The sequence below is a fragment of the uncultured Sphaerotilus sp. genome (assembly GCF_963924895.1).
Classification (GTDB): Bacteria; Pseudomonadota; Gammaproteobacteria; order Burkholderiales; family Burkholderiaceae_C; genus Sphaerotilus.
Map to the genome: position 1 here is coordinate 1 of NZ_CAWURG010000038.1, position 56,066 is coordinate 56,066.

52 protein-coding genes and 3 tRNA genes (1 of these 55 running past the window's edge) are annotated in these 56,066 nt (G+C 68.1%); 33 read left to right on the plus strand and 22 right to left on the minus strand.

What is annotated here, in order from left to right; all coding sequences use genetic code 11:
- Positions 1-256 precede the first annotated feature (256 nt).
- The 3 genes from AABN02_RS13950 to AABN02_RS13960 all read right to left on the minus strand — a co-directional run bounded on the left by AABN02_RS13950 (position 257) and on the right by AABN02_RS13960 (position 2,854).
- The gene (locus tag AABN02_RS13950) at positions 257-922 is read right to left on the minus strand and encodes a hypothetical protein (protein WP_338415538.1); all 666 of its coding nucleotides are present in this window, start codon (positions 920-922) and stop codon (positions 257-259) included.
- Positions 923-1,184: 262 nt separating this feature from the next.
- On the minus strand, positions 1,185-2,087 hold the full coding sequence (locus AABN02_RS13955; protein ID WP_338415539.1) for an SMP-30/gluconolactonase/LRE family protein: 903 nt from the start codon (positions 2,085-2,087) through the stop codon (positions 1,185-1,187).
- On the minus strand, positions 2,087-2,854 hold the full coding sequence (locus AABN02_RS13960) for an SDR family oxidoreductase (RefSeq protein ID WP_338415540.1): 768 nt from the start codon (positions 2,852-2,854) through the stop codon (positions 2,087-2,089). The genes AABN02_RS13955 and AABN02_RS13960 overlap by 1 nt, the downstream gene beginning before the upstream one ends.
- 135 nt (positions 2,855-2,989) lie before the next feature.
- On the opposite strand from AABN02_RS13960, the gene AABN02_RS13965 reads away from it, so the two are divergent.
- The 12 genes from AABN02_RS13965 (at position 2,990) to AABN02_RS14020 (ending at position 16,180) form a co-directional block, all read left to right on the plus strand.
- Positions 2,990-4,732, plus strand: a complete 1,743-nt coding sequence (locus tag AABN02_RS13965) for an IlvD/Edd family dehydratase (RefSeq protein ID WP_338415541.1) — start codon at positions 2,990-2,992, stop codon at positions 4,730-4,732.
- A 10-nt stretch (positions 4,733-4,742) separates the two neighbouring features.
- Positions 4,743-5,675 (plus strand): dihydrodipicolinate synthase family protein, encoded by a 933-nt coding sequence (locus AABN02_RS13970; RefSeq protein WP_338415542.1) that lies wholly within the window; start codon positions 4,743-4,745, stop codon positions 5,673-5,675.
- A gap of 49 nt (positions 5,676-5,724) precedes the next feature.
- The gene (chvE, locus tag AABN02_RS13975; RefSeq protein WP_338415543.1) at positions 5,725-6,798 is read left to right on the plus strand and encodes a multiple monosaccharide ABC transporter substrate-binding protein; all 1,074 of its coding nucleotides are present in this window, start codon (positions 5,725-5,727) and stop codon (positions 6,796-6,798) included.
- A 52-nt stretch (positions 6,799-6,850) separates the two neighbouring features.
- Positions 6,851-8,380, plus strand: coding sequence for a multiple monosaccharide ABC transporter ATP-binding protein (gene mmsA / locus AABN02_RS13980; protein ID WP_338415614.1), 1,530 nt, complete (start codon positions 6,851-6,853; stop codon positions 8,378-8,380).
- Positions 8,381-9,529: a multiple monosaccharide ABC transporter permease gene (gene mmsB, locus AABN02_RS13985; protein ID WP_338415544.1), complete on the plus strand. Its 1,149-nt coding sequence runs from the start codon at positions 8,381-8,383 to the stop codon at positions 9,527-9,529.
- Positions 9,530-9,584: 55 nt separating this feature from the next.
- Positions 9,585-10,316: a FadR/GntR family transcriptional regulator gene (locus AABN02_RS13990; protein ID WP_338415615.1), complete on the plus strand. Its 732-nt coding sequence runs from the start codon at positions 9,585-9,587 to the stop codon at positions 10,314-10,316.
- A 94-nt stretch (positions 10,317-10,410) separates the two neighbouring features.
- Positions 10,411-11,499 carry an aromatic ring-hydroxylating dioxygenase subunit alpha gene (locus AABN02_RS13995; protein WP_338415545.1) on the plus strand — a complete coding sequence of 363 codons (1,089 nt, stop codon included), beginning with the start codon at positions 10,411-10,413 and terminating at the stop codon, positions 11,497-11,499.
- 16 nt (positions 11,500-11,515) lie between these two features.
- Positions 11,516-12,298, plus strand: coding sequence for a GntR family transcriptional regulator (locus tag AABN02_RS14000; RefSeq protein WP_338415546.1), 783 nt, complete (start codon positions 11,516-11,518; stop codon positions 12,296-12,298).
- A complete protein-coding gene (locus tag AABN02_RS14005; RefSeq protein WP_338415547.1) occupies positions 12,285-13,295 on the plus strand; it encodes a PDR/VanB family oxidoreductase in 1,011 nt (336 codons plus the stop codon). Before AABN02_RS14000 ends, AABN02_RS14005 begins: the two co-directional genes overlap by 14 nt.
- A 49-nt stretch (positions 13,296-13,344) precedes the next feature.
- A complete protein-coding gene (locus AABN02_RS14010; protein WP_338415548.1) occupies positions 13,345-14,373 on the plus strand; it encodes a TRAP transporter substrate-binding protein in 1,029 nt (342 codons plus the stop codon).
- Positions 14,370-14,858: a TRAP transporter small permease subunit gene (locus AABN02_RS14015; RefSeq protein WP_338415549.1), complete on the plus strand. Its 489-nt coding sequence runs from the start codon at positions 14,370-14,372 to the stop codon at positions 14,856-14,858. Before AABN02_RS14010 ends, AABN02_RS14015 begins: the two co-directional genes overlap by 4 nt.
- Complete coding sequence (locus tag AABN02_RS14020; protein WP_338415550.1) at positions 14,855-16,180, plus strand: TRAP transporter large permease; 1,326 nt, start codon at positions 14,855-14,857, stop codon at positions 16,178-16,180. Before AABN02_RS14015 ends, AABN02_RS14020 begins: the two co-directional genes overlap by 4 nt.
- 12 nt (positions 16,181-16,192) lie before the next feature.
- On the opposite strand, the gene AABN02_RS14025 is transcribed toward AABN02_RS14020, so the two are convergent.
- The 3 genes from AABN02_RS14025 to AABN02_RS14035 are packed head-to-tail and all read right to left on the minus strand — an operon-like array spanning position 16,193 to position 19,273.
- On the minus strand, positions 16,193-16,951 hold the full coding sequence (locus AABN02_RS14025) for an SDR family oxidoreductase (RefSeq protein ID WP_338415551.1): 759 nt from the start codon (positions 16,949-16,951) through the stop codon (positions 16,193-16,195).
- Positions 16,881-18,155 carry an FAD-binding domain-containing protein gene (locus tag AABN02_RS14030; protein WP_338415552.1) on the minus strand — a complete coding sequence of 425 codons (1,275 nt, stop codon included), beginning with the start codon at positions 18,153-18,155 and terminating at the stop codon, positions 16,881-16,883. The genes AABN02_RS14025 and AABN02_RS14030 overlap by 71 nt, the downstream gene beginning before the upstream one ends.
- Positions 18,156-18,172: 17 nt before the next feature.
- The gene (locus tag AABN02_RS14035) at positions 18,173-19,273 is read right to left on the minus strand and encodes an FAD-dependent oxidoreductase (protein WP_338415553.1); all 1,101 of its coding nucleotides are present in this window, start codon (positions 19,271-19,273) and stop codon (positions 18,173-18,175) included.
- Between the two features lie 104 nt (positions 19,274-19,377).
- Between AABN02_RS14035 and AABN02_RS14040 the strand changes: the two genes are divergently transcribed.
- The 10 genes from AABN02_RS14040 (at position 19,378) to AABN02_RS14085 (ending at position 29,170) form a co-directional block, all read left to right on the plus strand.
- Positions 19,378-20,472 (plus strand): MerR family transcriptional regulator, encoded by a 1,095-nt coding sequence (locus tag AABN02_RS14040; protein ID WP_338415554.1) that lies wholly within the window; start codon positions 19,378-19,380, stop codon positions 20,470-20,472.
- Between the two features lie 130 nt (positions 20,473-20,602).
- On the plus strand, positions 20,603-20,944 hold the full coding sequence (locus AABN02_RS14045; protein WP_338415555.1) for a YegP family protein: 342 nt from the start codon (positions 20,603-20,605) through the stop codon (positions 20,942-20,944).
- A gap of 62 nt (positions 20,945-21,006) precedes the next feature.
- Positions 21,007-21,576, plus strand: coding sequence for a TMEM165/GDT1 family protein (locus AABN02_RS14050; protein ID WP_338415556.1), 570 nt, complete (start codon positions 21,007-21,009; stop codon positions 21,574-21,576).
- A 155-nt stretch (positions 21,577-21,731) separates the two neighbouring features.
- On the plus strand, positions 21,732-22,676 hold the full coding sequence (locus AABN02_RS14055) for a transporter substrate-binding domain-containing protein (RefSeq protein WP_338415557.1): 945 nt from the start codon (positions 21,732-21,734) through the stop codon (positions 22,674-22,676).
- A 55-nt stretch (positions 22,677-22,731) separates the two neighbouring features.
- Positions 22,732-23,631 carry an amino acid ABC transporter substrate-binding protein gene (locus tag AABN02_RS14060; protein WP_338415558.1) on the plus strand — a complete coding sequence of 300 codons (900 nt, stop codon included), beginning with the start codon at positions 22,732-22,734 and terminating at the stop codon, positions 23,629-23,631.
- 38 nt (positions 23,632-23,669) lie between these two features.
- Positions 23,670-24,413, plus strand: coding sequence for an amino acid ABC transporter permease (locus AABN02_RS14065; RefSeq protein WP_338415559.1), 744 nt, complete (start codon positions 23,670-23,672; stop codon positions 24,411-24,413).
- Between the two features lie 2 nt (positions 24,414-24,415).
- The gene (locus AABN02_RS14070; RefSeq protein WP_338415560.1) at positions 24,416-25,093 is read left to right on the plus strand and encodes an amino acid ABC transporter permease; all 678 of its coding nucleotides are present in this window, start codon (positions 24,416-24,418) and stop codon (positions 25,091-25,093) included.
- Positions 25,094-25,121: 28 nt separating this feature from the next.
- Positions 25,122-25,856, plus strand: a complete 735-nt coding sequence (locus tag AABN02_RS14075) for an amino acid ABC transporter ATP-binding protein (protein ID WP_338415561.1) — start codon at positions 25,122-25,124, stop codon at positions 25,854-25,856.
- A gap of 21 nt (positions 25,857-25,877) precedes the next feature.
- Positions 25,878-27,806, plus strand: a complete 1,929-nt coding sequence (locus AABN02_RS14080; RefSeq protein WP_338415562.1) for an ATP-binding protein — start codon at positions 25,878-25,880, stop codon at positions 27,804-27,806.
- Positions 27,803-29,170, plus strand: a complete 1,368-nt coding sequence (locus AABN02_RS14085) for a sigma-54 dependent transcriptional regulator (RefSeq protein WP_338415563.1) — start codon at positions 27,803-27,805, stop codon at positions 29,168-29,170. The genes AABN02_RS14080 and AABN02_RS14085 overlap by 4 nt, the downstream gene beginning before the upstream one ends.
- Positions 29,171-29,268: 98 nt before the next feature.
- Here AABN02_RS14085 and AABN02_RS14090 read toward each other — a convergent pair whose 3' ends face one another.
- Genes AABN02_RS14090 through msbA form a run of 8 tightly spaced genes read right to left on the minus strand, consistent with a single transcriptional unit; the run spans position 29,269 to position 37,529 of the window.
- Positions 29,269-30,327 (minus strand): hypothetical protein, encoded by a 1,059-nt coding sequence (locus tag AABN02_RS14090; RefSeq protein WP_338415564.1) that lies wholly within the window; start codon positions 30,325-30,327, stop codon positions 29,269-29,271.
- Positions 30,327-31,781, minus strand: coding sequence for an MBOAT family protein (locus AABN02_RS14095; protein WP_338415565.1), 1,455 nt, complete (start codon positions 31,779-31,781; stop codon positions 30,327-30,329). The genes AABN02_RS14090 and AABN02_RS14095 overlap by 1 nt, the downstream gene beginning before the upstream one ends.
- 10 nt (positions 31,782-31,791) lie before the next feature.
- Positions 31,792-32,745 (minus strand): rhamnan synthesis F family protein, encoded by a 954-nt coding sequence (locus AABN02_RS14100; protein ID WP_338415566.1) that lies wholly within the window; start codon positions 32,743-32,745, stop codon positions 31,792-31,794.
- A 14-nt stretch (positions 32,746-32,759) separates the two neighbouring features.
- Complete coding sequence (locus AABN02_RS14105; protein WP_338415567.1) at positions 32,760-33,434, minus strand: methyltransferase domain-containing protein; 675 nt, start codon at positions 33,432-33,434, stop codon at positions 32,760-32,762.
- Entirely contained in the window at positions 33,427-34,245 is an 819-nt protein-coding gene (locus AABN02_RS14110) for a glycosyltransferase family 2 protein (protein ID WP_338415568.1), read from the minus strand. The genes AABN02_RS14105 and AABN02_RS14110 overlap by 8 nt, the downstream gene beginning before the upstream one ends.
- 29 nt (positions 34,246-34,274) lie before the next feature.
- Positions 34,275-35,159: a glycosyltransferase gene (locus AABN02_RS14115; protein ID WP_338415569.1), complete on the minus strand. Its 885-nt coding sequence runs from the start codon at positions 35,157-35,159 to the stop codon at positions 34,275-34,277.
- A complete protein-coding gene (locus AABN02_RS14120; RefSeq protein WP_338415570.1) occupies positions 35,156-35,746 on the minus strand; it encodes a peroxidase-related enzyme in 591 nt (196 codons plus the stop codon). Before AABN02_RS14120 ends, AABN02_RS14115 begins: the two co-directional genes overlap by 4 nt.
- 52 nt (positions 35,747-35,798) lie before the next feature.
- A complete protein-coding gene (gene msbA, locus AABN02_RS14125) occupies positions 35,799-37,529 on the minus strand; it encodes a lipid A export permease/ATP-binding protein MsbA (RefSeq protein WP_338415571.1) in 1,731 nt (576 codons plus the stop codon).
- A gap of 152 nt (positions 37,530-37,681) precedes the next feature.
- Between msbA and AABN02_RS14130 the strand changes: the two genes are divergently transcribed.
- The 9 genes from AABN02_RS14130 (at position 37,682) to AABN02_RS14170 (ending at position 42,711) form a co-directional block, all read left to right on the plus strand.
- Positions 37,682-38,458 (plus strand): glycosyltransferase family 2 protein, encoded by a 777-nt coding sequence (locus AABN02_RS14130; protein ID WP_338415572.1) that lies wholly within the window; start codon positions 37,682-37,684, stop codon positions 38,456-38,458.
- A 53-nt stretch (positions 38,459-38,511) separates the two neighbouring features.
- Complete coding sequence (gene tolB / locus AABN02_RS14135) at positions 38,512-39,738, plus strand: Tol-Pal system beta propeller repeat protein TolB (RefSeq protein WP_338415616.1); 1,227 nt, start codon at positions 38,512-38,514, stop codon at positions 39,736-39,738.
- Between the two features lie 76 nt (positions 39,739-39,814).
- The gene (pal, locus tag AABN02_RS14140) at positions 39,815-40,387 is read left to right on the plus strand and encodes a peptidoglycan-associated lipoprotein Pal (RefSeq protein WP_338415573.1); all 573 of its coding nucleotides are present in this window, start codon (positions 39,815-39,817) and stop codon (positions 40,385-40,387) included.
- Between the two features lies 1 nt (position 40,388).
- A complete protein-coding gene (ybgF, locus tag AABN02_RS14145) occupies positions 40,389-41,228 on the plus strand; it encodes a tol-pal system protein YbgF (RefSeq protein WP_338415574.1) in 840 nt (279 codons plus the stop codon).
- A 9-nt stretch (positions 41,229-41,237) separates the two neighbouring features.
- Complete coding sequence (locus AABN02_RS14150) at positions 41,238-42,017, plus strand: tRNA threonylcarbamoyladenosine dehydratase (protein ID WP_338415575.1); 780 nt, start codon at positions 41,238-41,240, stop codon at positions 42,015-42,017.
- Between the two features lie 92 nt (positions 42,018-42,109).
- Positions 42,110-42,185: transfer RNA gene (locus AABN02_RS14155), tRNA-Lys, on the plus strand.
- Between the two features lie 55 nt (positions 42,186-42,240).
- Positions 42,241-42,316: transfer RNA gene (locus AABN02_RS14160), tRNA-Lys, on the plus strand.
- 34 nt (positions 42,317-42,350) lie between these two features.
- A tRNA-Lys gene (locus tag AABN02_RS14165) sits at positions 42,351-42,426 on the plus strand.
- 141 nt (positions 42,427-42,567) lie between these two features.
- Entirely contained in the window at positions 42,568-42,711 is a 144-nt protein-coding gene (locus AABN02_RS14170) for a hypothetical protein (protein ID WP_338415576.1), read from the plus strand.
- 7 nt (positions 42,712-42,718) lie between these two features.
- Here AABN02_RS14170 and AABN02_RS14175 read toward each other — a convergent pair whose 3' ends face one another.
- From AABN02_RS14175 to AABN02_RS14185, 3 genes are all read right to left on the minus strand, one after another.
- Positions 42,719-43,615 carry a hypothetical protein gene (locus AABN02_RS14175; protein WP_338415577.1) on the minus strand — a complete coding sequence of 299 codons (897 nt, stop codon included), beginning with the start codon at positions 43,613-43,615 and terminating at the stop codon, positions 42,719-42,721.
- Between the two features lie 90 nt (positions 43,616-43,705).
- Positions 43,706-46,507, minus strand: coding sequence for a response regulator (locus AABN02_RS14180; RefSeq protein WP_338415578.1), 2,802 nt, complete (start codon positions 46,505-46,507; stop codon positions 43,706-43,708).
- Complete coding sequence (locus tag AABN02_RS14185; protein WP_338415579.1) at positions 46,504-47,130, minus strand: YfiR family protein; 627 nt, start codon at positions 47,128-47,130, stop codon at positions 46,504-46,506. Before AABN02_RS14185 ends, AABN02_RS14180 begins: the two co-directional genes overlap by 4 nt.
- A 221-nt stretch (positions 47,131-47,351) precedes the next feature.
- Here AABN02_RS14185 and clpB point away from each other — a divergent pair, with 221 nt between their 5' ends.
- Entirely contained in the window at positions 47,352-49,955 is a 2,604-nt protein-coding gene (gene clpB, locus AABN02_RS14190; RefSeq protein ID WP_338415580.1) for an ATP-dependent chaperone ClpB, read from the plus strand.
- Positions 49,956-49,980: 25 nt separating this feature from the next.
- On the opposite strand, the gene AABN02_RS14195 is transcribed toward clpB, so the two are convergent.
- Positions 49,981-51,168: a hypothetical protein gene (locus AABN02_RS14195; RefSeq protein ID WP_338415581.1), complete on the minus strand. Its 1,188-nt coding sequence runs from the start codon at positions 51,166-51,168 to the stop codon at positions 49,981-49,983.
- Between the two features lie 117 nt (positions 51,169-51,285).
- Here AABN02_RS14195 and nadB point away from each other — a divergent pair, with 117 nt between their 5' ends.
- Positions 51,286-52,938, plus strand: coding sequence for an L-aspartate oxidase (nadB, locus tag AABN02_RS14200; protein ID WP_338415582.1), 1,653 nt, complete (start codon positions 51,286-51,288; stop codon positions 52,936-52,938).
- Positions 52,939-52,962: 24 nt separating this feature from the next.
- On the opposite strand, the gene AABN02_RS14205 is transcribed toward nadB, so the two are convergent.
- The 4 genes in view from AABN02_RS14205 to AABN02_RS14220 are tightly spaced (at most 46 nt apart) and all read right to left on the minus strand, a layout consistent with a single transcriptional unit that may run on beyond the window.
- Entirely contained in the window at positions 52,963-53,247 is a 285-nt protein-coding gene (locus tag AABN02_RS14205; RefSeq protein WP_179635667.1) for a late competence development ComFB family protein, read from the minus strand.
- 35 nt (positions 53,248-53,282) lie between these two features.
- On the minus strand, positions 53,283-54,395 hold the full coding sequence (gene nadA, locus AABN02_RS14210; RefSeq protein ID WP_338415583.1) for a quinolinate synthase NadA: 1,113 nt from the start codon (positions 54,393-54,395) through the stop codon (positions 53,283-53,285).
- A 46-nt stretch (positions 54,396-54,441) separates the two neighbouring features.
- On the minus strand, positions 54,442-55,788 hold the full coding sequence (locus AABN02_RS14215; protein WP_338415584.1) for a hypothetical protein: 1,347 nt from the start codon (positions 55,786-55,788) through the stop codon (positions 54,442-54,444).
- A 21-nt stretch (positions 55,789-55,809) separates the two neighbouring features.
- Positions 55,810-56,066 carry the final stretch of a hypothetical protein gene (locus tag AABN02_RS14220; protein ID WP_338415585.1) on the minus strand. It continues 1,090 nt past the right edge of the window, so 257 of the gene's 1,347 nt are visible here — the last part of the coding sequence; its start codon lies beyond the right edge, outside the window; it ends in the stop codon at positions 55,810-55,812.

Here is a 56,066-nt window from a genome sequence, read left to right on the forward strand (position 1 = left end):
GCCAGTTCTCATCCCTGGCCTCGATTTTGCGGAGCTTTTCTAGGTCTTCTGGGGAAAGCGAGAAGTCACGGCTCTTGAGCATGGTCTCATATCATTGATTTGATTCCAAAATTCTACAGGCAATCGTATAAATTTTAAACAACAATCAAACTTGATTGAGACTGCTTAGCAGAGTGGCAAGACGCATCGACTTCATCTAGTGAGAACTAGCGCCTGAATTCACAGGCTACTGTAGGCAGTCCTGTGGAATGAACTATTAGACCGATCGATCAAGAGCGCACTCGTTTTTCAGAAGGGGACTGAACACATAATTGACCTTCGCCCGACCTTCAGATCTGGCTCGATGTAAATTATCGATTGCTACGCAAGTTTCGAAACTGAGAAGCGCGATCAGCTTTTGCGAGGACGAGCCCAGCGTCATGGTGTACATGCGCGTCTTGCCGGCTTCCAGCCCCATGAAAATTGGGTATATGGCTGCCCAAATATCCAGGGCTGGGGGGATAGATGCGTGAATATTGGCAGCTAGTTGCCTCAGTTCTTGCGAGTCCAGTTCTGCGATGTTTTGGCATTCAAAGTTTTCATGCAGCACGGCACGAAGAGATTTTCCAGGAAGCACCATGCAGTTAACAGCCTGCGCCATTTGTGTGCTGTAAAACTCGATGTCTTCTCTCGCCTGTTGCAGGTACGCCTGATCGGACTCGTGTACGTTCATCTGAGCTTGTAGCGTGACCTGCTTCGCCAGCACAGCTAACGTAAGTAGGGCTACGAGAGGCGAGTAGATTCCACCGATCGCAGATCCGAATTCGGCCCACTGGGTATGGTTTGACGATAGCTTTGCTCCGAACACGTACATATAGACAACAAGCGGAACTGCGATTGTTCCCAAGATCAGTATTCTTGCAATGAGTATTTTTTTATTCATGAGTGATAGGCCTAACGCCTTGCATGTGTAACAACCATGCTGCTGCGTATCAGCTTGCGAGCGACAGAACGTAAGTCCGCACCAAGATTGATATATGTTCTGTGACCTGCATGGTTTAACTCCCGTAACGTCGAGCGCAAAGCCTGCGCCGCTGGCGTAACGAGTTACGCCGTCAAAACCACAGGAGCATAGGTTTCGACCTGCTTTTTGCCTGTGAATTTTTTCACAGACAAGTTCGGGCTGGTAGCCAGAGTGGCTGTGTTCAGCCCCGAAACCGATGCGGCGCCACCCCCCGCTGCCCCGGCCGCAACCGAAAAACCCCACCCGCCGCCGGCTCCCCGCGCAGTTCCTCCGCCGTCACCCCCGCCCGCGCCGAGGTCACGAACAGCTCGTCCATCCCCGCCCCGCCAAACACCGGGCAGGTGATCTGGCTCGCCGGCAAGGCCAGCCGGTCCGTCTCGCGCCCGTCCGCGTCGTAGCGCACGACGCAGTGCCCGCGCCAGTGCGCACTCCACAGACCGCCCTCGGCATCGACCGTCGCGCCATCCGGAAACCCCTCGTGTGCCCCGAGTTGCACGAACGGCCGCGGCGCGCCCAGCCGTCCGTCGGCGTGGTAGTCGACGCACCAGATCTGCCGCGTCGGCGAGTCGGTGAAGTACATCCGCGTGCCGTCCGGGCTGAAGGCGAGGCTGTTGGCAACGCCGATCTTGGGCAGCGGCAGGCGCTCCACGTGCAGCGCCCCGTCCGTGGAGGTGATGCGGTAGAAGTGGCCGATCGGCGCCTCGTCCGGCGTCTGGTTGTAGGTGCCGACCACGAAACGCCCCTGCGGATCGCAGCGGCCGTCGTTGAGCCGGGTGGTGGGGTTCTCCGGCTCGACCGGCACGATCGGCGTCAGCAGCGCGCCGCGCTCCAGATCGAACAGCGCCACGCCCGATGCCAGCGCGAGCAGCAAGCGCCCCGGCTCCTCGCAGAACGCGAAGCTGCCCAGCCGCTCCGGCATCGGCCAGACCCGCACCGCGCCATCCGCCGCACACCAGCGGCTGAGGATCGAGGACTGGATGTCGGTCCAATACAGCGCCTGCTCGACCGGGCACCACAGCGGGCCTTCGCCAAGGCGGGCCTGTGCATCGACCAGCAATTCCGCCTGGGTTGGGTCCGGCGCCATCAGACGATCCCCGCGTCGACCTGGAAGTCATGCGCCGTGCACAGCGCGCTGTCGTCCGCCGCCAGGAACAGCGCCATGCGGGCGATGTCCGCCGGCATCAGCGGCTGGTCGATGCACTGCAGGCGTGAGATGTCGGCGCGCGCCGCGTCGTCCACCCACAGGCGCAGCTGCTTTTCCGTCATCACCCAGCCGGGCACGAGCGTGTTGACGCGGATGTTGAAGCGCCCCAGGTCGCGCGCCAGCCCGCGGGTGAGGCCCTGCACCGCCGCCTTCGACGCGGTGTAGGCCGGCATCCCGCCCTGCTTGAGCATCCAGCTGATCGAGCCGAAGTTGACGATCGAGCCGCCGCCCGCCGCCCGCATCCCCGGCGCCACCGCCTGCGCGGCAAAGAACTGGTGCTTCAGGTTGACCGCCACACCCTGGTCCCAGGAGGCAGAGGTGGTCGACTCGATGCTGTGGCGCACGTCGTTGGCCGCGTTGTTCAGCAGCGCCAGGATCGGCCCGCACGCGGCGGCGACCGTGGCGATGGCCGCCTGCAGCGCGTCGATGTCGGTCAGGTCGGCGTGGACGAAGAAGGGCGCGTGGCGGGACGCGGGCGCCAGTTCGGCAGCCAGCGCTTCGCCGGAGGCGGCATCCAGATCGATGAAGCCGACCCGCGCGCCCTGCGCGGCGAATTCGCGCACGAGCGTGGCGCCGATGCCGGTGGCGCCGCCGGTGATGAGCACCGAACGGTCGGTGAGGCTGGGATAAGTGGCGTAGCGGGTCATGGGAAGAGGTGGCGTTGAAGACATGTAGTCATACTAAATTTGCTCTTGAACCCTGCATTGAGGGTTTTTACCGGGGGCATTGGAAATAAAGTCATACTTTAATTCGATCACTGTCACTTCCGAGTCTCGATGGCCATGACGTCGTCTCCCCGCAAGCTCCGCTCCGCCGAATGGTTCGGCACCGTGGACAAGAACGGCTTCATGTACCGCAGCTGGATGAAGAACCAGGGCATCCCGGACCACGAGTTCCAAGGCAAGCCCATCATCGGCATCTGCAACACCTGGTCCGAGCTGACGCCCTGCAACGCCCACTTCCGCGAGTTGGCCGAGCGTGTGCGGCGCGGGGTGTTCGAGGCGGGTGGCTACCCGGTCGAGTTCCCGGTGTTCAGTAACGGTGAGTCCAACCTGCGTCCTACGGCGATGTTCACGCGCAATCTGGCGAGCATGGACGTCGAGGAGGCCATCCGCGGCAACCCGATCGACGCGGTGGTGCTGATGGTCGGCTGCGACAAGACGACACCGGCGCTGCTGATGGGCGCGGCGAGCTGCGACGTGCCGGCGATCGCCGTGTCGGGCGGGCCGATGCTCAACGGCAAGCACCAGGGCCGCAACATCGGCTCGGGCACCGCCGTGTGGCAGCTCTCCGAGCAGGTCAAGGCGGGCACGATCTCGATCCACGAATTCATGTCGGCCGAGGCGGGCATGTCGCGCTCGGCGGGCACCTGCAACACGATGGGCACGGCCTCCACCATGGCGTGCATGGCCGAGGCGCTGGGCGTCACGCTGCCGCACAACGCGGCGATTCCGGCGGTGGATGCGCGGCGCTCGGTGCTGGCGCACCTGTCCGGGATGCGCATCGTCGAGATGGCGCTGCAGGGCCTCACGCTGTCGAAACTGCTGACCCGCGAGGCCTTCGAGAACGCGATCCGCGTCAATGCGGCGATTGGCGGCTCCACCAACGCGGTGATCCACCTGAAGGCGATCGCCGGGCGCATCGGCGTCGAGCTGGCGCTGGAGGACTGGACCCGCGTCGGCCGCGGCACGCCGACCATCGTCGATCTGCAACCCTCCGGGCGTTTCCTGATGGAAGAGTTCCACGACGCGGGTGGCCTGCCGGCCGTGCTGCGCCGGCTGGGCGAGGCGGGCCTGCTGCCGCACCCGGACGCGCTCACCGCCAACGGCCGCACGCTGTGGCAGAACGTGCAGGACGCGCCGCTCTGGAACGACGAGGTGATCCGCCCGCTGGACAAGCCGCTGGTGGCGGATGGCGGCATCTGCATCCTGCGCGGCAACCTGGCGCCGCGGGGTGCGGTGCTCAAGCCGTCGGCGGCAACGCCCGCGCTGCTGCAGCACCGGGGCAGGGCGGTGGTGTTCGAGAACCTCGAAGACTACAAGGCGCGCATCGGCGATCCGGCGCTGGAGGTCGATGCCGACTCGGTGCTGGTGCTGAAGAACTGCGGTCCCCAGGGCTACCCCGGCATGGCCGAGGTCGGCAACATGGGCCTGCCGCCCAAGCTGCTGGCGCAGGGCGTGACGGACATGGTCCGGCTGTCGGATGCGCGCATGAGCGGCACGGCCTACGGCACCGTGGTGCTGCACGTCGCGCCGGAAGCGCGCGCCGGCGGGCCGCTGGCGGTGGTGCAGAGCGGCGACTGGATCGAGCTGGACTGTGCCGGTGGCCGGCTGCACCTGGAGGTGTCGGACGAGGAACTGCAGGCGCGTCTGGCCGTCTGGGCCGAGACGCGCCAGGCCATCCCGGCCGATGGCAGCGGCTACCGCAAGCTCTACGTCGAGCATGTGCTGCAGGCCGACGAAGGCTGCGATTTCGATTTCCTGGTCGGATGCCGCGGGGCCGAGGTGCCGCGCCACTCGCATTGAGGCTGCACTGATGACGTTTTCTGCCCGCAATCCCCGCCATGTCGGCGTCTTCCCGGTCGTGCCGACGACGTTCACCGCGTCCGGCGAGCTGGACCTGCCGAGCCAGTTGCGCTGCGTCGATTTCATGATCGACGCCGGCTCGAACGGCCTGTGCATCCTGGCGAACTTCTCCGAGCAGTTCGTGCTCTCGGATGCCGAGCGCGAGACGCTGACCAGCGCGATCCTGGCGCACGTCGCCGGCCGCGTGCCGGTGATCGTGACGACGACGCACTTCAGCTCCCGCCTCTGCGCCGAGCGCAGCCGCCGCGCGCAGGACCAGGGCGCCGCGATGGTGATGGTCATGCCGCCCTACCACGGCGCGACGCTGCGGGTGTCGGAGGCGCAGATCCACGCCTTCTACCGCACGGTCTCGCACGCGATCGACATCCCCATCATGGTCCAGGACGCGCCGATCAGCGGCACGCCGATGTCCGCCGAGTTCCTGGCCCGCATGGCGCAGGAGATCGCGCAGGTGTCGTATTTCAAGATCGAGACGGCCGGGGCGGCGTCCAAGCTGCGCGAGCTGATCCGCCTGGGCGGCGACGCCGTGGAAGGCCCCTGGGACGGCGAGGAGGCGATCACCCTGCTGCCGGATCTGGACGCCGGGGCCACCGGCGCGATGACGGGCGGCGCCTATCCGGACGGCATCCGCCTGATCGTCGACGCCTACCGCGCAGGTCGCCGCGAAGAGGCGGTGGCGCTCTACACCCAGTGGCTGCCGCTCATCAATTTCGAGAACCGCCAGTGCGGCCTGCTGGCCTGCAAGGCGCTGATGCAGGAGGGCGGCGTGATCGCCAGCGACGCGCCGCGCCACCCGCTGCCAGCGATGCACCCCGCCACCCGCGCCGGCCTGATCGAGACGGCGCGCCGGCTCGATCCGCTGGTGCTGCGCTGGGGTCGCTGAATTCCAACCCGCTGAGCCCGGCTGGCTCGATTGCCCACAGGAGACAACGATGAACCGCAAACTGATGCTCAAGACGACGCTCGCCACCGGCCTGGTCGCCGCCTTTGCACTGACCGGCACCGCCTACGCCCAGGACAAGGGCCTGGTGGGTGTGTCGATGCCGACCAAGTCCTCGGCGCGCTGGATCTCGGACGGCGACAGCATGGTCAAGGTGCTGAAGGACAAGGGCTACAAGGCCGACCTGCAGTACGCCGACGACGACATCCCGAACCAGCTCGCCCAGATCGAGAACATGGTCACCAAGGGCGTGAAGGTGCTGGTGATCGCGGCGATCGACGGCACCACGCTGTCCAACGCGCTGCAGAAGGCGGCCGACAAGGGCGTCAAGGTCATCGCCTACGACCGCCTGATCAAGGGCAGCAAGAACGTCGACTACTACGCCACCTTCGACAACTTCCAGGTCGGCGTGCTGCAGGCCGGCTCGCTGGTCAAGGCGCTGAACCTGGCCGGCGGCAAGGGCCCGTTCAACATCGAGCTGTTCGGCGGCTCGCCGGACGACAACAACGCCTTCTTCTTCTATGACGGCGCGATGTCGGTGCTCAAGCCCTACATCGACAGCGGCAAGCTGGTCGTGCGCTCCAAGCAGATGGGCATGGACAAGGTCGGCACGCTGCGCTGGGACGGTGCCGTCGCCCAGGCGCGCATGGACAACCTGCTCAGCGCCTACTACGGCAACGCCCGCGTGGACGCCGTGCTGTCGCCGTACGACGGCCTGAGCATCGGCATCCTGTCCTCGCTGAAGGGCGTCGGCTACGGCACGCCGAAGCAGCCGTACCCCTTCGTCTCGGGCCAGGACGCGGAAGTCGCCTCGGTCAAGTCTATGCTGCGCGGCGAGCAGTATTCGACCGTGTTCAAGGACACCCGTGAGCTGGCCAAGGTCACCGGCGGCATGATCGACGCGATGCTCAGCGGCAAGACCGTCGAGATCAACGACACCAAGACCTACAACAACGGGGTCAAGGTGGTGCCGTCCTACCTGCTCAAGCCGGTCAGCGTGGACGCGACGAACTGGAAGCCGATCCTGATCGACAGCGGCTACTACAAGGAAAGCCAGATCAAGTAACGCACCCAGTGACGCACCGACCGGGGACCGCACCGTGACCACAATTCTGGAGATGCGCGGCATCACCAAGCAGTTCCCGGGCGTCAAGGCGCTCGACAACGTCAACCTGCGCGTGCAGGCGGGCGAGATCCACGCCGTGGTGGGCGAGAACGGCGCCGGCAAGTCCACGCTGATGAAGGTGCTCAGCGGCGTCTATCCGCACGGCAGCTACAGCGGCGAGATCGTCTTCGACGGCCAGCCGCGCGCCTTCTCGGGCATCGCCGACAGCGAGCACCTCGGCATCATCATCATCCACCAGGAGCTGGCGCTGGTGCCGCTGCTGTCGATCGCCGAGAACATCTTCCTCGGCAACGAGCCCTCGCGGTATGGCGTGATCGACTGGCAGGCCTGCCACACCCGCACCCGCGCGCTGCTCGACAAGGTCGGTCTGGCCGAGTCGCCGACGACGCTGATCGACGAGCTTGGCGTGGGCAAGCAGCAGCTGGTCGAGATCGCCAAGGCGCTCAGCAAGGAGGTGAAGCTGCTCATCCTCGACGAGCCCACCGCCAGCCTGAACGAGACCGACAGCGACGCGCTGCTGAACCTGCTGCTCGACCTGCAGCGCCAGGGCATTGCCTGCATCCTCATCTCGCACAAGCTCAACGAGATCGCCAAGGTGGCGGACGCCGTGACGGTGCTGCGCGATGGGGCGACAGTGCACAGCCTGGAGTGCCGCGACGCGCCGGTCAGCGAGGACGTGATCATCCGCCACATGGTCGGCCGCGAGATGGCCGACCGCTACCCGCGCCGCACGCCCGACATCGGCGAGACCGTGTTCGAGGTGCGCGACTGGACCGTGCACCACCCGCTGCACGCCGACCGCCAGGTGGTGAAGGGCGTGAGCCTCACCGCCCGCCGCGGCGAGATCGTCGGCATCGCCGGCCTGATGGGCGCCGGCCGCACGGAGCTGGCGATGAGCGTGTTCGGGCGCTCCTACGGGCAGCGCATCCGCGGGCAGGTGCTGGTCCAGGGCCAGCCGGCCGACGTCAGCACGATCCAGAAGGCGATCGACCACGGCATCGCCTACGTCACCGAGGACCGCAAGGGCTACGGTCTGGTGCTGGAGCACGGCATCGACCACAACATCACGCTGGCGCACCTGCCCGGCGTGTCGCGCCACGGCGTGATCGACGCGGGCCGCGAGTTCACCGTCGCCAACGAGTACCGCCGCGCGCTGGGCATCCGCTGCTCGGACGTGTACCAGACGGTGGGCAACCTCTCCGGCGGCAACCAGCAGAAGGTGGTGCTGAGCAAGTGGCTGTTCTCGCAGCCGCAGGTGCTCATCCTGGACGAGCCGACCCGCGGCATCGACGTGGGCGCCAAGTTCGAGATCTACAGCCTGATGGCGGGGCTGGCGGCCGAAGGGCGCTGCATCGTGATGATCTCGTCGGAGATGCCCGAGCTGCTTGGCATGTGCGACCGGATCTACGTGATGAACGAAGGGCGCTTTGTCGCCGAATTCACCGCCGCCGAGGCGAGTCAGGAAAAGATCATGCGGTCCATCGTTTCGTCGGGTGCCTCGGTTGCCTCGGGAGTGCGCTGAATGGAAGCCTTGAAGCACAACCTCCGCGAGTACGGGATGCTGATGTCCCTGATCGCGATCATGGCCTTCTTCCAGGTCATGACCGACGGCACGCTGATGCAGCCGCTCAACCTCACCAACCTGATCCTGCAGAACAGCTACATCGTCATCATGGCGCTGGGCATGTTGCTGGTGATCGTGGCCGGGCACATCGACCTGTCGGTCGGCTCGGTGGTGGGCTTCATCGGGGCGCTGGCCGCCGTGCTGATGGTGCAATACGACTGGCATTTCGTGCCGGCCACGCTGGTGTGCCTCGTCTGCGGCGGCGTGATCGGCGCGGCGCAGGGCTGGTTCGTCGCCTTCATGAAGATCCCGTCCTTCATCGTCACGCTGGCCGGGATGCTGGTGTTCAAGGGCCTGAGCCTGGCGCTGCTGCAGGGGCAGTCGGTCGGGCCGTTCCCGGACACCTTCCAGCTCCTCAGTTCGGGCTTCATTCCCGACGTGTTCGAGGGCGAGCACCTGCGCATCACCTCGCTGCTGATCGGGCTGGCGCTGGCGGTGGGGCTGACCTGGCTGAAGGTGCGCGAACGCGCGCAGCAGGCCGCGCACGGCATGGTGAGCGAGCCCCTGCTCTTCTTCGCGGGCAAGAACCTGGTCTTCGTCGGGCTGATCGTGCTGTTCGCCTACCTGCTGTCGACCTACAAGGGCCTGCCGAACGTGCTGATCATCATGGCGCTGCTGATGGCGCTGTTCGACTTCGTGACGCAGCGCACCGTCATCGGCCGGCGCCTCTACGCGCTCGGCGGCAACGAGAAGGCGGCGCGGCTGTCGGGCATCAAGACGGACCGGCTGTCGTTCTGGACCTTCGTGAACATGGGCGTGCTGGCGGCGCTGGCGGGGCTGGTGTTCGCGGCGCGGCTCAACACGGCCACGCCCAAGGCGGGCCTCGGCTTCGAGCTGGACGTGATCGCCGCGTGTTTCATCGGCGGCGCGTCGGCCTCGGGCGGGGTGGGCAAGGTGCTGGGAGCGGTGATCGGCGCCTTTATCATGGGCGTGATGAACAACGGCATGTCCATCCTCGGCATCGGCATCGACTACCAGCAGGTCATCAAGGGCCTGGTGCTGCTCGCTGCGGTCTTCGTGGACGTCTACAACAAGAAGAAGGGATGAAGTGAAACCGCCGTTTGCCGATCCGCACTACCGCGAGCCGCCCGACCGCAAGAGCATGCACGGGCGCATCGTGCGCGACCTCGGGATGCGCATCGTCTCCGGCGACCTGAAGCCAGGGGATCGGCTGCCGGGCGAGGCCACGCTGTGCGCCGATTACGAGGTGAGCCGGCCGGTGCTGCGCGAGGCCACACGGGTGCTGGTCGCCAAGGGGCTGGTGATGTCGCGCCAGCGGGCCGGCGCCACGGTGCGCGCCCAGAGCGACTGGCACCTGCTCGACCCGGACGTGCTGTACTGGCTGATCCAGGCCAAGCCGCAGGGCGAGTTTGTCCAGACGCTGCTGACCGTGCGGCGCATCTTCGAGCCGGCTGCGGCTGCGCTGGCCGCGCAGGTCGCCAGCGACGCCGAACTCGACGGCATCGCCAGCGCCTTCGCCGCGATGGAAGCCGCGCCCACGCCCGAGGCGCTGCTGGAGCCGGACCTGGCCTTCCACCGCCGCATCGCCGAAGCCACCGGCAACGCGTTGCTGGCCTACATCGGCAACATGCTCTCGCTGGCGCTGCGCGAGTCGATCAAGCTCAGCAGCCGCCACCCCGATACCCACGCGCTCTCGCTGCCGCGCCACAAGGCCATCCTCACCGCGCTGCAGCACCGCGATCCGCTCGGTGCCCGGCAGGCCACGCTGGTGCAGCTTGACGAGACGCTGGGTGATCTGTCGGAGGTGCTGGAGGTGCCGACGGTGCCGTGTATACAAGAAGGTCTGGCCGGCACCGATCTTCAGCAGGCATGAGGCGCTGAACCCCAGGCACTGGTAGTTTCACTGGTGCCATGTCGGCGTCGTGTGTATACATTGATGGACATCAAACCCTGTCCAGGGAGTCTCGATGTCCGCTGCCACCTTTCCCCTCAACGCCTGGTACGCCGCCGCCTGGGACCACGAGGTCAAGCGCGTGCTGCTGCCCCGCACCATTGCCAACCGCCAGATGGTGCTGTACCGCACCACCACGGGTGAGCCCGTCGCGCTCGAAAACGCCTGCTGGCACCGGCTGCTGCCGCTCTCGCTCGGCCGGCTGGTCGGCGACGAGGTGGAGTGCGGCTACCACGGCCTGAAGTACGACGGCCAGGGCCGCTGCACCCACATGCCCTCGCAGGAAACGATCAACCCGTCCGCCTGCGTGCCGGCATATCCGGTGGTCGAGCGCCACCGCTTCGTCTGGGTCTGGCCGGGGGATCCGGCGCTGGCCGATCCCGCGCTGGTGCCCGATCTGCACTGGAACCACGACCCCGCCTGGGCCGGTGACGGCAAGCTGATCGAGGTGGCCTGCGATTACCGGCTGGTGATCGACAACCTGATGGACCTGACGCACGAGACCTTCGTGCACGGCAGCTCCATCGGCAACGCGGAAGTGGCCGAGGCGCCGTTCGTGGCGACCCACGGCGACCGCACGGCCACGATCACGCGCTGGATGTCCGGCATCGAGGCGCCGCCGTTCTGGGCCTCGCAGATCCGGCAGGCGCATGGCTACACCGGGCCGGTGGACCGCTGGCAGATCATCCGTTTCGAGGCGCCGTGCACCGTGGCGATCGACGTCGGTGTGGCCAAGGCGGGCACGGGCGCGGTTCCGCACGAGGGCCACGCCAGCGACCGCAGCCAGGGCGTCAACGGCTACGTGCTCAACACGATCACGCCGTCGACCGACAAGACCTGCCTCTACTTCTGGGCCTTCTGCCGCAACTACCTGCTGAGCGAGCAGAAGATCACCACCGAGCTGCGCGAGGGCGTGACCCGCGTGTTCGGCGAGGACGAAGTGATCCTCGAAGCCCAGCAGCGCGCCATCGACGCCCACCCCGGTTACCGCTTCAGCAATCTCAACATCGACGCCGGCTCGCTCTGGGCGCGCCGCCTGATCGACCGCCAGATTGCCGCCGAGCAGCGTCCGGGCGCGCCGGTCATTCCGATCCGCGCAGCTTGAGCTGCACTGGCTCGCCATGTCCCTGGAAGTCACCGAACTCGACGTCGCACCGACGCAGACCGTGCAGGCGCAGCAGCGGCTGCGCGAGCTGATCGTCTCGGGCGCGCTGCCGCCTGGCGAGCGCATCCTGGAGGTGCCGCTGGCCGAGCGGCTCGGCGTGTCGCGCACGCCGGTGCGGGCGGCCCTGCTGCGGCTGGAGCAGGAAGGGTTGCTCGAAGCGGCCGGCGCGGGCGGCGGCTACCGGGTGCGGCAGTTCAGCGAACAGGATCTGCGCGACGCGATCGAGCTGCGCGGCACGCTCGAAGGGCTGGCCGCGCGCATGGCGGCCGAGCGCGGCGTGGACGAGGCGCTGCTGGCCCTGGCCCGCCGCCACCTCGACGCGATCGACGCCGCGCTCGATGCCCCGACCCTGGCTGAGCCCGGTTTCGCCGCCTATGTGCGGCACAACGGCGGCTTCCATGCGCTGCTCGGGCGGATGTCCGGCAGCGAGTTGCTGCAGCGGGAGCTGGCGCGGGCGAGCCTGCTGCCGTTTGCCTCGCCGAGCGGTTTCCTTGGCGTGCAGGTTGGTGCGCCGGCGGGTCAGGCGGTGCTGCGCATCGCGCAGGACCAGCACCGCCAGGTGCTCGACGCCATCGAACAGCGCGAGGGCAGCCGCGCCGAGGCCCTGATGCGCGAGCACGCCCGCATCGCGCGGCGCCGCCTGGAAACCGCCCTGCGCCAGCCCGGCGGCCTGCGACCGCTGCAGGCCGCCGTGGCACCGTTCAACGCCCATGGAGGACACCCCCATGAAAGCCAGTGACCAGACCTACACCGTCACCGTGGACCGGATCACCGACCTGAGTCCCACCGTGCGCGAATTCACCCTGCGCCCTGATGGTGGCGCCGTGGCCCACGCGCCCGGCAGCCACCTCGGCGTCGAGGTACCCGTCGGCGAGCGCCGCACGGTGTCGCGCCACTACTCGCTGGTCGGCCTGCCCGGGGGCGGCGTGTGGCGCATCGCGGTGAAGCACCTGCCGGGCGGGCGTGGCGGCTCGCGGGCGATGTGGCGGCTGGAGGAGGGCGCGCGGCTGCAGGTGCGCGCGCCGGCCAGCCACTTCGAACTCGACCACCGCGCGACCGAGGTGCTGCTGCTGGCGGCCGGCATTGGCGTGACGCCGCTGGTCGGCATGGCGCAGGCGCTGGCGGCGCGGGCCGCGGCCCGCGGCGACGTGCGGGTGCGGATGCTGCAGGTGGCGCGCAGCGCGGAGGAACTCGTGTTGTCCGACCGGCTGTCCGAGATGCTCGGCGACCGGCTGCGCACCGTCGTCACCGGCGCGGGCCAGACGCTGGACCTCGAGGCCGAGATCGCCGCGCTGGGGCGACAGGCGCAGCTCTACGTCTGCGGCCCCGCCGCGCTGATGGCGCGGGTGCGCAGCGCCTGGGCAGCGTCCGGGCGACCGGCGGTGCAGCTGCGCTTCGAGACTTTCGGCACCAGCGGCGACCACGCGGCGCAGGCCTTCACGGTCAAGCTGCCCCGCCACGGACTGACGATCGACGTGCCGGCGGATTCCACGCTGCTCGACGCGCTGGAGCGGGCTGGCGTCGAGGTGCTGGCGGACTGCCGGCGCGGCGAATGCGGGCTGTGCGCGGTGGACGTGCTGGCCGTCGAGGGCGGCACGATCGACCACCGCGACGTCTTCCTGTCCGCCGTCCAGCGCGCGGCAGGGCGGCAGCTGTGCGCCTGCGTGTCGCGCGTGTCGGGAAGCCCCGCTTGCGTCGTGCTGGACAGCAGCTATCGTCCCGAGGCTTCCAGCTGAGCTTCATGCTCCACCGATTTACAAGTCGATTCACCCAGGAGACAAGAACATGCACCCCACCCGCCTTGCCACCGCTGTCGCCGCGGCCCTGTGTCTGACCGGCGCCGCCCAGGCCCAGGAAGTCACCCTCAAGTTCCACCACATCTGGAACACCCAGGCGATGGCCTCGGTGAACGTCATCGCGCCCTGGTGCGACAAGATCGCCGCCGAGTCGGCCGGCAAGATGAAGTGCCAGGTGCTGCCGGCGATGTCCGGTGGCGGCACGCCGCCGCAGCTGGTGGACCGCGTGAAGGATGGCGTGGACGACGTCGTCATCACGCTGCCCGGCTACACCGCCGGCCGCTTCCCGGCGATGGAGGTGTTCGAGCTGCCCTTCATGACCAACTCGGCCGAGGTGGGCGCCCGTGCGGCGTGGGACTACCTGCAGAAGAACGCGCTCAAGGAGTTCCCGGGCACCAAGATCCTGGCCACCTGGGTCCACGACGAGGGCTATGTCCACACCCGCGAGAAGCCGGTGAAGACGCTGGCCGATTTCAAGGGCCTGAAGATGCGCGCCCCGACCCGCCAGACCAACAAGCTGCTGGCCGCGCTCGGCGCCTCGCCGGTGGGGATGCCGCTGCCGGCGCTGCCCGACGCGGTGAGCAAGGGCACGATCGACGGCTTCCTGCTGCCCTGGGAGGTGATGCCCTCGCTGAAGCTGCACGAGATGGTCAAGTACCACACCGAGACCGACCCCTCGCGCCCGGCGCTCTACAGCGCGGTCTTCGTCTTCGCGATGAACCAGGCCAAGTACGACGGCCTCAGCCCCGAGCTGAAGAAGGTCATCGACAACAACAGCGGTGCGGCCTATTCGCAGGCCATCGGCAAGATCTGGGACAACAGCCAGGCGATCGGCCGCAAGGCGGCGGTGGACCACGGCAATGTCTTCTACCGGCTGCCGCTGTCCGAGATGGACAACTGGGTCAAGGCCTCGGCGGGCCTGTATGACGACTGGACCGCCGACATGGACAAGCGTGGCCTGAACGGCAAGCAGCTGCTGCAGGACGCCCGCGAGCTGCTGGTGAAGTACAAGAAATGAGCGCGGCGCTGTCCCGGCTGGCCGGGTGGTTCGCGGTGCTCGGCGGACTGTGTGGTGCCGGGGTGGCGCTGATGGTGGTGGTGAGCATCGCCGGGCGGGCGCTGTGGTCGAAGCCGATCCCGGGCGATGTCGAGTTGACGCAGTTCGGCATCGCGCTGTGCCTCTCGCTGTGCCTGCCCTGGGCACAGGTGCGGCGCGCCAACATCATCGTGGACTTCTTCACCCAGAAGGCCGGGCCGTCTCTGCTGCGCGGACTGGACGGCCTGGGCGCGCTGTTGCTCGCCGCGATGGCCGGGCTGCTGGCCTGGCGCACAGCCGCCGGCGCACAGGCCATGCTGGAAGCGCATGAGGCGACGATGATCCTGGACCTGCCGATGTGGTGGGTCTATGCGCTGCTGGCGCCGGGGCTGGCGCTGACGGCGCTGGTCGCCGTGGTGCAGGCGGTCACGGGTACCGACTCGGCGGCCGAGGAGCACGCCGCATGACGCCCACCACGATCGGCCTGCTGATGTTCGCGGGCATGTTGCTGATGATGGCGCTGCGCGTGCCGATCGCCGCGGCCATGTTCATTCCCGGTGCGCTTGGCTACTGGGCGCTCACCAACGACATGGCGCTGCTCAACCAGCTCAAGGGCTCGCCGGTCGCACGCCTGACCGTCTACGACCTGTCGGTGATTCCGCTGTTCCTGCTGATGGGGCAGTTCGCCACGCAGGGTGGTCTGAGCCGCGATCTGTTCAAGGCGGCGGCGGCCTTCGTCGGGCACATCCGCGGCGGGCTGGCAATGGCGGCCGTCCTGGCGGCGGCGGCGTTCGGTGCGGTCTGCGGCTCGTCGGTGGCCACGTCTGCCACGATCACGCAGGTTGCCTACCCGGAGATGAAGGCCAACGGCTACCACGGTCGGCTCTCCACCGCGACGCTGGCCTGCGGCGGCACGCTGGGCATCCTGATCCCGCCTTCCGTGCCGCTGGTGGTCTACGCCATCCTGACCGAGCAGAACGTCGCCAAGCTCTTCGCCGCGGCCTTCGTGCCCGGCCTGATCGCGATGGCCGGCTACCTGTTCGTCATCGCCATCGTCTGCCGCCTGCGGCCAGAGCTGGCAACGCCGAGCGCGCCGCTGGCCTGGTCGGCACGCTGGACCGCGCTGCTGAACATCTGGCCGATCGTGCTGATCTTCCTGGTGGTGTTCGGCGGCATCTACGGCGGCGTGTTCTCGCCGACCGAGGGCGCGGCCGTGGGCACGGTGGGCACCTTCCTGGCAGGCGTGGGCCGGCGCGAGCTGGACCGGGCGGCCATCCTGCGCAGCTTCCTGGGCACGGCCGAAACCTCGGCGATGGTGTTCATGATCTTCCTCGGCGCCGACATGATGAACGCGGCGCTGGCCCTCACGCAGATGCCCGCGGCGCTGGCGCAGTGGGTCAGCCACCTGCAGGTCTCGCCGTTGCTGATCGTGGGCGGCGTGCTGCTGATGTACGTGGTGCTGGGTTGCGTGATGGACGAGCTGTCGATGCTGCTGCTGACCATCCCTGTGCTCTTCCCGGCCATCATGGGCCTGCCGCTGATGGGCTTGGAGGCCGAGCCGAAGGCGATCTGGTTCGGCATCCTGGTGCTGATGACGGTGGGCATCGGGCTGGTGGCGCCTCCGGTGGGCCTGAACGTCTACGTCGTCAACGGCATTGCCCGCGACGTGTCGATGAACGAGACCTACAAGGGCGTGTTTCCCTTCCTCGCCAGCGACGTGCTGCGGCTGCTGGCGCTGCTGGTGTTCCCGTCGATCAGCCTGGGGCTGGTGACGCTGCTGTTCAAGTAGTCCGTCAAGCCGTCACTTCACCAGTGGCCGGATCTGCGTGAAGCCGCCGTCCACCGCGATCACCTGCCCGGTGAGCCGGGCGGATTGCGGCCCGAGCAGCCAGGCCATCACGTCGGCGACTTCGGTGGCGGTCTGCACGCCGCCGAGCGGGTACTGGCGGCCAGCGCCCTCGCGCATCGCGTCGAGCTTGAGCATGCCGGCGGTCATCGGGGTGTCGGTCATGCCGGGGGCGACGGCGTTGATGCGCAGACCCGCGGCGGCGTAGGTGGCCGCGGCGCTGCGCACCAGCGCTTCGACGCCGCCCTTGGCTGCCGCGATCGCTTCATGGTTGGCCACACCGATGCGCGAGACGACCGAGCTGGCGAACACCGCCGCCCCCGGCTCGCCCGACGCCCGCAGCGCCTCGACCCACGCGCCGAGCATGAAGAAGGCGCTGTCCAGATTCACGCGCAGCACCTCGCGGTACTGCTCGGGCTTCGTGCGGTGCAGCGGCGCGATCAGCGTGCTGCCCACGCAGTGCGCCAGCCGCGTTGGCGCGCGGCCGAAGGCTTCCCGGCAGGCGGCGATGGCGAGGGCGGCGCCTTCGGGCGTGGTCGTGTCGGCGGCGATGTGCAGGTCGGCCTCGACGGCTTGCAGCGCATCGCCACCCCGGCCGACCGCCGCCACGGTGTTGCCGGCCGCGCGCAACTGGCGGCACAGCTCACGGCCGATGCCACCGCGGGCGCCGGTCACCAGGGCGATCGGGGACGTGGGTGTGGTCAAGGGGGTCATGCGGTTCTCCGGAATGGGATGGGGTCAAGGCGGCCAGCAGGGCTGGGGAGGGCGCACGCGACACGCGCGTCCACCACTGCGAAAACGAGGTGCAGGGCCGCTCCACCTCGGGAAAGAGCGTCTCGGCCGGCCGGCTGGTGGCCAAGGTGTCGAGCGTGCGCTGCAGGTGCAGGTTGCCGGTGGTCTGCACGGAGCGGGCGCCCTGCAGCACTTGCCGCCAGTCCCGCGCTGTGGCCTGCCAGCGGTGGGGCGTCAGTTCGGCCATGCGCTGGCCGACGAACTGCCAGCGGGCCGCGCTCCACGGCCGCAGGTTGTGCACCTCGTTCACCACCAGGCCGAGCACGACCGTGTCGGTTGGCAAATCGGCCGGCAACGCGCCCAGCGCCCACGGGTGCACCAGCCAGACGTCCCGGCCCTGCACCTGGGCGGCATCGGGCGAGGTGAACTCCAGCGCCGCGGGTGGCGAGGGCAGCAGCGCCGGCTCGTCGACGCCCAGCGGCAGGGGCTGGGTCGGCACCGGCCTGCGCAGGCGCGCGATGCGGTCGAGCAGTTCGTAGGGCACATCGACCACGGTCCCCGGGCTGTGCCAGGCCGGTGGTGCGTGGCTGGCGACGTTGTCGGCGTTGAACAGGTAGGGCTTGTGGCTGCTGGTGCCGGCGACCCACTGCCAGCTCAGGTGGTTGCTGGCCACATCGCCGTCGAGCAGGTGGCCGATCAGCCACTCGGCGCCGCTGCGCCAGTGGATCTTGCGCAGATGCACCAGGTAGCTGGCCAGCCAGAGCCGGGCGTGGTTGTGCAGGCTGCCGGTGGCGTAGAGCGTGCGCACGGCCTGGTCGATCACCGGCACCCCGGTCCGGGCCTCGCGGACGTCGCTCGGCACGCCGCGCGCATAGGCGGCGTCGGGCAGCGGACCTTCGTGCAGCGACGTCAGGATGGCGTCACCGCGGTGCGCCCAGACATGCTGGAAATACGCGCGCCAGCCCAGCTCGAAGACCAGCTTGTGCTGGGCGTCGATGGGCCGGTCCGGTGGTTGGCCGGCGGCGATGCCGGCGAGCACCTGCGGCAAGCTGAGGACACCGTGGGTGATCCAGGGCGACAGACCCGTGACAGCGCCATCCAGGTGGTTGCGCGTGTGGGCGTAGGCGAGTGCGTCGACCGCGGCCAGGCGGGCCTGCGCGGCGGCCAGTGTGGGGGAGGGCGTCATCGTGGGATCCCCGCCGCTCACAGCCGGGCGAAGCGCGCCGCGCCGTGGGCCGCCGTGCGCCGTGTGGCCGGTGCCGAGCGCATGGCCTGCGCCATGTCGAGCCCGGAGAGGAACGCGGCTTCCACCTGCGGTCCGACCAGAAAGTCGCCGCAGACGCCCAGGCCCTTGGCCGCGTCCCACCAGCAGCCCGGCGTGCCCAGCGGTGTGCGGGCGGGGCGGGCGTAGAGCCAGCGGTGCACCGTGCTGTGGCACCAGCGCAGGGATCCACCCGGGTTGACCACGGCGCGCAGGGCGTCGCGCAAGGCTTCCGAGACGGCGGCTGCCGGAGCGTCGACATGGCTGGCGGACCACGCCGCACTGGCCTGCGCCACCCACACCGCGTGGCCGGGGATGGGAGTGCGACCGGGCTTGCGGTCATTGCGCACGATGCGGTCGAGCGGCCCGTGGCTGGGCTGCAGCAGATCGAATGCAGGCCCCGGCGGCTCGTCGGTCACGGCCATCAGCGTCCAGCAGACCTGCATCGGGACCTGCGCGGCGGCCTCGCTCCAGCGCGTGGCGTGCGGGCGCAGCAGCGGCGCCGCCTGGGCCGGCGGCAGGGCCAGCACGATGTGGTCGAAGCGCTGGGGCCAGAGGCCGCCGTCCCGCTCGATCTGCCAGCCGCCGCGTACCCGGTGCAGGGCGGTGACGGGCGCGCCGCAGTGCACCTCCAGCGCTCCGATCAGGGCATGGCACAGCGCCGGCATGCCCGGCACGGCGACGAAGCGGTCGCTGCCGAGGCCGTCCGGCGCTGCGTCTTGCAGTCCCATCCGTGGCGCCCAGCGCGCGATCCAGCCTTCGGCGAGCCCCTGTTGCACCACGGTCTGGAACGCCAGGCTGTGCGCGCTGAAGTGCGTGGCGCCGTGGTCGAACTGCACCGGCTGCTCCGCTCCCTGCGCGTCGGTCCAGACCGTCCGGCGCGTCGACAGGCGGCCACCGACGCCGCGCGACTTGTCGAACAGCGTCACCTGCGCCCCGCTGGCGGCCAGCGTGCGCGCACAGGCCGCACCGGCCATGCCTGCGCCGACGATGGCGATCTGCGGAGCGGAACGGAGGCTGGCGGGAGGAGTGGTGGTGTGCATGGTGTCGCCATCATGTCCTCTTTTTGTGCCGGGTCAAATCCATGTCAGCAAGATGCGAAGCGGTAATCAGCGTCAAGATGGCGTCAAACCAGTGAGGCAGTCGCATGAAACCCCATTCCACAGTCCATTCCCCAGCCACGCCACCCACCACATCCGCACCCGAGCCGGACCCCGCCGAAGACCGCAGCCCGCGCTTCCGCAGTGCCGCCGTCGCCCGCATGACGGGCATCGCCGTGGCGACGCTGCGGGTGTGGGAGCGGCGTTACCGCGTCGTCGCGCCGCCGCAGTCGGTCACCGGGCATCGGTTGTATTCGTCGGCGAACGTGCGCCGGCTTGGGCTGATCCGGGCCCTGATCGACCGCGGCCACGCCATCGGCACCCTGGCGCCACTGGATGACGCCGCGTTGCAGCGCCTGCTGATGACGGCGGCTCCTGCAGAGCGTTCCATCCTGTCGCCCGAGGAGACCAGCCCGGCCGAAGGGCTGCACGGACAGACCCGTGCGGCGCCGCCCGCCGTGCCGGCGCTGGGCATCTGGGCGCTCGGCCGCACGCTGCCGGCCGCGGTGGTCGAGCAGGCGAGTCGCCTGGCCGGCTCGCCGCGGCTGCAGACCTGGTCCGAACTGGCCCAGGCCGAAGCCGCGGTGACCGGGCCGGACGAGTCGCTGGACGTGCTGGCGGTCGAACTCGACACGCTCAATGCCGACCACGCCGACCGGCTGCTCGCGCTGCGCAGCCGCGTGTCGGCGCGGCAGACGCTGGTGGTGTACGGCTTCGGTTCGGACGCGGTGGTGCAGCGCCTGCGCCGCCAGGGCATCACCGTCTGGCGCGGGCCGATGGGGCGGGCGGAGATGGGCCTGCTGCTGCGCACGGTGCTGGGGGTGGCGACCTCGTACACGGCGGCGACCTCGGCCTCGCCCGAGGCGCCGCGGCTGTCGCCCGAGGCGCTGGCGCTGGCGGCGCGTTCGACCAGCCGGGTGCTGTGCGAGTGCCCGCGCCACCTGGCCGAACTGATCCAGCTGCTGGGCGATTTCGAGGACTACAGCGACCAGTGCGCCGTCGATTCCCCGGCGGACCGGCAGCTGCACGATGACCTGGGTGCTGCGGCGCGCCATGCGCGGGGCGAGTTCGAGCAGGCGCTGCGCCGGCTGGCGGCCGAAGAAGGCTGGACGCTGGCGGCCGGGCAGGCCCGCCAATCTTGACGCTGGCTGAACCCCGGGTTCCTCCGAAAGGCAAGGCCGGATTCCTCGTCTATTCTTCAGCCGCGCCGCTCTCGCACCGGCGCAGCCAGGCACCACGATGGTGTCCAAAAACTAACGAAGGAGTCACCCAATGGCAGGTACGTTCGAACTCAAGGCCGCTGGCCAGGACCAGTTCCGCTTCTCGCTCAAGGCGGGCAACCACCAGATCATCCTCACCAGCCAGTCCTACGCCAGCAAGGCCTCGGCGCTGAATGGCATCGAGTCGGTGCGCACCAACAGCCAGCTGGAAGCGCGCTTCGACCGCCGCACCTCGAAGGCCGGCGAGCCGTACTTCGTGCTCACCGCCGGCAATGGCCAGATCATCGGCCAGAGCGAGATGTACTCGTCGGCGGCGGCGATGGAAAACGGCATCCAGTCCGTCACCCGCAATGGCGCGGACGCTGCGCTCAAGGACCTGACGGTCGAGGTCTGACTGGCCGTACTGACAGGTCGGGTCCCTAGAATGCGCGGCTTCTACACACCGCGCAGAACCCCATGGAACCCTTCCTCGTCTCGACCGGTGTCGTCGCCCTCGGCGAAATCGGCGACAAGACCCAGTTGCTGGCCCTGTTGCTGGCCGCGCGCTTTCGCCGGCCAGTGCCGATCATCCTCGGCATCTTCGTGGCCACCGTGCTCAACCATGCGCTCGCCGGTCTGGTCGGCGAGACGGTGGCGCGCTTTCTCGGGCCGGACCTGCTGCGCTGGGTGATCGGCGTGTCCTTCCTCGCGATGGCTGCGTGGATGCTGGTGCCCGACGAGATCGACGATGCCGAAGGCGGCACGCAGCGCTTCGGCGTCTTCGGCACGACGGTCATTGCCTTTTTCCTCGCCGAGATGGGCGACAAGACGCAGATCGCCACCGTGGCGCTGGCCGCGCGCTACAGCGACCTGTTCCAGGTCGTCGCCGGCACCACCGTCGGCATGATGCTGGCGAATGTGCCAGCGGTGCTGCTCGGTGACCGCGCCGCCCGCGCGATTCCCATGCAACTGGTCCACGCCATCGCGGCCGGCATCTTCGCCGTGCTGGGCGTGCTGACGCTGTTCAATGTCGGGCGCCTGTTCTGACGGAAATCCGACGCCTGTCCTGGTGCGCTGACGGATAGCCGGTCCCGGGACGGCCACACCGGCCCGGAAGCCTTTTCAAATCAAGCACTTGGCCAGCACAGACGGCCGACCCGCCGGTGGGGCAGGCTGGCACGGACTGTGCAATCTGACCGGCCATGGCTGTCTCCTCCGACCTGCATTGCTCGCTGCGGCCCTTCCTTGCACGGCCTGCGTGGTCCGTGCGGTGGGCGTTCGTGGCCTGTGTCGGTCTGGTGGCAGGCACCGCGCAGGCCCAGGAAGCCGACACCCTGCGCAAGATCGCCGAGACCGGCACGATCAACCTCGGGCACCGCGAGTCCTCGGTGCCGTTTTCCTACTACGACCAGCGCAAGCAGGTGGTGGGCTACGCGCACGAGCTGATGCTGCGGCTGCTCGACACCATCAAGGCCGAGCTGAAGCTGCCGGCGCTCACCATCAAGCTGATCCCGGTGACGGCGCAGAACCGCATCCCGCTGGTGCGCAACGGCACGGTCGATCTGGAGTGCGGCTCGACCACCCACAACGCCGAGCGGGCGCGGCAGGTCAGCTTTTCCACCACTTTCTTCGTCGCCGGCACGCGCCTGATGACGCACCGCGGCTCGGGCATCCAGGACTTTCCGGATCTGGCCGGCAAGTCGGTCGTCGTCACCGCGGGCACCACCTCGGAGCGCCTGCTGCGCACCTACACCGAGCGCAACGGCCTGCGCATTGCCACCCTCCCGGCGCGGGACCATGGCGAATCCTTCCTGGCGCTGGAGTCGGGCAAGGCTGAAGCCTTCATGATGGACGACGCGCTGCTCTATGGCGAACGTGCCAAGGCCGTGCGCCCGGATGACTGGGTGGTGGTAGGAACCCCCATGTCGACCGAGGCCTATGCCTGCATGATGCGGCGCGGTGACCCGGCGTTCAAGGCGGTGGTGGACCGAGGCCTGTCGGAGCTGATGCGCTCCGGCGAGGCGCTGAAGATCTACACCCGCTGGTTCCAGGGGCCGATTCCGCCCAAGGGGCTCAACCTGAACTGGCCACCGTCTCCGGCGCTGCTGGAGTTGTACAAGCTTCCCAATGATCGGCCGCTGGGCTGATCGCTCCGCTGACTGCATCCCGCACTTTGCCAACCGCACTTTTGAAGGAACACCCATGAAGAAGACTCAGAAGACTCTGCTGGTCGTTGCTGCACTGCTGGCCCTGGGCACGGCCCAGGCCGACACGCTCAAGAAGATCAAGGACACGGGCACCATCACGCTGGGCGTGCGCGAGTCGTCGGGCGCGCTGTCGTACACGCTGGGCGACGGCAAGTTCGTCGGCTTCCACACCGAGATGGCCGAGCACATCACCAGCGATCTGCGCAAGAAGCTGGGTCTGTCGACACTGACCATCAAGTACCAGCCGGTCACGTCCCAAAACCGCATCCCGCTGATCGAGAACGGCACCGTGGACCTGGAGTGCGGCTCCACCACCAACAACGCCGCGCGCCAGAAGCAGGTGTCGTTTGCCGTCACGACCTACGTCGAGGAAGTGCGCATCGCCGTCAAGGCCAACTCCGGCATCACCGGCATCGCGCAGCTCAACGGCAAGAACGTGGCCACCACCACCGGCACCACCTCGGTGCAGCTGCTGCGCAAGCACGAGAAGGCCACGGGCGTGGACTTCAAGGAAGTCTTCGGCAAGGACCACGCCGACAGCTTCCTGCTGCTCGAATCCGGCCGTGCGGACGCGTTCGTGATGGACGGCCAGATCCTGGCCGGCAGCATCGCCAAGTCGAAGAATCCGGCAGAGTACAAGGTCGTTGGCGAAGTGCTCAACGTCGAGCCGATCGCCTGCATGCTGGCCAAGGACGACGCGCCCTTCAAGGCCGCGGTGGACGACAGCATCAAGGCGATGATGAAGAGCGGCGAGCTGGCCAAGCTGTACGACAAGTGGTTCCTGCAGCCGATCGCGCCGACCAATGTCCGCGTGGGCTTGCCGCTGAGCGAGGCGACCAAAATGGCCTGGGCCAACCCCAATGACAAGCCGGCCGAGGACTACGCGAAGAAATGACCCCTCTGGCACGTTGACACCACCACGAGGAGAACCCCTTGGCGAACTGGGATTGGCAGGTCTTCTGCAAGAACACGGTCGACGGTGAGATCGTGCCGCGCTGCTTCGGCGAGAACGGCGACATCACCTACCTCGACTGGCTGCTCTCGGCCTGGGGGTGGACGGCGTCGGTGTCGGTGCTGGCGCTGATCGTGGCGCTGGCCTTCGGGGTGCTCATGGGCATCCTGCGCACCACGCCGAGCAAGGCGCTCGTCTTCATCGGCGACGCCTGGACGGAGCTGTTCCGCAACATCCCGGTGCTGGTCCAGGTCTTCCTCTGGTATTTCGTGATCCCGGAGCTGGTGCCGCCGCTCAAGCAGGTGCCGAGCTTCGTGCTGGTGGTGCTGGCGCTGGGCTTCTTCACCTCGGCGCGGGTGTCGGAGCAGATCAAGGCCGGCATCCAGAGCCTGCCGAAAGGCCAGCGCTATGCGGGTCTTGCGATGGGGCTGACCTTGCCGCAGACCTACCGCTACGTGCTGCTGCCGATGGCCTTCCGCATCGTCGTGCCGCCGCTGACCAGCGAGAGCATGGGCATCGTCAAGAACTCGTCGGTGGCCTTTTCGGTGTCGGTGGCCGAACTCACGATGTTCGCCCGCCAGGCGCAGGAGGAGACCTCGCGCGGCATCGAGGTCTACCTCGCCGTGACGGGCCTCTACTACCTCACCTCGATCCTCGTCTACCAGGTGGCGAAGTTCATCGAACAGCGCGTGCGCATCCCTGGCCAGACGAGCGGAGGCAAGTGACCATGGCATCCGGACTCCAACTCGATTTTTCTTTCCTCACGGCCGACGTGCTGGTGAGCTACGTCAGCAAGGGCCTGTGGTTCTCGGTACAGCTCACGCTGGTGGCGATGATCGGTGGCATCGTGCTCGGGACACTGCTGGCGCTGATGCGGCTGTCGGGCAAGAAGTGGCTCGAAATGCCCGCCGCGTTCTACGTCAACACCATGCGCTCCATCCCGCTGGTGATGGTGATCCTGTGGTTCTTCCTGCTGATCCCGCTGCTGATCGGGCGGCCGATGGGGGCGGAACTGTCGGCGGTGATCACGTTCACGCTGTTCGAGGCGGCCTATTTCGCCGAAATCATGCGTGCGGGCATCCAGTCGATCCCGCGCGGCCAGGTCCACGCTGGTTATGCCATGGGCATGGACTACCGCCAGACCATGCAGCTCATCGTGCTGCCGCAGGCCTTCCGCAACATGCTGCCGGTGCTGATGACGCAGACCATCATCCTGTTCCAGGACACCTCGCTGGTGTATGCGATCGGCGCCTATGACCTGCTCAAGGGCTTCGAGATTGCCGGCAAGAACTTCAACCGCCCGGTGGAAACCTATCTGGTCGCGACCGTCGTGTACTTCGCGATCTGCTTCTCGCTGTCGATGATGGTCAAGCGTCTGCAGAAGAAGATCGCCATCATCCGCTGACCCCAACGATTCGCTGAGGAACCTCGTCGTGATCGACATCAAGAACATCTCCAAGTGGTACGGCAGCTTCCAGGTGCTCACCGACTGCAGCACCACGATCAAGAAGGGCGAAGTGGTCGTCGTCTGCGGGCCCTCCGGTTCGGGCAAGTCGACGCTCATCAAGACGGTCAACGCGCTGGAGCCCTTCCAGAAGGGTGACATCGTGGTGGACGGCATCTCCATCGCCGACCCGAAGACCGACCTGCCCAAGCTGCGCAGCCGCGTCGGCATGGTGTTCCAGCACTTCGAGCTGTTTCCCCACCTCTCGGTGACCGAGAACCTGACGCTGGCGCAGATCAAGGTGCTCGGCCGCTCGCAGGACGAGGCCAAGCAGCGCGGCCTGAAGATGCTCGACCGCGTCGGCCTGATGGCGCACAAGGACAAGTTCCCCGGCCAGCTCTCCGGCGGCCAGCAGCAGCGGGTGGCGATTGCCCGCGCGCTGTCGATGGACCCGATCGTGATGCTGTTCGACGAGCCGACCTCGGCGCTCGACCCCGAGATGGTGGGCGAGGTGCTCGACGTCATGGTCAAGCTCGCGCACGAAGGCATGACGATGATGGTCGTCACCCACGAGATGGGCTTTGCCAAGAAGGTCAGCCACCGCGTGATCTTCATGGACCAGGGCAAGATCATCGAGGACTGCCCGAAGGACGCCTTCTTCGGTGACCCGGACGCCCGCTCGCCGCGCGCCAAGGAATTCCTCTCCAAGATCCTCGGGCACTGAACCCCGCCCGTCTCCGCTGCCTTGGAACCCTCCCGGATCTTCGGGCCACGCCGACCGCTGTGGCCCGCCTTGCGCAAGCTGCTCGGCATCTTGCTGGCGATGCTGGCGGTCGGGCTGGTCGGATGGAGCGGATTCCGGATCAGCGAGCAACACGGCACCGCGGCGCTGCGCGACGAGTCGAACCACCGGCTCGATCTGTTCGCCTCCGCGGTCGAGGGCATGGTCAAGCGGCTCGAACACGTGCCCGCCACCATCCAGCTCAACCAGGACGTGCAGGCGCTGCTGCTGGAGCCCAGCCACGCGCTGCGTGTCAGCCGCGTCAACGACTACCTGCGCCGGCTGAACGCCCACCTGGGCAGCCTGGCGGTGTACGTGATGGACGAGCGCGGGGTGGTGGTGGCCTCCAGCAACAGCGACTTCGGTGACGACAGCCAGCTGGGCGAGGACCTGTCGTACCGGCCGTACTTCCTGGAGGCGCTGTCGGGGCAGGTCGGCCGCCAGTTCGCGATCGGCACCAAGAGCAGCCAGCCCGGCTACTTTGTCTCGCACCCGATCCGCGATGGCGCCCGGGTGCTCGGCGTGGCGACGATCAAGATCAGCCTCGACCCCATCGAGGAAATCTGGGACATGCTGGGCGCGCCCGCGCTGCTGGCCGACACCAACCAGGTCGTGATCCTGTCGTCGCGCTCGGAGTGGCGCTACACGGCGCTGACCGAGCTGTCGCTGGAGCGGCGGGTCGATCTGCAGCTGACCCGGCTCTACAACAACCTGCAGATCCCGCGCTTCCCGCTGCCGGTGAAACTCTCGATCGACGAGGACAGCCAGGTGCTGGAAGGCGTGCTGCCCGGCGGCCTGCCCCCCGAGTCCGACGCCGCCCGCCCGGTGCGCAGCAGCACGCTGGTGCTCGGCCGCACACTCGACGGCATGGACTGGCGGTTGCTGATCTTTTCGGACCTGCGCAATGTGCGCAACCAGGCCGTGCTGAACAGCATGTTGTCGGCGGTGGCCGCGGGCTTCGTCCTGCTGCTGGGGCTGTACCTGCACCAGCGCCGGCGCATCGCGCGCCAGAAGATCGAGTCGCGCCAGATGCTGGAGCGCGCCAACACCGAGCTGGAGCACAAGGTCGCCCGCCGCACCCGCGCACTGACGGACTCCAACACCCGGCTGCGCCGCGAGATCGCCGAGCGCGAGCAGGCCGAACTGACGCTGCGCGCGGCGCAGGACGAACTGGTCCACGCCGCCAAGATGGCCGTGCTGGGGCAGCTCGCCACCGGCATCACCCACGAGCTGACGCAGCCGCTGGGCGCGATCCGCACGCTCTCGGGCAATGCGCTGGAGTTCATGCGCCGGGGCGATCTCAAGGCCGTGTCGGGCAACCTGCAGTTCGTCACCCGGCTGGCCGACCAGATGGGCAACATCATCCAGCCGCTCAAGGGCTTTGCCCGCAAGTCGCTGGCGCAGCCGGCGGCCACCGATGTGGCGCACGCGGTCAGCAACGCGCTCTTTCTCTACGACCAGCGCCTGCGCCGGGAGGGCATCACGGTGCACAACCGCTGCGAGCCTGGACAGGTGATCGCCTGGTGCGATCCGAACCGGCTGGAGCAGGTGCTGATCAACCTGATCGGCAACGCGATGGACGCGATGCGCGACGCCGAGGTCAAGGCGCTGACCCTGGAGGCCAGCTCGGACGCGGCGTGCAGCCCGCCGCTGCGCATCGACGTCAGCGACACCGGGCCGGGCGTGCCCGAGGAGGTTCGCCAGCGCCTGTTCGAGCCCTTCTTCACCACCAAGGACCCCGGCGTCGGCCTGGGGCTCGGCCTGGCCATCTCGCGCGACATCGTGCGCGAGTTCCACGGCGATCTCGAAGCGGACAATCGGCCCGGTGGCGGGGCCTGTTTCACCGTGCGGCTGCCGGCAGCGCCCTCCCAGGAAGAATCCCCAGCACCATGAACGCTCCCCTGACGTCCACCACCGCACTCACGGTCCTCATCGTCGAGGACGACTTCCACATGCAGCTCGGCTGCGTGCAGGCACTCCAGCTCGCCGGCCTGTCGGTGGAGGCGGTCGATTCCGCCGAAGACGCGATCCCGCTCATCACCCCCGGCTACGCCGGCATCGTCGTCACCGACATGCGCCTGCCCAAGGCGGATGGCCTCTCGCTGGTGCGCCACTGCCACGCGCTCGACCCCGATCTGCCGGTCATCATGATCACCGGCCACGGCGACGTGACCTTGGCGGTCGAGGCCATGCGCAGCGGCGCCTACGACTTCATCCCCAAGCCTTTTTCGCCGGAGATCCTGATCGAGGTGGTGCGCCGCGCGATGGAAAAGCGCAGCCTGACGCTCGAAGTCGCCACGCTGCGCCGCGTGCTGGCGCGCCGCGAGGGGATCGACGGCAAGCTCATCGGCCGCTCGCCACAGATCCAGCGGGTGCGCCGGCTGGTGATGGAGGTGGCGGACAGCCCGGTGGACGTGCTGATCCAGGGCGAAACCGGCACCGGCAAGGAGGTGGTGGCGCGCGCGCTGCACGACTTCTCCGGCCGGCGCGAGGGCAGCTACGTGGCGCTGAACTGCGGCGGCGTGCCCGACACCCTGCTCGACAGCGAACTCTTCGGCCACGAGGTCGGCGCTTTCACTGGCGCGCAGAAGAAGCGCATCGGCAAGATCGAATACGCAAACGGCGGCACCCTGTTCCTCGACGAGCTGGAGACCATGCCGATGGGCATGCAGATCAAGCTGCTGCGGGTGCTGCAGGAGCGCGAGATCGAGCGCCTGGGCTCCAACCAGCCATTGCCGGTGGACGTGCGCGTGGTGGCGGCGACCAAGGACGATCTGCTGCAGCGGGCGCAGCAGGGCGGTTTTCGCGCCGACCTCTACTACCGGCTCAACGTCGTCACGATCGAACTGCCGCCGCTGCGCGATCGCCACGAGGACATCCCGGTGCTGCTGGAACACTTCATGACTCTGGCCGCCAGCCGCTTCAACCGCCCGCCGCCCCAGGTCACCACCGAGCAGATGCACCGCCTGATGGCCCACCACTGGCCCGGCAATGTGCGCGAGCTGCGCAACACGGCCGACTGCCTGGTGCTGGGCGTGCGCAAGGACATCCTTGGCCCCGGCCCGGCGCCCGACGCGACCGAAAGCGCGGAGGAGGGCCTGTCTCTGGCCGACTCGGTGGACAGCTTCGAGCGCAGCCTGATCGCCGCCGAGCTTCGCCGCCAGGAGGGCAACATCGCCCGCACCGCCAAGGAACTGCGCGTGCCCAAGACCACGCTCAACGACAAGATCCGCAAGTACCGGTTGCAGGGCGAATAAGCGGACGCAGAGGCCGCCGGCTCAGGCGGGGTCTGTCGAAGCATGTGGATGGACGCGGAAGGGCACTCGCTGCAGAGCCGGAATGGTAGTGACGGGGCTTACCGGTGCGTTCGGCGCTCCAGCCAGTCGAACACGCGCTGCCCGAGCGCCTCGTGACCCTCCGTCGAGGTGTGCGTGTCGTTCGGACTGTAGAGGTCGCGGGTCTGGCGGCTCAGGTGCACGAAGGCGCCGAACAGGTCCGGGCCGAGGCCAGCTGCTTCCAGTGTGGTGCCGACGGTGGCAGCACGCTCTGGCTCCAGGTAGACCGTGCTCTTGTTGGGAAGCACCAGCCAGGTGATGGACAGGTCGGTGTGGCGGCGAGCGAGTTGCTGCATGCGCTCGACCGAGGACGGACCGAACGGGGCGGATGTCTGGTCGTCCGCGAAGAACAGACCGCGCTCGCACAGCCGGTGGCTGAAACGCTGGCAGCCATTCGGCACGCGCTGGATGCGCACCCGGTCCGCGCCATCGGTGTGGTGCACGAGTTCCTCGGCGTCGGAGCGGCGGGCGTCGCGCGTGTGCAGCGTCGTCAGCAGCCCGGTGAACAAGGTTTCGCTGGTGTTCAGCCCGAAGGGGCCGACGGTGTCCCAGTCGCGCGCGCCCTGGCGGGTCTGCAGACGCCCGGTGCGCGTGCGGGCGCAGGCCAGGGCGTCGTCGAGGTGGCCATCCAGCCCGCGTTCCACCGACTCGATCACCACCGCCGATCCCCGGAACCCTTGAGTCCGCAGCACGCTGCCCAAGTCGGCGCAGACCGGGCCGAGCGTCAGCCAGTCGATGGTGGCCACGCGCAGACCGCGGTTGACCAGCACCGATTGCCACAGCAGTGGTGCAGAAAAGCTGTCGCCGATGACCAGCACGTCCGCCTCCTGTAGCGTGCTCGACACACGCAGCGCGCGTTCCACCGGGTGAGGGGGCTGTGTCGGGCCGAATTCGGCTTCCGACAGACGCCCCAGCCGGGTCAGGTCGCCACGGAATGGCGGCGTCAGCAGGGTCCACAGCAGCAGTGCGGCAACGATGGCCACCCCCGTTCCGAACACCCTCAACCAGAGTTGAACGGCGCCGAAGGCCGGGGATGGGTCGGTGGGGTCGCTGGGATTGGAGGCGTCGGTGGAGGGCATCAGAACTGGAAGTACAGGAACGCGCTGTGTGCGCCGAGCCGCGACACACCGGCGCCGAACAGCACGCCCAGCACCAGCGCGCTCGCCACAGTCTGGCCGCGGCCACGGATCTGCGGCGGCAGCCAGCGTGCGAGCTGGCCCGAGTTCGGCAGACCGAACGCCACCATCGCGCACAGCAGGAAGGACCGGTAGAACTCCGACTGCTTGTACGGCAGTTCGAACCCGCTGAAGGGGTGGCTCGACCAGCCGTTGAGCCCGGCCATGCCTCGGTAGAGCGCGCCGGCCACCTCCAGCGATTCGGCCCGGAACACCACCCAGGCCACGGTCACCAATGCGAAGGTCAGCACCGCGCCCGCCCAGCGGCCCATCCGGCTGCGGGGCTGCGTGCCGAATCGCGCTCGCCAGAGGTGGTTGAGCACCAGCCCGGCCCCGTGCAGCGCGCCCCAGACGACGAAGGTCCACGACGCGCCGTGCCACAGCCCGCCGAGCAGCATGGTCAGTGCGAGGTTGAGGTAACGCCGCCCGGTGCCGTGGCGGTTGCCGCCGAGCGGCACGTAGAGGTAGTCGCGCAGGAAGGTCGACAGCGAGATGTGCCAGCGGCGCCAGAAGTCGATGAGGCTGGTGGCCCGGTAAGGCGAGTCGAAGTTGATCGGCAACTGGATGCCCAGGCACAGCGACAGCCCGATCGCCATGTCCGAGTAGCCGGAAAAGTCGAAGTAGATCTGGAAGGCGTAGGCGAGGGCACCCAGCCAGGCGGTCAGCGTGGTGAGGTCGACGCCGTGGCCGGCCGCGGCGAAGACCACGTCGGCGTACTGGCCCATCGGATCCGCCAGCAGCAGCTTCTTGCCCAGCCCGACGGTGAAGGTGGCCAGTCCGAGCACCAGCTTGGCGCGGTCGAGCCGGTAGCTGGCCGGGTCGGCGAACTGCGGCATCATCTGCGCGTGGTGCAGCACCGGCCCGGCGATCAGGTGCGGGAAGTAGGTGACGAAGAGCAGGTAGTGCGAGAACGAGCGCTCGCGCACCTTGCCGGCCCAGGCGTCCACCAGAAAGGCGATCTGGGTGAAGGTGTAGAACGAGATGCCGATCGGCAGCAGCAGGTGCGGCAGCGGCCACTGGGTGCCGGCCACCGCGTTGACATTGCCGATGAAGAAGTCGGCGTACTTGAACAGCCCGAGCAGCCCCAGGTTCACCGCCAGCGCGCCGCGCAGCCGCCACAGGCGCGTGCGCTCGCTGCGGCCTGCCTGCGGAGTCACCCACAGGCCGGCGAGGTAGTTGAAGCCGATCGAGCCCAGCAGCAGCGGCAGCGCCGACAGGCTCCACCAGCCGTAGAAGAACAGCGACGCCACCCCCAGGAAACGCGCCGCCGCCATCGCCCGCTGTGGCCCGAGCAGGAAATGCCCGGCCAGCACCAGCGGGAAGAACAGGAACAGGAACTCGTAGGAGTTGAACAGCATCGGCTCGGTCTCAGCGGGCGGGCTGTTCCTGCTCCCATGCGCTCAGCAGGTCGGCCGGAATGGCAGCTCGCAGCTTTGCGTCCGTGCGCTTCTCGGCCAGTAGGCTGATCTTGACGTAAGGGAACCCGTGCTGGATGAGTTTGTCCCAGCGGAAGTAGGTGTCGTTGGAGTTGTGCGGATCTTCCGACAGCATCGGGAACACCGACTCGCAGCGCAGCCCCCTGGACTCCATGTACTGCGTCAGGTGGGTTTCGTAGACATCAATCACCGCTTCCTTGGTCTGGAAATTCCGGATCGCCTGCATGGCGTTGTCGAACAGGCCGCGCCTGAGCGCTTCGTGCTGGAACACCAGGAAGAAGCTCTGCAGGTGTGGCCGCACGGCCAGGCTTCGAGTCAGGCCGAGCACATCGGCCGGGCTGCGCCGGATGGCCTCGACCAGGGTGCCGAACGCCGCCACGTCGAGCGGGCCGAGGATGCTGTCGTTGACCAGCACGACGCGCTCCATGGCGTCACCGAGGTTGACGGTCTGTGCCAGGTGTGCCCATGCTCCGAAGTCGAAGCCCTTGTTCTCCCGCACGAACACGCCCCTGCACAGGCCGCGCAGGTCGTCGTCGAATGTGAATTCATGGGCAGCATGCGGTGTGTTAAGCACGAACAGCACATCGAATCCGGCGTCATGGAACGCCCGGATGTGCCGCTGGACATGGTGCTTCACCACCGGTTGTGCCGCGTAGCTGACGAACAGGCACACCTCGCGCGACGTCGGCGGGCACTCGAAAATGGTGTCCAGACGAGCTGACGCGGCCATGTCCGGGGCGGTGAGCAGTTCGGAGGCCAGTTGCTCGGACATGGCGCGGGCCTTGCGGTATTCGCGGCGGCGCACGTAAGGCATGCGAGCCTTGAGGCCTCGGCGCCAAGTGCGCAGGCCGTGGCGGATTCGGGTCCAGAGGCTGAGATCGCTCATGGGAAGGTTCAAGCTCAAGGGGTGTTGTAGGGTTTCACTGCTTCGAGTTCCCACAGCAGCCAGCCGGGCGGCGGCGGGCTGCGGCCCCGCAGGCGCCGGACGACATCCCGCAGCCCGTGCGCCAGGCGGCGCGGCAGGGATGGGGCGGGCGTGGTGGCGGGGGCGTCGGCGCGGTGGGTCGTGTGCTCGCCGGGGTTGACCCGCAGCACCCGGACAGGTCGGAAATGGCCGCGGAAGCCGTACATCCGGCCCAGCGCCTGTGGCCCGCAGAAATACTCGTGCGTGCGCTCGGTGATGATGTTGACGTGGGTCGGATCCTGGAAAGCTTCCGGGCTCGGATAGGCGGGGGTCACCGCGTAGAGCCGCCCGCCGGGTGCCAGCACGCGCCAGACCTCGTCCATCAGCTCCACGAAGGGAAATCGCGTACCCGACCCGTCCGGCTTCATCATCAGCCGGGGCACATGCTCCAGAAAATCGAAGGCGGAAACGGACTCGAAGCTGTTGTCCGGCCAGGGGATCGGGTCCAGCACCAAGTTGGCCACCCGGTAGTCGAAGTCCGCAGCGGGCAGGGCGGTGGCCGAGTCCCAGGGGCGGATGTCGGTCCCGCACAGGTGGCGGCGGTCGTAGGGATTGCGCGGGCAGGTGCCGCAACCGAGGTCCAGGTGCCGTTGCGGTACGTGATCAGACATGTTTCCAGGCTCCGTTCTCGCGCAGCATGTGCAGACTGTGCCCCGTGCGCTTCATCTCCTCGGCCGACCAGCGATCACGCTGGCGCTCACGCTGCAGCTTGAAGCGCTTGCGCGCCAGCCAGCCCATGCCGAGGCGACTGTAGAAGTAGTGCCGGTCGCCCAGCGCCTTGGCCCCGGTTTCCTTCTTGAGCGCTTTCTGCGTGATCGAGCCGAAGTGGTGGAACACCGCGTCACCCACCGCGCCGACCGGGATGCCGGCGCGGGTGCAGCGCACGAGGTATTCCAGGTCCTCGTGTCCGCCCAGCTTGCGGTCCGTGTCGGGGAAGCCGATGGCTTCGAACACGCTGCGGTGCACCGCGAAGCACACGCCGTGGAACCAGCCGCGGCGCACCGTACCCGCCATCTTCACGAGGTATTCCGGGGCGAACTGCGCGTAACCGTAGTCTTCTTCGCCTTCGAGCAAGGCGGGGCTGACGACCTTCAGACCGTGCTGTTCCGCCGCGTCGAGCATCGCTTCAATCGCCCGCGGTCCGGCCAGCACGTCGTTGTTGAGCAGCACGACCCACTCGGCGTCTCCGGCCAGCAGTGCGCCCTGCGTCCACGCGCCGCCGCAGCCGAGGTTGACGCGGTTGCGCTGCTGCGCCAGTTCGGGGTGCTGGGCCAGCCACTGCGGGGTCTCGTCGGTGCTGGCGTTGTCGATGACGAGGATGTCGCCGGGTGCGACGCCCTGGGCGCGCAGGCTGTCGATGCACATCGCGGTGTAGCGCAGCTGGTTGAGCACCGGGATGACGATGGTGTAACGGCGGGTCATGGTGGGTGCGTGTCCTTCCTCGGCGCGGCTCAGGTCACGAGCGTGTAGTGCTTGTGGCTCAGGTCCCAGCCGAACCAGCGCTCCAGCCGCATCGCGTGGCGGTGCTTGCGCTCGCGGCGGGTGAGCGGGTGGTTCGGGTCGGGCGTGAAGGCGGGTTCGGCGTCGTGGGCCAGCCAATTGGCCATGCACGCCGGGTGGGTGCCGTCGAACGGGCGCAGCGCCTGCGGGTCGATCGAGTAGCGCATCTTGGGCGGCTGGTGCGACCAGTACTTGCTGACCTGGTCCATCTTGGCCTGCATGTAGTCGAGCCGGCGGACGTGGCCGTAGTGGTAGATGTGGGCGTTGGCGAGCGCGGCTTTCGGGTGGCGGCCTTGGCGGTGTCGGTCCATCACGACCCAGAACTGGCCGTCCGGCGCATAGGAGCGGATCGTGTTGCGGATCAGCCGGCATTCGCGCCGGTACCAGGCCGGGCTCACGGCCAGCCACTGCGGCGAGCCGTAGAAATGCAGGTAGTCGAACACCAGCGCCTCAACCTCCGAGTTGCCATGGTGGCGGTCGACCGACGCGCGGATCGCGGCCAGCTCACCCTCGTGCAGCACCTCGTCACCCTCCAGATAGAAAGCCCAGTCGCCGGTGCAGGCGTACTGCGCGATCATCTTCTGCTGCGCATAGACGAAGCCGCGCTCGGCCATGCGCTCGTTCCACTGCGTGTCGAGGATGCGGAGCTTCGGCTCGGTGGCGGCGAGCGCGTGGATGCGCGCGACCGTGTCGTCCTCGCCCGCACCGAGCGCGATGACGAACTCGTCCACCAGCGGCAGGATCGAGCGGATCGAGGCCTCGAAGGGAAAGCCCAGCTTCACCCCATTGCGCAGGAAGGTGAAGCCGCTGATGACGGCACGCGGATCGGAACTCATGCGCGCGGCGGGCGGGGCTGGCGGCCCATCAGGAAGAACTCGTCATTGGGCCGCATGCCGATCAGGTTGGCCATGCGGTTGGACAAGCCGAAGAAGGCCGTGATGCCGCCGATGTCCCAGATGTCCTCGTCGCTGAAACCGTGCGCGTGCAACGCCGCGTAGTCGTCCTCGCCGATGGCGGCCGAGTCCAGGCAGACCTTGAGCGCGAAGTCGAGCATGGCCTTCTGACGCGGGCTCAGATCGGCCTTGCGGTGGTTGACCGCGACTTGGTCGGCGATCAGCGGGTTCTTCTCGTAGATGCGCAGGATGGCGCCATGCGCGACCACGCAGTAGAGGCAGCCGTTGGCGCCCGAGGTGGCCACGACGACCATCTCCTTCTCGCCCTTCGTCAGCCCGGACGGGCGCAGCATCAGCGCGTCGTGGTAGTCGAAGAAGGCGCGGCATTCGTCCGGCCGGTGCGCCAGCGCCAGGAAGACGTTCGGCACGAAACCGGCCTTTTCCTGCACGCCGAGGATGCGGGTGCGCAGGTCCTCGGGCAGCGTGTTCAGGTCGGGCACAGGGTAGCGGCTGATGGGTGCGGTCGTCATGAAAGCGGTCTCCGGTCGATCCCGTGATTGTCAGGGCTGAAAGCAGCGGATCTCAGGTCTGGAACTGAAGGGCGTGCAGCCGGGCGAACAGGCCACCCTGCGCGAGCAGTTCCGCCCGGGTGCCTTGCTCGACGATGCGCCCGCCTTCCAGCACGACGACGCGGTTGGCGCGTTCGATGGTGGACAGCCGGTGCGCGATGACGATGGCCGTGCGCCCGACCATCAGCCGCTCCAGCGCCGACTGCACCAGACGCTCGGATTCCGAGTCCAGCGCCGAGGTGGCCTCGTCGAGGATCAGGATCGGCGCGTCCTTGTAGATCGCCCGCGCGATGGCCAGCCGCTGGCGCTGGCCGCCGGACAGGCGCTGGCCGTTGTGGCCGATGCCGGTGTCGATGCCTTCGGGCAGCGCGGTGGCGAAGTCGTGCAGGTTGGCGGCGCGCAGCGCGGCTTCAACGCGGGCGCGGTCCACGGTCTGGCCGAGCGCCACATTGGCGGCCACGCTGTCGTTGAACAGCACGACGTCCTGGCTCACCAGCGCGAACTGCTGGCGCAGCGCGGTGACGCGCCAGTCGGCCAGCGGCGTGTTGTCGATGGAGATGGTGCCGGCGGTGGGCTCGACGAAGCGGGCGAGCAGGTTGATCAGCGTGGTCTTGCCAGCGCCCGAAGGCCCGACCAGCGCGACCACCTGGCCGGCGGGGATGTGCAGGTCGATGTCCTGCAAGGCCGGCGTGTTCTGCTCGCCATAGGTCACGGCGACGTGCTCGAAGGTGATGTCGCCGAGGGCGCGGCCCGGATCGAAGGGGCCATCGCGCTCGACCGGGGCCTCGTCGATCATGGCCATGCCGCGCTCCAGCGACGCAAGGCCGCGCGTGATGGGCACCGCGACTTCCGACAGGCGCTTGATCGGCGCGATCAGCATCAGCATCGCCATCACGAAGCCGACGAAGCCGCCGACGGTCTGGCCGTCCTGCCCGCTCTGCCACAGCGCGGTGACGATCACGGCCGACAGCGCGATGGCCGAGAGCACCTGGGTCAGCGGCGTCATCGTGGCCGCGGCGGCGACCGACTTCATCGCGATGCGGCGCATGTCCTCGCTCATCGACAGGAAGCGCGCGGTCTGGTGCTGCTGCGCGCCGTGCATGCGGACCACGCGCCAGGCCTGGACGTTCTCTTCCACCGTGTAGGCGAGTTCGTCCGTGGCCTGCTGGCCCTGCAGCGTCAGGCGGTGCAGGCGGCGGCTGAGCGTGCGCATCACGAAGGCCACCGCCGGGAACAGCACCGCCACGAACAGCGTGAGCTGCCAGTTCATCCACAGCAGGTAGCCCAGCAGCGCCGCCAGCGTCAGCAGGTCGCGCAGCAGCGTCAGGCCCGAGGTGGAGAGCTGCAGCGCGCCGGACTGCACCTCGTGCGCGACGATGTTGGTCAGCGTGCTGGTGGAGTGGCTGGCGTAGAGCTGCGGGTGGGCGTCCATCAGGCGGCGGAACAGCGCCTCGCGCATGGCCTGCGTGCCGCGGTAGGCGACCCAGGCGAGGGTGTACTGGCCCACATAGCCCGCCGCCCCGCGAATCGCGAACAGGCCGATGATCGCCACGGGCACTTGCCACAGCGGAATGCCGCCCGAGCCCTGCTTGAAGCCTGAGTCGAGCAGGTGCTGCATCAGGCTGGGCACCATCGGCTCGGTGGTGGCGACGATCACGGTGCAGACCGCGGAGACGATGAAACCAGTGCGGCTCGGGGAGAAATACGGCCAGATGCGGCGCAGACGCTGGAGCAGGGCTTTCATCGGAGCGGGCGAAGGCGATTCTGAAGAGCGGGGTCGCCGCGGAGGCGCGATTATCAGCGCAGGCGGGTTGTTGCCTACAATCTGCGCGTCCCGACTGTCCTGGCTGTCCCGCGCGGCACTGCATCCTTGAACCGATTCCTTTCACGGCCGACATGAGCCTGACCACCGCGCCGCGTTTGTCAGTGATCGTCATCACACGCAACGAAGTGCTGCGGCTGCGGCGCTGCCTGGAGTCGGTGTCGTTTGCCGACGAATGCATCGTCGTGGACAGCGGCAGCACCGACGGGACGCCCGAACTGGCCGAAGCGCTGGGCGCCCGGGTGAGCCGCACGAGCGACTGGCCCGGATTCGGCGCGCAGAAGAACCGCGCGCTGGCGCTGGCCCGCGGCGACTGGGTGCTGAGTCTGGACGCCGACGAATGGCTGGACGACACGCTGGCTGCGCAGGTGCGGGCCGCGGTCGAGGCGCCGGGCGCACCGGGTTGCAGTCACACGCTGTCGCGGCTGTCCTCGTTCTGCGGACAGTGGATGCGCCACAGCGGCTGGTCTCCGGATCCGGTGCTGCGGCTGTTTCCGCGCGGTGCGGCGCGTTTCAGCGACGACCTCGTGCACGAGCGGCTCCTGTGTGACCTGCCGACGCGGTCGCTGCCGGGACACCTGCTCCACGAGAGCATGCCGACCCTGACGGTCGCCAACGACAAGATGAACCGCTACTCCAGCGGACGCGCCGCCGACCTCTACGCACGCGGTCGCCGCGGTGGCCTCGGCAGCGCCCTCGGGCACGGCTTCTGGGCTTTCGTGCGGACCTACGTTCTGAAACGAGGGTTTCTTGACGGACGCATGGGGTTCATACTCGCGGTCCACAATGCCGAGACTTCTTACTACCGTTACTTGAAAATGTGGCTTGAATGCAACGATTTGAAGCGTTGATGGACCGGCGCCTGTTCCTGCAGCGCGGTCTGGGTGGGTGTGCCGCCGTGGCGATGGCCTTCCCGGCCGCCGCGCAGTTCCGGGTCGAGATCTCCGGCATCGGCACCGCCCAGGTGCCCGTTGCCATCGCCCGCTTCCGGGACGAGGACAAGGCGCTGCACCCGGTGTCGCAGATCGTGCGGGCGGACCTGGAGCGCAGCGGCCTGTTCAAGCTGGTGCCCGCGCCCGACAACCTCGACGAGAACACGCGCCCGGTCTTCACCGAATGGCGCAGCCGCAATGCCGACGCGCTGGCCGCCGGCACGGTCACCCGGCTGGCCGACGGCCGCTACGACCTGCGCTACCGGCTGTGGGACGTGGTCAAGGGCACCGAGCTGATCGCGCAGTCGCTGGCCGTGCCCAAGGAAGACCTGCGGCTGGCTGCCCACCGCATCGCCGACGACATCTACCAGAAGCTCACCGGCGAGCGCGGCATCTTCTCGACCCGCATCGCCTACGTCTCCAAGGGCGCTGGCCGCTACACGCTCTTCGTGGCCGACGCGGACGGTGAGGGCTCCCGCTCCGCGCTGGGCAGTGCGCAGCCGATCATCTCGCCGGCCTGGTCGCCGGAGGGGAACGAGCTGGCCTACGTCTCCTTCGAGACCGGCAAGCCGGTGGTCTATGTGCAGGACGTGCTCAACGGCCGCCGGCGCACGGTGGCCGAGTTCCGTGGCTCCAACAGCGCACCGGCCTTCTCGCCGGACGGGTCGCAACTGGCTGTGACGCTGACCAAGGACGGCAACTCCGAGATCTACGCGATGAGCCGGCAGGGCGACAACCTGCGCCGACTTACCACGGCGCCGGGCATCGACACCGAGGCGGCCTGGTCATCCGACGGCAAGTCGATCTACTTTGTCAGCGACCGCGGCGGCGGCCCGCAGGTCTACCGCATGGGTGCGTCCGGCGGCAACGCCGAACGGGTCACCTTCGGCGGCAACTACAACATCAGTCCCGCCCTCAGTCCCGATGGCCGCTACATGGCCTACATCAACCGCAACGGTGGAAACCAGTTCCGCCTGCAGTTGATGGACCTCAACTCGGGAACTGTCACCGCACTCACGGACACCAACGACGACGAAAGCCCGAGCTTCGCGCCCAACAGTCGGCTCATCATCTACGCCAGCCGCGCTGGCGGACGTGATCTGCTGATGACCACCACGCTCGACGGACTCATCAAGGCCCGCCTCAGCCCGCCCCAGGCGGACGTGAGAGAGCCGGTCTGGGGGCCGTTCAGCCGCTGACCCCGGGTGCCCGTCTGGCGTCTTGTCGTTTGTCTTCCTGTCTTTCTGTTCGATCCCATCTTTCTGGAGCGTATTCATGAGCCCAATCCTCAACAGCCGCAGCGTGTGGCTGGCGGCCTTCGGTGCCGCCGTGCTGGTCCTGACCGGCTGTGCGTCGAACACCCGTGTCGAGCCGCCGGCTCCGGTTGAAAACCGCCTGGCCGGTGCGGGCACGGCGCCCACGGTCGCTCCGAACGCCAATGCCGGTGCCACCGCCGGCCAGGCTGCGCAATCCACCGTCACCCCGGTCGACGTCACCCGCAATGACGCGGCCGCAAACGCTGGCGGCCGTGTCGTGTACTTCGATTTCGACAGCTACGTCGTCAAGGACGAGTTCCGCGGCGTGGTGGAGAGCAACGCGCGTCGCCTGAGCGCGGAGCGCAAGCGCCGCGTCCTGATCGAGGGACACACCGACGAGCGCGGGGGCCACGAGTACAACCTCGCGCTGGGCCAGCGCCGCGCCGAGGCGGTGCTGAAGTCGCTGACGCTGCTGGGCGTGTCGGACGCGCAGCTCGAAGCCGTGAGCTTCGGCAAGGAAAAACCGGCGGTCGCCGGCAGCAATGAAGCCGCGTGGGCCAAGAACCGCCGTGCTGAACTGAAGGACCGTTGAGATGCGCCGCGCTCCGCCCCTGACACTGTCCGCACTGGCCGCTGCCGCCGTGGTGGCCCTGTCCGCACTCTGGCCGGTCACGGCCAGCGCCGGGCTGTTCGATGACGAGGAAGCCCGCAAGGCCGTCGTCGATCTGCGCACCCGGTTCGAGCAGTCGCAGCGGCAGGCGGAACTCGATGCAACCGAGCGCAAGACCCTGGCGGCCCAGATCGCGGATCAGACCGAGCAGCTCGGTGTGCTCAAGCGCAGCCTGCTCGATCTCAACGCGCAGATGGAGACCCTGCGCACGGAGATCGCCAAGCTGCGTGGCGCGGACGAAACGCTGGCACAGGCCAACAAGGACCTCGCCCGCGAGCTGGCCGATCTGCAGCGCAAGTACAAGGACGCGATGACGACCCTGGACGACCGCATCCGCCGGCTGGAGCCGCAGCGCGTGTCGCTCGATGGCAAGGACGCCGTCGTCGACGCGCCCGAGAAGAAGGCCTACGACGAGGCCATCGGCATCCTGCGCAAGGGCGAGTTCGCCAATGCGGCGACGGCACTGGCCGCGTTCCAGAAGCGCTTCCCGTCGAGCGCCTACAACGGCCATGTCCAGTACTGGCTCGGCAATGCGCTCTACGGCAAGGGCGAGGTCAAGGAGGCGATGAACATTTTCCGGACGCTGGTCTCCACGACACCGGACCATCCCCGCGCATCGGAAGCCTTGCTGGCGCTGGCCAATTGCCAGATCGAACTCAAGGACCAGAAGGGCGCGCGCAAGACGCTGGAAGAGCTGATCGCCAACTACCCGCAGTCCGAGGCCGCGCAGGCCGGGCGTGAACGCATCAAGCAGATCAAGTGAACGTCCTGCATGACGACGACGATCGAGTTGGAACTGCCGGCGCTGGACGCCGATCTGGAACGCCGCTTCGGTGGCCTGCGTCGCCTCTGGGGTGACGAGGGCTACCGCCGGGTGCGCGCGGCGCGGGTGGCGGTGGTGGGCGTGGGGGGCGTGGGCTCCTGGGCGGTGGAGGCGCTGGCGCGTTGCGGGGTGGCGGCGCTGGTGCTGATTGACCTGGACCAGGTGGCCGAGTCCAACATCAACCGCCAGGTCCAGGCGGTGGGGGCTACCGTGGGGGCCGCCAAGGTGCTGGCGCTGCGCGAGCGGGTGGCGGACATCCATCCCGGCTGCGCTGTGCATGCCGTGGAAGAGTTCGTCGAGCCTGCCAACTGGCCGGCGCTGCTGCCGATCGAGGTGGACGTCGTGATCGATGCCTGCGACCAGAATGCTGCCAAGTTCGCGATGGCGCGCTGGTCGATTGCCACGGGGCGGGCACTGGTCATGGCCGGGGCAGCAGGGGGCAAGTCGAAGCCGGAACGCATCGAGGCGGCGGATCTCGCCGAGGTCACCCATGATCCCTTGCTGGCACGCCTGCGCCAGCAACTGCGCAAGGACGGTGCTCCGCGCACGGGGCGCATTGGCGTGCGCTGCGTATTTTCGCGGGAGGAGGTTCGTCTGCCGCCGCAGGAGGATGCCTGTGCCGTCGACGGCAGCCTGAATTGCCACGGGTATGGTTCCAGCGTGATGGTCACGGCCAGTTTCGGCATGGCCGCTGCTGCACAGGCGATGGAACTCGTCCGGGGGTCTTGACGAGACTGGTGGGTGTTGGTTTAGAATCTATGGCTCGGCTCCAAGCAATGCAGAATCGGTAACGACGACGCGGAGCAAAGAGACGGGGCGGCGGGTCGTTAGCTCAGTTGGTAGAGCAGCGGACTTTTAATCCGTAGGTCGCAGGTTCGAGTCCCGCACGACCCACCAAGCGCCAAAAACGTGTTATAGTATCGGTCTTGACGAAATTTTCGTCGAGCAAGTGGGGTTCTTAGCTCAGTTGGTAGAGCAGCGGACTCTTAATCCGTAGGTCGAGTGTTCGAGTCACTCAGGACCCACCACCAGATACTGTCACACCACCGCATTCAAGATTGCGGGCTCTTAGCTCAGTTGGTAGAGCAGCGGACTCTTAATCCGTAGGTCGAGTGTTCGAGTCACTCAGGGCCCACCAGAATCTCTGGTTCGAAAAGGGACCTAGCGCAAGCTAGGTCCCTTTTTCATTGGCGCAATCCCGGGTGTGCTGGCTCAGGGCCGCTTCATCGTGAAGGTGTCAAATTGTTACAAAATCAAACGACACCCAAGGAGGCACGAGATGACGACCACCGTACGGAAGACCGCGCGGGTGATGCTGCACAGCCTCGTGCTGCGCGCCGCGGTGCACGGCCTGTTGCGCTGGCGGCACGCCTTGCCGTTGCTGGAGGCCACCTGCGCCGACGTCCGCGCGGAATCCCGTTGATATCCGCTCAGCGCGGCTCACTGGCGTGCTGGCGCTGCAGTTCGAGATGTTTCATGGCGAGATACTCGCTGCGCTCCAGTTCATGGAGTTGCAGGGCGTGTCGCTCGGTGGCGGCAAACCAGTCGCGCAGGCGCTTTTCTTCCTGTTCGGCGGGCGGCAGTGACAGGGTCCCGAGGTAACTCTCGATCGCGAGGTAGTAGCGCATGGTGTTGCGCTCGACCACGCCGCGCACGCCACGGATGTAGACCGGCCGGCCATCGCTGCCCTTGCCGGTCACGCTGAAACCGACCTTGTCGCGGCCCATGGACGCCAGGTAAACCTCCATCGCCATGAGTGCCGCCGTTCCGTACGAGTAGGCGTAGGACAGGTGGAGGAAGGTGCTCTTGGTGTCCAGCGGCACGGCTTCCAGCGCGAGCCGGTAGTCGCTGGTGCCCAGCGGACCGGTGTCGGCCGCCATCTGCACGCGCAGGTAGTCGTTGCTGGTGGCCGGGGCGCGGTAGGCGAACCGGACCAGATAGGCCTCGCTCAGGGGCTGGTCGAACTTGCGGCCCACGGACAGGCTCACGGTCTGCCCTGGAGGCTCGCCGGCGGTCCGGCATTGCTTGACATTGAGGTGGAGGATCAGCAGATCGCACCAGTGACCAGCGGCTTGCAGTGCCGGGGAGACCACGCCGAACGGCTGTTCGATGACCGCATAGACCTCGCCTTTCAGGTCGCCCGAGGACAGGCTGGACTCCAGCACCAGCGGCCGCTGGAAGGGGCTGGACGCCAGCCGTGCGCGCAGGCTGGTGTGCGCGCTGCGCAGCGCGGCAGCGTCTTGCGCCCGGGCGGCGCCCAGGCCGACCATGCTGAAGGCCAGCGCAGCCAAGGTGGCTCTGATGAACGGGTTTGCCACGGGCGACACCACAACTCCTTCGCGTGCCGGACCGGGACAAGTCGCCGGGCAACCGGTCGCTGAGAGCCTGATTGTGGGGGCAACCCTGCGCTGGTGGGGTCAGACCGCGGACTTCGCCTGCCGCGGGATGCCCGTGTTCCGTTCGAGCGCGTCGGTGGCCAGCTCGAATTCCTCCATCAGGCGCTGGAGTGTCGGGGTGTCACACAGCTGCCCGTTGATCCGGGATGCGTTCTCGATGGCCCGGGTCTGCAGGGAAAAGCGCCGGGCGCCCACCGTGGCGCTGCTGGACGCCAGCTTGTGCGCCGAGAAGATCAGGCCCGGCACATCGCCCTGTGCATGCGCTTGCCGCATGGCTTGAAGCAGTTTGCCGCCGTCGTCGTAGAACAGCTGCAACAGGCTCTCCAGCAGGCTGCCGTCCTCGTCCAGCGCGCGGACGTCTTCCAGCGCCCGCTGATCGAAGGTGGGGGCATGGTCCGACGCAGCGGTGATCCCGGTTGCTCCGGGTGGCAACGGCTCCGTTCCCGTGGCCGGAGGCTGGGCGGCGGCAGCCTTGGGCGAGGGCAGCCATTTCTGCAGCATGGCCCGCAAGCTGACGCCCGAGAAGGGCTTGCTCAGGTAGTCGGACATGCCTGCCTCCAGGCAGCGCTCCCGGTCGCCGTGCAGGGCGTTGGCGGTCAGCGCGAGGATGGGGGTTGGCGTGGCATTGCCTTCCCCGGCTTCCCCGGCCCGGATGCGGCGGGTGGCCTCGAAGCCGTCGATCTCCGGCATCTGGCAGTCCATCAGGACCAGGTCGAACGGTTCGGTCTGGGCCCGCACGACGGCCTCGCGCCCGTTGTGGGCCAGCGTCACCGTGCAGCCCATTCCCTGCAGCATCGCCACGGCGACCTGCTGGTTGATGGGGTTGTCTTCCGCCAGCAGCACATGCGCGCCGAGCGGACCGGCCCAGGCCCCGGTGCCGGTCTCGTCGGTATGGCCGGTGCGTGCCGGCCTCTGGCGGAAACGGCCATCGGCACCGAGCGCCGACCGGATGGCCGCCAGCAGATCCGCCTGCCGCACCGGCTTGTCCAGCGTCGCGTGGAAGCCCGCGTCCTTGGCGGACTGCAACTCGTTGGACGAGGTCATCGAGGTCAGCATCACCATCGGCAGCGACTTCAGCTCGGCATCCCCGCGCACCACGCGGGCCAGTTCCAGCCCGCTGAGACCGGGCATCTTCATGTCGATGAGCGCCAGATCGTAGGGGGCCTCGTGCGCCTGGGCGTCCCTCAGGAGCATCAGGGCTTCGAGCGCGTCGCCTGCACTGGCCCGGCGCATGCCCATGGACTCGACCTGGTGCTCCAGCAGAGTGCGGTTCGTCGGGTTGTCCTCGACGATCAGGATCTTGCGGCCCAGCACGTCCGGATGGGGCACGGGTGCCAGCGAGGGGGTGTCCTGCAGCGGCAGTTCGAACCAGAAGGTCGAGCCCAGGCCCTCGCGGCTGGTCACGCCGATGCGGCCGTCCATCAGGTCGGTGAGCTGCCGGGAAATGGCCAGCCCCAGGCCGGTGCCACCGTACTGGCGTGCCATCGAGCCGTCGGCCTGCGTGAAGGACTGGAACAGGCGCTGCTGCTGCGTGGCACCGATGCCGATGCCGGTGTCGCGCACCTCGAAGCGCAGGTGCGGCCGGTCCAGGCCCCTGTACACGCCCAGCACCTCGATGACCACCTCGCCCTCGTGGGTGAACTTGATGGCATTGGCCACCAGATTGGTCAGGACCTGCCGGATGCGGCCCACGTCGCCCTTGAAGGCCAACGGCAGCGACGGCTCCACCCCGCAGGCCAGCTCCAGCCCCTTGCGGTGGGCGCGTCCTGCCAGCAGCGTGGCCACTTCCTCGACCATCGCCCGCAGGTTGAACGGCAGGATCTCCAGCTCCATCCGGCCGGCCTCGATCTTCGAGAAGTCGAGGATGTCGTTGATGATGCCGAGCAGGGATTCGCCGGACTGCTGCGCGGTCTGGGCCAGGCGCTGCTGGGTCGGGTTGACGCCAGTTTCCAGCAGCAGCTCGATCATGCCCAGCACGCCATTCATGGGCGTGCGGATCTCGTGGCTCATGTTGGCCAGGAACTGCGACTTGGCCTGGCTCGCGGCCTCGGCGGCTTCCTTGGCGATGCGCAACTCGGCCGTGCGCGTGTCCACTTCCTGTTCCAGGTGGTCGCGGTGGGCGGACAGTGCCAGCTCGCGCTGCCGGATCTGGTCCAGCATCTCGTTGAAGCCGTCGATCAGGGTGCCGATCTCGTCCTGGCGGCCGCCATCCACGCGCACGGTGTAGTCCTGGTCGCGCGTGATGCGGTGCGTGGCGGCGGCCAGATGCTCGATTGGCTCCACCACGTCCTTGCGGGCCCAGCGGGCCACGACCAGTGACGCGCCGAAGGCCAGCAGCGAGATGCCGGCCGTCTGCGCCAGCTGGTGGGCGATGGCCGCCCACATCTCGCTGAGGTCGGCGTGGAGTTCCACCTGGCCGATCGCTTCCGCGTCCGTCACGATGGGCCGCTGCAGCACCATGGTCCGGTTCAGGCCCAGGGTGTTGATCAGGCCGAAGGTCTGACCGGGCGCGTCTGCGCGGGTGTAGCGGGCCAGCACCCGGCCGTCGCCGGCCACGATCTGCGCGTCGGTGATGTTGGCCTTCACGTGCAGCGCCGAGAGGGTCTCGCTGGCCGTCTTGGTGTCGCCGAAGGCCAGGGCCGCGGCGCTGTTGCTCGCGGTGACGTCGGCCAGGGTGCTCAGTTGCGCGTGGGTGTCGCGCTGGTACTGGTCGATCTGGCTGTACGCCGAGGCGGCGTAGGACAGCAGCAGGGCCGTGCCGGTGCTCGCTGCCATCAGCAGTCCGAGGCGTCGCCCGATCGAGCGGGACTGGCGTGCATTCATGGCGTGCGCCCTCGAACGGAGGTGGCCAGCCGCAGCAGCTGCGAGCTGATTTTCAGCGCGGATGCCTGCGCGGCCTCGTTGTTGATCTCGAACGTGACCCGGCCGCCGGTCGAGCCGAGGCCGATCATCCCGCGGTAACCCAGCTCGCAGCTCAGCACGGACTCCGAGGAAAACGCGGGGCTGCCGCCGGCCGGATCGGCGGGGATGACAGCGGCGATGCGCCAGCGGTCCGGAACCACGGTGAACTCGTCGTGGACGAAGGCGCTGAAAAGCGTCTGGGTCTGTTTGGCAGGGAGGATGGTCGACAGCGACTGGCTGCTGATCGAATCGGCACCGTGCCGGTAGCCCAGGCCCCAGACCAGATCCTGTCGAGAGGTCAGCGCGAAGCGGTTCTGGACATCGATGTCCAGCGTGGTGCGGTCTTCGGCGGTGACCACGAAGGCGGCGGCGGCCGTGTCGGTCAGCCGCTGCGCCTTGCGGGACACGGTGGTGACCTCGACGTTCATGAGGTCCTCGATGGACATCGCGCTCACCTCCAGATCCTGTGCGGCCCAGGCTGGCGTGGTGGCCAGCGCCGAGATGCCGAACAGGACTGCGGTGGAGGAACAGCTTGTTTGGTGCACGGCAAAAACTCCCAGCCGGTCAGATCGACCCAGTGGCCGCGATCTTCCTCAGGGGCGGCCGGGCGCACTCCGCCGATCAGCTTGCGGTTGACCGCCCGTTTCCCGGCCCGAGTCGTCCGCCCGCGGACCATCGATCTGATCTTCATCAAGGGACTCCGTGCTGGCGGACCTTGAAATGTGGGTTCACCGCCCCAGATCCTCTTCAACCGGAGGAACACCCCATGCGACTCGACAAACTCACCACCCTGCTGCAACAGGCGCTCGGCGACGCCCAGAGCCTGGCCCTCGCGGCGGACCACCCCTACATCGAACCCGTCCACCTGCTCAAGGCGCTGCTGCAACAGGAAGACGGCCCCCGCTCGCTGCTGCAGCGTGCAGGCGTGAACCTGAAGGCGCTGGACGACGCAGTCGAATCCAGCCTGACGCGCATCGCCATGGTGGGCGGCGGCGAGTTGCAGCCGAGCCGCGAACTGGTGGCCCTGCTGCAGACGGCCGAGAAGGAATCCACCAAGCGCGGCGACCAGTACATCGCCACCGAAATGGTGCTGCTGGCGCTGGCCGAATCGAAATCCGATTTCGCCCAGGCGGTGCGCAGCGCCGGCCTGACGCGCAAGGCGCTGGAGGCGGCGGTGGACGCCGTGCGGGGCGGCCAGGCGGTCGACTCCGCCGATGCCGAAGGCCAGCGCGAGGCCCTGAAGAAGTACACGCTCGACCTGACCGAACGCGCCCGCCAGGGCAAGCTCGACCCGGTGATCGGCCGCGACGACGAGATCCGCCGCGCCATCCAGGTCCTGCAGCGCCGCACCAAGAACAACCCGGTGCTGATCGGCGAGCCGGGCGTGGGCAAGACCGCCATCGTCGAAGGGCTGGCGCAGCGCATCGTCAATGGCGAGGTGCCCGAGTCGCTCAAGAACAAGCGCGTGCTGGTGCTCGACATGGCCGGGCTGCTGGCCGGGGCCAAGTATCGCGGCGAGTTCGAGGAGCGCCTGAAGTCGGTGCTGAAGGAAGTGGCGCAGGACGAGGGCCGCATCATCCTGTTCATCGACGAACTGCACACGATGGTGGGCGCCGGCAAGGCCGAGGGCGCGATGGACGCCGGCAACATGCTCAAGCCGGCGTTGGCCCGCGGCGAGCTGCACTGCATCGGCGCGACCACGCTGGACGAGTACCGCAAGTACGTCGAGAAGGACGCCGCGCTGGAACGCCGCTTCCAGAAGGTGCTGGTCGCCGAGCCGACCGTGGAGGCCACCATCGCCATCCTGCGCGGGCTGCAGGAGAAGTACGAGGTCCACCACGGCGTGGAGATCACCGACCCGGCCATCGTCGCCGCGGCCGAACTCTCGCACCGCTACATCACCGACCGCTTCCTGCCCGACAAGGCCATTGACCTGATCGACGAGGCGGCGGCCAAGATCAAGATCGAGATCGACTCCAAGCCGGAGGTGATGGACAAGCTCGACCGCCGCATCATCCAGCTCAAGATCGAGCGCGAGGCGGTGCGCAAGGAGAAGGACGAAGCGTCCATCAAGCGCATGGGCCTGATCGAGGAAGAGATCGCCAAGCTCGAGCGCGAGTACGCTGATCTGGAAGAGATCTGGAAAGCGGAGAAGGCTACGGCGCAGGGCTCGGCCCACGTCAAGGAAGAGATCGACCGCATCAAGCACCAGATCGAGGAATGGAAGCGCAAGGGCGACTTCAACCGCGTGGCCGAGTTGCAGTACGGCAAGCTGCCCGAGCTGGAGAAGCGCCTGAACGAAGCGCAGGCCAAGGAAGAATCCAAGACCCGCGCCGGCAAGGATGGCAAGGGCGGCCCGCAGCTGCTGCGCACGATGGTCGGCGCGGAAGAAATCGCCGAGGTCGTCAGCCGCGCCACCGGCATCCCGGTGTCCAAGCTGATGCAGGGCGAGCGCGACAAGCTGCTGCAGATGGAGAACAAGCTGCACCAGCGCGTGGTCGGCCAGGACGAGGCGATCACCGCCGTGTCGAACGCGATCCGCCGTTCACGCGCCGGGCTGTCCGATCCGAACCGGCCGCTGGGCTCGTTCCTGTTCCTCGGCCCCACGGGCGTGGGCAAGACCGAGCTGTGCAAGGCGCTGGCGGGTTTCCTGTTCGACAGCGAAGACCACATGATCCGCATCGACATGAGCGAGTTCATGGAGAAGCACTCGGTGAGCCGGCTGATCGGCGCGCCTCCGGGCTACGTGGGCTATGACGAGGGCGGCACGCTGACGGAAGCCGTGCGGCGCAAGCCCTACAGCGTCGTGCTGCTCGACGAGGTGGAGAAGGCGCACCCGGACGTGTTCAACGTGCTGCTGCAGGTGCTGGACGATGGCCGCCTGACGGACGGGCAGGGCCGCACGATCGACTTCAAGAACACCGTGATCGTGATGACCAGCAACCTCGGCTCGCACCTGATCATGGCCATGGCCGGTCAGCCCACCGAGGACATCCGCGAGGCGGTCTGGGGCGAGGTGAAGGCGCATTTCCGGCCCGAGTTCCTGAACCGGATCGACGAGACCGTCGTGTTCCACGCGCTGGACCAGAAGAACATCGAGTCCATCGCCGCGATCCAGCTCAAGGGGCTGGAGGGGCGTCTGGCGAAGATGGAGATGGTGCTGGAGGTCACGCCCGAGGCGCTGAAGGAAATCGCCAAGGTCGGCTTCGACCCGGTGTTCGGGGCGCGGCCGCTGAAGCGGGCGATCCAGCAGCGCATCGAGAACCCGGTGGCGCGGCTGATCCTGGAAGGGCGCTTCGCACCGCGCGACGTGATCCCGGTCGGGATCAACGCGGCGGGCGAATTCACCTTCGGCCGCACGGTGCACTGAAGCACCGGTGCCGCGGGCCCGGTGTTCAGAGCACCGGCGCCCTCGGCAACGCGGCGTCCATCGCCATCAGGCGCGGGCGCAGCTGGGTCCAGCTGGTCAGCGAAGGGCCGTAGACGATGTGCAGCGCCAGTCCCGGCTGGGACTGCAGCGCCCGCACCCCGAGCGCCTCGTTGCCCCCCATCACCAGCACCTCGTCGGCCTGCCCGACGAGGTGCAGCTGCCGGCGGGTGCTGGTGCCGGCGGCCAGCAGCAGCGAGCCGCGGCGTGCCAGGTCACTGGGCTGGAAGGCCGCGCCGGCGTGGGCGATCACGCGGCTGGTGGCGACATCGAACACGCACGCACTCTGCACACCCGGCAGCGCATGCGCTTCGAGCACGAAGCGCTCGATCGGCTGCGTTCTGGACGCCAGCGTGGCCGGCGTGGTGGCCAGATCGGGCATGGCCTGCATCGTGTCCCGGCCGGCGGCCAGCACGCTGAGCAGCGGCCCGCTCCCGTCCGGATGCAGGGCGGTCTGCACCCGGTTCCACGACTCGCTCAGGAAGGTCCAGGCCTCGGCCGGGCGGCTGACCCGCGGCGCGATCTGGCAGACCACGCCGCTGCCGGGACCCAGTGCGGCGACGAGCCCGGCCAGCGCCGCGTGGCTGGTGGCGGCCAGCGGCATGAACTGCAGGTGGGCGCACTGCCAGTCCGGGCGGAACATCGCGTCGCGCAAAGGCTGGAGCGCGTCGCTCAGCGCGTGCGGCGGCACATCGCCGATCAGGATGACGGCCATCGTCGCCTGCGCGCCCAGCACGCGGGCGATGGCGGTGCGGGTCACGGTGTCGGCCTCGACGTCGGTGCTGTAGAGCCGCACCAGTTGGCCACGGCTGGCCGGACAGTCGACGTAGTCGATGCTGGCGAGCACCGTGCCGTAGCTCTGGCGGCGGATGCTGAGGCGCTCCACCGGCCGGCCCGCCGCGGACGCGATGGCGTGCAGCAGGCGGCGCGCGCCGCGGCTGGCGACATCGTGCAGCGCGATGTAGCTCGGGCGCAGATACTCGAATTGCTGCTGCAGCGCCTCGCCGGGTTCGCAGGACACGAACAGCTCGCGGGTGTGGTTGCCAACCGGCCGGCCGATGTCGACAGCGTTGTCCAATCGGTCGTCGAAGCTGCGCTGGATCTGGGTGGCTGGGGCGTCGACAGCGGGGTCGGATCCGTCGGCGGGTGGGTGCATGCCGTGGTCTCCAGAACGAAAAGGGCGCGGGCATCCTATCATCCGCATCTTGATTTCACATCGTGCGCCGGCATGTCGTCTACCGTGTCCCCTACCTCACCGCTCTCGGAACCTGAAATGGAAACTTTGCCTGTCGTGATCGTGGGGGCCGGACTGGCTGGCTTGACCGTGGCGCTGCACCTCGCGGCCGAGCGGCGGGTCATCGTGCTGGCCAAGCGGCAACTCGGCGAGGCGGCCACCGCCTGGGCCCAGGGCGGCATCGTCGGCGTGCTCGGCCGCGACGACAGCATCGACAGCCATGTGCGCGACACGCAGGAAGCCGGCGCCGGACTGGTGGACGAACACACCGCCCGCTTCATCGCCGAGCGCAGCGCGGATGCGGTGGGCTGGCTGGTCGACCAGGGGGTGGCGTTTTCGCCCGATCCGGACGGCCCGCTCGGCCTGCACCTGACGCGCGAGGGGGGCCACGCCGTGCGCCGCATCGCGCACGCGGCCGACGCCACCGGCTACGCCATCCACCAGGCCCTGCTCGCCGAGGTGAAGCGCCACCCGAACATCGAGCTGCGCGAGCAGGCGATGGCGGTGGACGTCATCACCCCGCGCCACCTGCGGCTGGACGCCGCGCCGCGCTGCTACGGCGTCTACGTGCTCGACATCGAGAGCCAGCGCATCGAGACCATCGCCACCAGCGCGGTCGTGCTGGCCAGCGGCGGCGTCGGCAAGGTCTACCGCTACACCAGCAACCCCGACACCGCCACCGGCGACGGCATCGCGATGGCCTGGCGCGCCGGCTGCCGGGTGGGCAACATGGAGTTCATCCAGTTCCACCCGACCTGCCTCTACCACCCGCAGGACCGCAGCTTCCTCATCACCGAAGCGCTGCGCGGCGAGGGCGCCTTCCTGCGTCTGCCGGACGGCACCCGCTTCATGCTGGCGCACGACGAGCGCGCCGAACTCGCGCCGCGCGACGTGGTGGCCCGCGCCATCGACTTCGAGATGAAGCGCCTCGGCGTGGACCACGTCTGGCTGGATGCGACCCACCTGGGCGAGACCTTCCTGAAGGAACACTTCCCGACCATCCACGCCCGCTGCCTGAAGCTCGGCATCGACATCGCCCAGCAGCCGATCCCGGTCGTGCCGGCGGCGCACTACACCTGCGGCGGCGTCGTCACCGACCTGCACGGCCAGACCGACCTGCCGGGGCTCTACGCGGTGGGCGAAACGACCTACACCGGTCTGCACGGCGCCAACCGGCTCGCCAGCAACTCGCTGCTGGAGTGTGTGGTGCTGGGCCGCAGCTGCGCCGAGTCGATCATGACGGCGGTGGAGTCGGAGCACCCGGCCCTGCCGCTGTGGGACGAAAGCCAGGTCGAAAACGCCGACGAGCAGGTCGTGATCTCGCACAACTGGGACGAGCTGCGGCTGCTGATGTGGAACTACGTCGGCATCGTGCGCACCACGAAGCGCCTGGAGCGGGCGCTGCACCGCATCCAGCTGCTGCGCGACGAGATCGACGACTACTACGCCAATTTCCGCGTCAACCGGGATCTGCTGGAGCTGCGCAATCTGGTGGAGTGCGCGGACCTGATCGTGCGCTCTGCCTTGATGCGCCACGAAAGCCGCGGGCTGCACTACAGCCGCGATTTCCCGACCACGCTGCCGGTGAGCTTTCCGACGGTGCTGGTGCGCCCGGCGCGCAGCCAGCGCGGGGTGGCGAAATCCGGTCGCCGGCTGGCCGGTGGACCGCCGCCGACCGGGCTGTGCGGCTGATCCACCTGCTCGGAACGCTGCCGCTCAGCGGCGGGCCCGCATCGCCATGCGGGCCTGCACGAACTCGAAGGCGAAGGTGACGGCGTCGCTGATGGTCTCGTCCATCGCCAAGCGTTCCTTCTCCGTCAGGTAGAAGGTCAGATCGACCGAGTGGCGGATGTAGCGCGCCCCCAGCCGGTTGAGCGCGACGCAGGCCACATCGGGCAGCGCCTCCGCATCGAGGTAAGGGTAGCCGGGGGCCAGACGAACCACCGTGTCGAACACCGGCCGTTCGTAGTGGTTGTGGACGGAAGTGAAATCGATGCTCATGCCGAGGATGTCGGCATGCGCATCCGCAACTTGACTCAGGCCGCGCCGATGTTCGGCACGAGGCCCCGCGAGGGCTGGCTGATCGCGGCCGGGTTGGCCTTGACGAAGTCCAGCATGCGGTCGATGCAGCCGAGGGCCTGGGTGCGGACCGGCTCGTCGACCTGCACTTCGCCCGTGCCGCGCTCCAGACAGTCGATCACGCCCTGCAGCGCGTTCATCGCCATCCACGGGCAGTGCGCGCAGCTCTTGCAGGTGGCGCTGTTGCCCGCGGTGGGCGCTTCGATCAGCAGCTTGGTCGGAGCCGACTGGCGCATGCGGTGGAACATGCCGTTGTCGGTGGCGACGATGAACTCGGGCGCGTCCAGCGTCATCACGGCCCTGAGCAGCTGCGCCGTCGAGCCGACCACGTCGGCCTGATCGACCACGCTCTTCGGCGACTCGGGGTGGACGAGGACCTTCGCCTGCGGGTGCTCCTGGCGCAGCAGCTCCAGCTCGACGCCCTTGAACTCGTTGTGCACGATGCAGTCGCCCTGCCACATCAGCATGTCGGCGCCGGTCTGGCGCTGCACGTAGCTGCCCAGGTGGCGGTCCGGGGCCCAGAGGATCTTCTTGCCCTGTTCGTGCAGGTGGCGAACGATGGCCTCGGCGCAGGAACTCGTCACCATCCAGTCGGCGCGGGCCTTCACGGCGGCGCTGGTGTTGGCGTAGACGACGACGGTGCGGTCCGGGTGGGCGTCGCAGAAGGCGGCGAACTGGTCCGGCGGGCAGCCCAGGTCGAGCGAGCAGGTGGCGTCCAGGTCCGGCATCAGCACGCGTTTCTGCGGCGACAGGATCTTGGCGCTTTCGCCCATGAAGCGCACGCCGGCAACGATGAGGGTCTGCGCCGCGTGGTCACGGCCGAAGCGGGCCATCTCCAGCGAGTCGCTGACGCAGCCGCCAGTCTCCATCGCCAGATCCTGCAGGTCGCCGTCCACGTAGTAGTGGGCGACGAGCACCGCGTTGTGCTGCTTCAGCAGGTCGCGGGCGCGGTCCTTCAGGGCCGTGCGCTGGCTGGGGGTGAGCGGAGCGGGTACCTTGGCCCAGGCGTGCGCGGTGCAGCTCTGGCCGGAGGCGTCCTGCTGGGTGTAGTCGAATTGAACGTCGGTCATGGCGGGATCGTAATGCAGCGGATCAGGGAGACGGATTCTCGGGTGTTCAGATCCACTGGTTGCGTGCGACGGCGATCTGCCAGCGCGCCGCCCCCAGATCGCCGAACTCGCGCTCGACGCAGGCAAGGATCAGCAGACCCGGCTGGCGCGGCACGGGCAGCGCCAGATGGTGGTGGGTCGGACTGCCCCAGGACAGCTCCAGCAGCGGCTGCCCGGCGCCGAGCGCCCGGTGGGCCCGCCAGAGTGCGCTGCCGGTCCGCGCCGCGCCTTCGAGCAGGGCCATCTGGTCTTCGGTCAGGGCCTGCACGCTCAGCAGGCGTGCATCCTCGACCGCCACGATGGCACACGCCGTCACGCCCACGCCCATCGACAGCACACGCAGCACGTGGTTCATCACGGTCGCGGACACGTCCGGCACTGCCGAGGACACCACCAGCGGCGCCAATGCAGGCGAGACGGCCGGGGGCGGCGGGTTGACTGGCGCCGAGGCCTTGACGGGTTGGGGGGCAGCCGGTCGGGCTGGGGCGGCCGTGGGCGACGGCGCGGGCGCTGCCTTCGCCGGCGCGGCCACGGTCGGTGCTGCGGCTGCGGCTGGTGCCGGCACCGGATCCGACCGGGACACCGTTTCTTCAGCCGGACCGTCGTCGAAGGTGCCGGGCACGGTCGGCTCGCCGCTGGCAAAGCCGGTCACCAGCGAGATCAGCTGCTGCGACCAGCCCGGGTCGTTCACCGAGAACAGCTCCAGCACGTGCATCTTCATGCCGCGCGGCCAGGTGGCGCGGCGCAGGCGGTCGGCGCGGCTGGGCTTGTCCGCGGGCGACACCAGCAGCAGCGAGGCGCCGCGCCAGGCGTCCGCCCGCACGAAGTCGTTGATGCGCCGGATCAGGTCCTTGTCCCCGTTGGCGCCGGCGAGGATCACGGCCCGGTCCGCCTGCTCCAGCAGCGTCAGCGCGACGCTGAGGCTGCGGTTGTCGGCGAAGGAGGCTTCGACCTCGATCACGCCGAGGGCCTGGCCGGACGGCGTCGGCAGCACGGTGCTGCGCAACAGTGCCACTGGCTCCGTGCCCTGTTCCTGCATCAGCGAGATCTCGCTGATGCGGCCGTGGGCGGCCAGGGCGAGCTGGGCGATCGAGAAGCCCGGCCAGCTGCCGGAGGGGTCCCACACGGCCACCGTCTGCTGCGGCTGCACCGAATCGCGCGAGAACAGCGTCTGCACGGGCGGTGCGCTCGGCGTTTCAGCCCGGGTGCGCAGTTCGCGGGTGCTGACCGGAACGGTGGTGGGTGGATCGGCGGGCAGGCTGCTGGGGCCGGCCCAGGCAGCACTCCGGGGGTCTTCCTTGGGCGGGGCCGTGTCGGTCGAAGGGGCAGTGCGCTTGAATTTCAGGCTGAGCATGGTGTCGAGGGTTGTGACGTTTCACATCAGCACCTGCTGTGCCTCCATGATGCGGTAGCGCGTCATCGCCAGATTGCTGCGCAGCTTGTCCAGCACGGCCAGGATGAACAGGTCCGGATGGGCGCGCAGCGTTCGGAGAATATGGTATCGGCTTCCCGCCGTGACCAGTATTTCTTCCAGCGGGTCGCCGGGACGGGAATGTCCCAACTGGCGCAGCGTGCGGCGGTGGGTTTTCCAGATTTCGGCGGCGGCCAGTGCGGCGCGGTCGATGTCGGGGC

Coding starts and splice junctions, on each gene's coding strand:
- AABN02_RS13950 (WP_338415538.1), bottom strand. CDS start 922: ATGAATAAAAAAATACTCATTGCAAGAATACTGATCTTGGGAACAATC.
- AABN02_RS13955 (WP_338415539.1), bottom strand. CDS start 2,087: ATGGCGCCGGACCCAACCCAGGCGGAATTGCTGGTCGATGCACAGGCC.
- AABN02_RS13960 (WP_338415540.1), bottom strand. CDS start 2,854: ATGACCCGCTACGCCACTTATCCCAGCCTCACCGACCGTTCGGTGCTC.
- AABN02_RS13965 (WP_338415541.1), top strand. CDS start 2,990: ATGACGTCGTCTCCCCGCAAGCTCCGCTCCGCCGAATGGTTCGGCACC.
- AABN02_RS13970 (WP_338415542.1), top strand. CDS start 4,743: ATGACGTTTTCTGCCCGCAATCCCCGCCATGTCGGCGTCTTCCCGGTC.
- chvE (WP_338415543.1), top strand. CDS start 5,725: ATGAACCGCAAACTGATGCTCAAGACGACGCTCGCCACCGGCCTGGTC.
- mmsA (WP_338415614.1), top strand. CDS start 6,851: ATGCGCGGCATCACCAAGCAGTTCCCGGGCGTCAAGGCGCTCGACAAC.
- mmsB (WP_338415544.1), top strand. CDS start 8,381: ATGGAAGCCTTGAAGCACAACCTCCGCGAGTACGGGATGCTGATGTCC.
- AABN02_RS13990 (WP_338415615.1), top strand. CDS start 9,585: ATGCACGGGCGCATCGTGCGCGACCTCGGGATGCGCATCGTCTCCGGC.
- AABN02_RS13995 (WP_338415545.1), top strand. CDS start 10,411: ATGTCCGCTGCCACCTTTCCCCTCAACGCCTGGTACGCCGCCGCCTGG.
- AABN02_RS14000 (WP_338415546.1), top strand. CDS start 11,516: ATGTCCCTGGAAGTCACCGAACTCGACGTCGCACCGACGCAGACCGTG.
- AABN02_RS14005 (WP_338415547.1), top strand. CDS start 12,285: ATGAAAGCCAGTGACCAGACCTACACCGTCACCGTGGACCGGATCACC.
- AABN02_RS14010 (WP_338415548.1), top strand. CDS start 13,345: ATGCACCCCACCCGCCTTGCCACCGCTGTCGCCGCGGCCCTGTGTCTG.
- AABN02_RS14015 (WP_338415549.1), top strand. CDS start 14,370: ATGAGCGCGGCGCTGTCCCGGCTGGCCGGGTGGTTCGCGGTGCTCGGC.
- AABN02_RS14020 (WP_338415550.1), top strand. CDS start 14,855: ATGACGCCCACCACGATCGGCCTGCTGATGTTCGCGGGCATGTTGCTG.
- AABN02_RS14025 (WP_338415551.1), bottom strand. CDS start 16,951: ATGACCCCCTTGACCACACCCACGTCCCCGATCGCCCTGGTGACCGGC.
- AABN02_RS14030 (WP_338415552.1), bottom strand. CDS start 18,155: ATGACGCCCTCCCCCACACTGGCCGCCGCGCAGGCCCGCCTGGCCGCG.
- AABN02_RS14035 (WP_338415553.1), bottom strand. CDS start 19,273: ATGCACACCACCACTCCTCCCGCCAGCCTCCGTTCCGCTCCGCAGATC.
- AABN02_RS14040 (WP_338415554.1), top strand. CDS start 19,378: ATGAAACCCCATTCCACAGTCCATTCCCCAGCCACGCCACCCACCACA.
- AABN02_RS14045 (WP_338415555.1), top strand. CDS start 20,603: ATGGCAGGTACGTTCGAACTCAAGGCCGCTGGCCAGGACCAGTTCCGC.
- AABN02_RS14050 (WP_338415556.1), top strand. CDS start 21,007: ATGGAACCCTTCCTCGTCTCGACCGGTGTCGTCGCCCTCGGCGAAATC.
- AABN02_RS14055 (WP_338415557.1), top strand. CDS start 21,732: ATGGCTGTCTCCTCCGACCTGCATTGCTCGCTGCGGCCCTTCCTTGCA.
- AABN02_RS14060 (WP_338415558.1), top strand. CDS start 22,732: ATGAAGAAGACTCAGAAGACTCTGCTGGTCGTTGCTGCACTGCTGGCC.
- AABN02_RS14070 (WP_338415560.1), top strand. CDS start 24,416: ATGGCATCCGGACTCCAACTCGATTTTTCTTTCCTCACGGCCGACGTG.
- AABN02_RS14085 (WP_338415563.1), top strand. CDS start 27,803: ATGAACGCTCCCCTGACGTCCACCACCGCACTCACGGTCCTCATCGTC.
- AABN02_RS14090 (WP_338415564.1), bottom strand. CDS start 30,327: ATGCCCTCCACCGACGCCTCCAATCCCAGCGACCCCACCGACCCATCC.
- AABN02_RS14095 (WP_338415565.1), bottom strand. CDS start 31,781: ATGCTGTTCAACTCCTACGAGTTCCTGTTCCTGTTCTTCCCGCTGGTG.
- AABN02_RS14100 (WP_338415566.1), bottom strand. CDS start 32,745: ATGAGCGATCTCAGCCTCTGGACCCGAATCCGCCACGGCCTGCGCACT.
- AABN02_RS14105 (WP_338415567.1), bottom strand. CDS start 33,434: ATGTCTGATCACGTACCGCAACGGCACCTGGACCTCGGTTGCGGCACC.
- AABN02_RS14110 (WP_338415568.1), bottom strand. CDS start 34,245: ATGACCCGCCGTTACACCATCGTCATCCCGGTGCTCAACCAGCTGCGC.
- AABN02_RS14115 (WP_338415569.1), bottom strand. CDS start 35,159: ATGAGTTCCGATCCGCGTGCCGTCATCAGCGGCTTCACCTTCCTGCGC.
- AABN02_RS14120 (WP_338415570.1), bottom strand. CDS start 35,746: ATGACGACCGCACCCATCAGCCGCTACCCTGTGCCCGACCTGAACACG.
- msbA (WP_338415571.1), bottom strand. CDS start 37,529: ATGAAAGCCCTGCTCCAGCGTCTGCGCCGCATCTGGCCGTATTTCTCC.
- AABN02_RS14130 (WP_338415572.1), top strand. CDS start 37,682: ATGAGCCTGACCACCGCGCCGCGTTTGTCAGTGATCGTCATCACACGC.
- tolB (WP_338415616.1), top strand. CDS start 38,512: ATGGCCTTCCCGGCCGCCGCGCAGTTCCGGGTCGAGATCTCCGGCATC.
- pal (WP_338415573.1), top strand. CDS start 39,815: ATGAGCCCAATCCTCAACAGCCGCAGCGTGTGGCTGGCGGCCTTCGGT.
- ybgF (WP_338415574.1), top strand. CDS start 40,389: ATGCGCCGCGCTCCGCCCCTGACACTGTCCGCACTGGCCGCTGCCGCC.
- AABN02_RS14150 (WP_338415575.1), top strand. CDS start 41,238: ATGACGACGACGATCGAGTTGGAACTGCCGGCGCTGGACGCCGATCTG.
- AABN02_RS14170 (WP_338415576.1), top strand. CDS start 42,568: ATGACGACCACCGTACGGAAGACCGCGCGGGTGATGCTGCACAGCCTC.
- AABN02_RS14180 (WP_338415578.1), bottom strand. CDS start 46,507: ATGAATGCACGCCAGTCCCGCTCGATCGGGCGACGCCTCGGACTGCTG.
- clpB (WP_338415580.1), top strand. CDS start 47,352: ATGCGACTCGACAAACTCACCACCCTGCTGCAACAGGCGCTCGGCGAC.
- AABN02_RS14195 (WP_338415581.1), bottom strand. CDS start 51,168: ATGCACCCACCCGCCGACGGATCCGACCCCGCTGTCGACGCCCCAGCC.
- nadB (WP_338415582.1), top strand. CDS start 51,286: ATGGAAACTTTGCCTGTCGTGATCGTGGGGGCCGGACTGGCTGGCTTG.
- AABN02_RS14205 (WP_179635667.1), bottom strand. CDS start 53,247: ATGAGCATCGATTTCACTTCCGTCCACAACCACTACGAACGGCCGGTG.
- nadA (WP_338415583.1), bottom strand. CDS start 54,395: ATGACCGACGTTCAATTCGACTACACCCAGCAGGACGCCTCCGGCCAG.
- AABN02_RS14215 (WP_338415584.1), bottom strand. CDS start 55,788: ATGCTCAGCCTGAAATTCAAGCGCACTGCCCCTTCGACCGACACGGCC.